Raw genomic sequence first — 57,671 nt, 5'->3', positions numbered from 1 at the left:
CTTCAGCTAAACCACCCATTAGTTTAAGTACAGTTCTTCATATACTAACTTGTGAATAAGAAATCGAGGTGTCCCTGCTGCCTTCGGTGTTCAATTCAAGCACCCTATAGTTTAAATGTGACTATTCACAAATATCCATGTTTATTCAAGCCCTATTTACTTATAACGATCGATAATTTATAGTTTGCATACTTGTTTAACTCTAATAAAAATTGATTTAACGCTTCATTACTTGGAAACCTGCACTCCAAAAGATAACAGCTATCTCCACTGATTTTATAATTATTGATGACATACCCCTCTTTTGTTTGGATAAATGAGAGATAAGGTTGATGATGTGTACCTTCTATATAGATATTGATAAAGGCATACGTAAAGCACCCTAATTTCGCTTGATTCACTTTAATGCTATAACCCTCAATAACCCCATTGTCCTCTAATTTCTCCACTCTAGCTGCGGCTGCCGGTCCTGTTAAGTGAACTCTCTCCCCTAATTCTTTCATCGTAATCCGGCTATTGCTACATAACTCCTCTATAATTCGCTTATCTGTTTGATCCATCTGAACGGCAACTCCTTTCAAAAATAAAGTCAAACGCCTAAAACACTTTAATTTATCTGTGTATTTGAACCCTGCTCATATTATACACTTAACACTGTTAGTGAACACATGAAAAGAAAGGGAGTTGTAAAAATGAAGATTACACAAATTCGAAATGCAACGATAGTTGTAGAATATTCAAATAAAAAGTTTTTAATTGATCCCATGTTAGCAGAGAAAGGTGCGTACCCGTCTTTCCCTGGTACGATTAGGCAAGATCAAAACAATCCTTCAGTGAGTTTACCAACCTCTGCTGACGATATTATTAGTGGAGTTGATGCAGTCATTGTGACTCATTTACATTTAGACCATTTTGACGAAGCAGCGCAAAGACTATTACCAAAAGATATTAAAATGTTCGTTCAAAATGAAGAAGATGCAAAGGAAGTCCAAAATACCGGGTTCCACAATGTAGAGGTATTAACAAAGGACACTGTCTTTGAAGGCATCCAATTAGTTAAAACAAGAGGCGAGCATGGAAGAGGAGAAGAACTATTAAAGAGTATGGGGGAAGTATGCGGCGTTGTCTTTAAACATCCAAGTGAAAAAACATTGTACGTAGCTGGTGATACAGTCTGGTATGAAGGTGTACAGGAAGAATTGGATACCCATAAACCAGATATTATTGTTGTCAATGGCGGAGATAATCAATTGATAGAATATGGTTCTCTCATTATGGGAAAAGAAGACATCTATGAAGTACACAAGGCGGCTCCTAATGCTAAGGTTATTTCTGTTCATATGGAAGCTGTTAACCATTGGACACTATCTAGAGAAGAATTAAAAAACTTTAGTAAAGAAAAAGGATTCTCAAGAAATATGTTAGTACCAGAAGATGGTGAATCCTACAAATTTTAATATGAACACCGACAAATAGTGTCACGTTCCTATTTAAAAATAAGAAATAAAAGAAGCTCATAATTATCGAAATTTAATTATGAGCTCCTTCTAATGACGATATGAAATGTTCCAAGGATGACATCCAAACATGAAAAGCTACAAGGATATTTCGTTAGGAGGTAAAGTTCATGACAATGTCAGCAAAAGATACAAATGCCTCAACACACCAGCCTATATGGTTGCAAGAATATATTGATTCACCAGAAAGACAAATACAGCTTTATAAAAAAACATTAAGAATTTTGATTCTTTCACAAATCTTTGGGGGAGCAGGACTTGGAGCCGGTATAACAGTAGGAGCGCTTCTTGCACAAGACATGCTAGGGACTGAAAATGCGGCAGGAATTCCAACTGCCCTATTTACTTTAGGTTCTGCGGGAGCTGCCCTGCTTATAGGCCGGTCTTCACAACGTTTTGGCCGCAGAGCAGGACTTGCAGGTGGTTTCCTTGCAGGTGGGTTAGGTGCCCTTGGTGTTATAATTGCAGCCTTAACCAGCAGTATCCCACTTTTATTTATTTCTCTTTTTATTTATGGAGCTGGTACAGCGTCTAATCTACAAGCGCGATATGCAGGGACAGACCTTGCAACAGATAAACAAAGGGCAACTGCTGCAAGCATGGCCATGGTTTCCACTACCTTGGGTGCCGTTGTTGGTCCTAACTTGGTCAATAGAATGGGGGATTTTGCTGATTCAATTGGTGTTCCAACCTTGGCTGGCCCCTTTATCTTGTCAGCAGCCGCTTTTATTATTGCCGGATTATTTATCTTAATTTTACTTCGTCCAGACCCTTTGGTTGTGTCCACAGCTATTGCGAATGCTAAGAAAAAAGGCGATAGCGTACAGACAGGGACAAATTTAAAGGCTACCATAAACAAAAAGGGTGTTGTTGTAGGGGCTTTAATTATGATTTTGACTCAATTTGTCATGGCAGCCATTATGACAATGACACCAATTCATATGGGACATCATGGTCATGGTTTGGGAGAAGTAGGATTAGTTATAGGTTTCCATATAGCAGCCATGTATCTTCCTTCACCATTGACAGGTATACTGGTAGATAAGCTTGGCCGTATTGCTATGGCTGTTGCTTCTGGTGCTACACTCCTAACCTCAGGATTGGTGGCAGCTTTTGCACCCGTAGGTTCAATGCCACTGCTTACCCTGGCGTTAGTACTGCTAGGTTTGGGCTGGAACTTTGGTTTAATAAGCGGGACTGCCCTCATTATAGATTCAACACACCCATCTGTACGTGCAAAAACACAAGGATCAGTCGATGTACTATTTGCACTGTCAGGAGCAGCTGGTGGTGGCGTATCAGGAATGGTAGTCGCTCATTCTAGTTTTGCAGCATTATCACTTTCTGGAGCCATTCTGTCACTAGTGCTTATTCCTGTAGTTGTTTGGTCTCGGAAAAATCCAAGCAAAGAGCTATGATAGAAAACTTATTTAGTGAAATAAAAATATTAACAAGGCAGCTTTCAGCAAGAAACTGAAAGCTGCCTTTATTCATATAGGAAGGTAACTTATAAAAAAACAATCTTCTAAAGAAGCCCAGGAGCTGTATAAGAAAATGAGGTTTTATGGAATCTCTAGTTGAACTTACCCGCCCCATTTGTTCCATAAGAAAAAGAGCTGCCACAGCAACCCTTTTATTAATGTAAAGCACCCGTTAGCCTAGGATATTAATATTTATTGCTTGTCATCAGGTTCTTCCGCATTACCCATTGTTTTTTGATTTTTACTAAAATGATTAGCTATATATAAAAGTAAACCAAAACTTCCGCCAACAAGTACCCCGAAACCTGAACCAACAGCTAACCATTCCAAGACATAAAAAACTATTACTCCGAGAAGAACATATGAAAAAACTGTATCAATCTTAAGCAAATCCCATCGTCTCCTTTACTGCAATATAAATTTTATTTCAAATCAGTTAGCTGCATAAGCATAGCTTAAGCATGAAGGAAAGCTCCTGTTAGAATAATTTCAAAAAGAATTCTACTGTATTAAATGACCTGAAAGTAATGTATCCAAGCAAAGATACTTGGAATGGAGAGAAAATAAATATTCATTAAACACCCTAAAATCATTACGTACTTTATGACTCTCTTCTTAATAAGAATTGACAAAAATAGCCCAATAAACGGTAATAGAATAACTGCTATTTGTATCATTATATTTTCAAAAGTGTGCATCCCCCAAGGACTAACATTCATCAGACCCTTACTATGGATGAACAAAAAAGTTCCTGATAAGATCCAAATTAAACTAGTAATAAATATATATGTTACATTTCGCATCTTTATCTCCCTTTAAATTCGAATACCATATCTTCTAGTAAGACTTTAACACACAATTACATTAATTTGGTTATTTTACCTGAATTAACCTAACCTCAGCTCCACAAAAAAAAAGGCCGCCGCAGCAACCTTCCTTTTTAAAACAATGTGATCACTTCATTTTTCCAATGCCATATTGACGGATTCGATGGCATGTATGACAGCAGTATCGAATAATGGCACTTTGGAATCCTCGGGTTTTACTAGTAATCCAATTTCCGTGCAGCCTAGTATTATTCCTTCCGCTCCATCATCAACTAACCCCTTGATGACCTTTTTGTAATAATCCCTTGATGATTGTTGAATTTCCCCTAAACATAATTCTTCATAAATCACTTTATTGATGACTTTTCTATCCTCTTCGCTTGGTATCAGGACCTTGATACCATTAGTCTCAATTCGTGTTTTATAAAAGTCTTGCTCCATCGTATATTTAGTGCCAAGTAAACCGACCGTACTGATTTTGGACTTTTGAATTTGTTTTGCCGTTGAATCAGCAATGTGCAAAATCGGTAAGCTGACTTTTTCTTCTATATATCCAATCACTTTATGCATCGTATTTGTACAAATTAGAATCATTTCGGCACCTGCCTTTTCCAAAGACAGAGCTGCATCGCCTAATAATTTGCCGGAGCTTTCCCAATCCCCTTCAGCTTGGCAGCGTTCGATTTCCTCAAAGTCCACGCTATATAAAATGCACTTGGCTGAATGCAATCCTCCTAATTTGGCTTTTACCTCTTCATTGATGATTCGATAATATTCCAACGATGACTCCCAGCTCATTCCGCCAATAAGGCCAATAGTTTTCATGAACATTCCCCTTTTCATTTGAAGATGGCTTACTTATCAGTCGAAAAACTCCATATGGGCTTTTTCTAGTTTGTAGTAATCTATTCTATTTTGTAAAGTCCCTGTATGAAACTCAAACTTATGACCATCTGGATCAGTGAAATAAATGGACTTCTTATCTTTTTCATCTCTTGGACGTCCTGACAGGATGTTTACATTCAATCCGATCAGTTTCTCGTACATGTTCATGAAGTCGGCTTCTTCTATGGAAAAGGCGATATGTGTGTATGATTGGCTTATTTCATTACGGGGAATATCTTTTTCTTCATTCAAGGCAATCCACATTCCATTCAAATCAAAATAGGCTGTGGTTCGGCCCTTAACTAATAATTTCGCATCAAAAACCTTTTGATAAAATTCTATGGAACTGTCTAAATCAGAAACTGAAAATAAAAAGTGATTCAACCCTTTTATAGACACATTACCACCTCATATTAAGATTTCCTTTTATTCACCATTAAACGCTTATAGAGAGGATACCCGAACATGTAATACCCGGAAAACGAGAGCAGGATTAAGGATAAACCCGTCATTGTTAGGATACTGTATCTATACCAATCACCAAAGAAGGTTCCATCATGCAAAGTAATCAGGAACGTCGAGTAATCTGGATTTGTGGATAACACTTTTCCCGTACTCACATCCATTTGAACACCTTGACCGTTATTAAAGCGAACCTGGTACACATTTGCACTTGGCCTATATTCGATTCTAAAAATATCTTCAACCGAATCCGCACCTGGTAGATCCTGAGACACGGCAATGGATACGACCTTCTCCATGGGTATCGCTTGATCTGGACTTGCCTCTTTCCCCGTCCTTAACTCATCAGCCACTCCGAGGGGTATCATATAAACAAGCACGAGGCCCGTTACTGCAATGAACATGAAAAAGATGGATAAAATCAATCCAGTCCATTTATGTACTTTTCGGCTTAATTGATACAACTTTACAGATTTCGACAATGCTCCATCACATCCCTTGACTATTTTTCAAAAAAATTTTTCTTCATGACCACCCTATCTTCGTTTACAACATAATCATTCTTCAGATAAAATGCTTCTGCAAGCCCGTCATTGGCCGTTAATAGATACAGACTTTTAATCTCTCTCTTCTGCAATTCAGCTTCTAAAGCTCGAAGCATTTTTGAGCCATGCCCTTTGCCTTGCATTTGATTATTCACACAAAGTTCTGCCAAATAATACGTTAAACCTTGATCAGACACTTTACTATTTCCAGCAATGAAACCAACTGGTTTATGATCAATATGAAATAAAAACCCAAGAAATTTAGGTGTATGCAATACGTCGGAAAGTCTCTCTTTAGCCGTTTCATAGGTCCATCTTTCATTCCATGGTTCACGATTAAAAACGTCCATGTAGAGTTCGATGCATAGCTCCAAATTCTCCGATGTCAGTGGTATCATTTCTGTCACATTCATGCTTCCTTTCTATTTTTCTTAAAATTATGTATATTAATCCAAATTATATCTTATCCTTGTTGAACTATCCTGTCCCTATAGGACCATAAAGAGCTGCCTAGGAAGAAGAAAATCACAAAAACCAGTCAATCATGAAGGGCATACAATGAGCAGATTAGATAATTATGAGGTTCTAAAGAGAAATATGCTATTCCAGGCAGCATTAGCAATGAATAAAACCCGCTTTAGCTTACAGTCCAGTCCTGCCTTAGTGGATTCTATAAAAAAAGGGCGACCGGATTTTTACTGGTCGACCTTAGTTCATTGATAACTGTTTCACGAATAAAACTCTATCTTGATTATGTCCGTCATAGTCAGAGTGGACTGAAACACCATCAATGAATGTATCTCCCTCTTCCATTTCAAATCCCATCTTGGTATGATAGGCGATTGAAGATTTGTTGTCCGGAGACGTTACACAACGGACAACATTGCGGCCATTTTGATAAACGACATGGAAAAATTGATTATATAACTGTCTGCCGATATCATTTTTTCTGTATTCAGGATGCACTCCGACAAAGTGAATATATGCCTCATCAGGCTGAGATTGAGATAGAATCCCTATTAGGAAACCGACTATGTTCCCTTCCTTTTCGGCTATGAAACTTGTATTTGTAAAATGATCAAAGAATAATTTCGGTAGCATATCAGACATTTGCCTTCCTCCCCACCATTCATTGATTAGCGGCGATATGGCATAGTAATCTGACCCTTTCACTGAACGAATTTCCATCCTTCTCCCCCTTTGATCATTAAGGCCTTTTTCACGAATTCATTCAATAATTAACATACCCCGTTAGTTCATTAACTTTTCATACGATAAAATTACAATTCCACATATTACTGAAACTTCGCCAATACCTTGATAGCCCTTAATCATATTATATTTTAATGATTTAAGAAACTTCTCTTAAATTACCTTTAAAAAATGTGCGTAACTTTTAATTTTATAGTAGATAAAGTATCATTGATTTTACAACCAAAGACTAAATATTCTTACATTTTACCTTATTCCCTGCAATCCTTAACAGGCATAGGCAATGAGAAATTCCCCATAAAAATAAATAGGAGTGACTAAAGTGAAAGCACAAATCATTCAATCTTTTGGCGATCCATCCGTATTTCAGCTTGAAGAGGTTTCAAAACCCGAATTAAAACCTGGACATGTCCTTATTCAAGTCAAGGCTTCAAGTGTAAATCCTATTGATACGAAAGTCCGTGCTGGTGCAGTTCCAGCCGTTGCCCCCAAGTTTCCAGCCGTTTTACATGGTGATGTCTCAGGTTTGGTATCTGCAGTGGGAGAAGGAGTGACTGAGTTTAAAGTTGGCGATGAAGTGTTTGGATGCGCAGGTGGTTTTAAAGGGACTGGCGGTGCACTTGCAGAGTTCATGCTTGCAGATGCTGATTTACTTGCTCACAAGCCGAAGAATTTGACGATGGAAGAAGCCGCTGCTTTACCACTGGTTGCCATTACCGCTTGGGAAGCATTATTCAATCGGGCACATCTAGTCCCTGGTCAAGATATACTGATCCATGCAGCAACCGGCGGCGTAGGCCACATTGCCATTCAGCTGGCCAAATGGAAAGGCGCGACAGTCTATACAACTGCCTCTTCGCAAGAGAAGCTGGAGATTGGCACGCGCCTTGGGGCAGATGTAACGATCAATTATCGAGAAGAGAGCGTTCATGACTATGTACAAAAATATACAGACGGAAAAGGATTTGACGTTGTGTTTGACACGGTAGGCGGAGAAAACCTTGATCGCTCTTTTGAGGCGGCTGCGGTACATGGAACGGTGGCAGCCATTGCAGCCCGTTCGACTCATGACCTCTCCCCAGTGCATTCGAAGGGACTTTCCCTCCATGTTACCTTTATGTTGTTGAAGATATTAAATAAGGACATGCATAAGCAATATGGAGAGATTTTGAAGAAGGTTGCCAAAGTGGTTGAGGAAGGTAAGTTGCGCCCGCTTGTGGATTCAAACATGTTTACGTTTGATGAAGTCTCAAAAGCCCATGAATACATGGAGTCAGGCAAGGCGATGGGAAAAATTGTTTTGAAAAATGATTGGTAATGAATAGGCACTTTAACAACTTTATGTTCATTTAAAATAGGCGGTACGGTGAAAATCTCTATAGATTCTCGCTGTACCGTCTTCTTTTATTTAATAGGAAAATACCGCCTCTGATGTTGGGTATTCTTATTTAATAGAATTGCAGAAAACGGTACTCTGCCGTGTGATATAAATACCAGGTGCAATTTGGTTTAAATGATTGTTAAAAGGGAGAAAGAGAAAAAAAGATGAGGTGGTAAAATGATTTATCTGGAAATAGCAACGAAGCTGGTGATTGGGCTGGCTGGACTCCTGGCAGTGACAAGACTTCTTGGAAAAAAAGAAATGTCTCAAGTGACCCCTTTTGATTTTATTTACGCTTTAGTATTAGGCGGCATTCTGGAAGAAGGCATTTATGATGAAAAAGTGTCGATCTGGCAGATTCTATTTGCCATTTGCCTTTGGGGGATTTCCGTTTATACCATTGAGATTTGCGCCCAAAAAAGTGATCGCATGAAAAAATTGTTCAAAGGACATCCTTCTTTGATTATTCGTAATGGTGAATTGGATATAAAACAAATGAAAAAAAATCACCTGGAAATTGAACAGGTCCGAACCATGCTGCGGAAACAGGGGGTGTTCACTCTCCGGGAAGTGCGAGATTTATATCTTGAGCCTGGCGGGGACATCAGTGTAAAGCTTCATTCTAAGGCAGGAAGCGTCACACCAGATATGCTTGACCTCAATCCTAGGGATGAAGCCCCTTCTATCTTAGTAATTGAAGAAGGCCAAATAAAAGAGGAAGAACTCCAATCCGTGAAAAAATCAAAAGAATGGCTTCTGGAAGGGCTTCAGAAGAGGAATTATAAAAAAATTGAGGATATCCTATATGGAGAATGGTCAGAAACGGATGGATTCTATATACAGCCGTATCCCCAAAAAAATTCTAATATACAACAAAAAACTTGAAGATACTTTATAGACGGTACAGTAAAAATCTCTAAGATTCCCGCTGTACCGTCTGTTTTTATTTTTAATTGCCTTAAAGCACCAATAGGCCATAGTAATCGGAATTGGCAACTTTAAGACAGATTGCCATAGTAGACTTCAACAGGAAAAGGGCTTTCTGTCAAAATTGCTATATGGATGTTTTCAAATCAAAACGAATCCCTTCACCCGTTTGGTGAATAAGTCGCCATCTAATAGTCCATCTTAACAAATGGAGTTACATGGAGGGAGGTTCTAGGCATGAGCCAAAAGCGTGATAAAGGCAATAGTCAGAAGGGAAAGGCTAAAAGTAATACAATAGACCCAGTGATTGCAGCAGAAGACTTGGAAAAAGCAATTTATCCAACTAATAAGCCCCCGCGTAATGCTAAATAAGTACAATCTCTTGACTTCTTTGCTTTTCCAAAAAAATCTTGCAGGTAAACGAAACTGAAGGGTCAAGCATTCCGCTAACATGAAGGATTACTTGGCTCTTCATCGAAATAATGGACTTTTCGAATTTCCAAAATACCAGTCGTCAGTATCATCCCATCCAACATATATATTTCTAATAGCCTGTTATTCGTTTCAATCACACCCCAAACTACATACATACTTTATCCATTCTTTATTAAACTAACCTGCCCCGATGCACAAGAAAAAAGCTGCCTTAAAGGCAGCTCTGATTTTTTTTAATGTATTAAGAATTCCAGCAAATCCTACTGGACACCATTACATAACCGACCGATATTCTCGACTTCAACAACGACTTCATCACCCGACTTGATCATGCAGCTGCCAGATGGTGAACCTGTGGCCAAAATATCACCGGGCTCCAGTGTCATTACCTGTGAAAGCCAGCTGATTAAAAATGGAATGCTCAGAGACATTTCATTGGTATTTCCGTCTTGGACGACGCGGCCGTTTAAAGTGGTCACAATCCTTAAGTTTGTAGGATCTACCCCGGTAACGATGCATGGTCCCAAAGGTCCGAATGTATCAAATCCTTTGCCCCGCGTAAATTGTGGATCTTTTTTTGTAAGATCTCTTGCTGTCACGTCATTAAATATCGTGCAGCCGAATACATAATCAAGCGCATCTTCTTCTTTAATGTTTTTTCCGCGCTTTCCAATGACAAGGGCCACTTCCCCTTCAAGTTCCACTTGATTGGATAGCTCGTTTGGAGGAAGGATAATATTCTCCTTGTCTGCAATAAGCGAAGATAATGGCTTTAAAAATAGGAATGGTTCAACAAGGTTTGCCTCTCCACCCGTTTCCTTCGCATGACCTGCATATGTCCAGCCGAAATTAACCACTTTCGAAGGTTTTACAGGTTCCAAGATTTTCACGTCACTATATTTCAGCTCGACCCCGTCATACTTTATTTCCTTGTTGACAAGTTCAGCAAAACTGCTAGACAGTTGTAATATCATGTCATCCTCAACAATACCGTAATGTATATTGCCCTGTTGATTCTGATAGCGAACTATTTTTTGTGTTTTTTGTAGCACATGCATTATGAATAAACTCCTTTGATGATTAAGATTACCACAGATCATATAAAATCCGGTTCTCCTATACTATAACATGCCTGTTCTTTTACGGGAAAAAAGAGCTCTCGTCGCGACTCCATCTTCTACTAAACCGACCTTTAGTTCAATAAGAAACTATGTATTTTATGGAACCTATCATTTTTTATAATTTTATCTGTGCATTGCCTTATAAAGGCTGCAATACATATTCCGATTGGCAGCCCCAGTAGTACATTCCCGATGAAATGTTTACCACCCAAACTTTTCTAAACAAACCCACTCTATTAAAGACTTCTTGCTTATTGATTATCTCAAAATATCAAAACTTTTGTACTGGTAATTCGTCCCTTTTCGGCCAGCCTGCCTTGTTAGTGCCATAAGAAAAAGTGCCAACTTCTCTTTAATAGAAATTCAGCACTTCGTTTCTTTGTAAACGTTATCGTGTCGCTTTAGGCGGTTGGCACACATCACATTTACGTTGGTTATTATTTTTAAATTTCTTAAATGTCTTTTCAAAGTTGCTTCCACATGTACATTTAAATAGTAACTTTTGAGAAAAACCGTGATATTCCGTCGTCAGCAACTTACTTTCCGAATTCTTCTCAACAAATTCTTTAATTTGACCAATCGTCCATTGTTTATTCATTCTCTTACACCTCCATATTTTATCGCTATGCGGAGGCTTTTCTAGGCATCCGTTCAAAAATAGTAATTTTCGTAAGTTATTCATTATAACATGAGCCGGCACTCAATCAAACAACTCGTTTGTTGCATAACCAAAAGGAGCTGCTGAACAGCTCCTGGAAATGCACCCGTTAGTTCAACAAAATCACTTAGCCTTATTATGCAATTGAAATGACTCTTCAGAACCAGCCCATTTTACATTTACTTTTATAACTTCGCCTTCACCTATTATTGCGCCATTTTCTGATCCACCTCTAATTGTAAATACTTTTTCACTAGGTGATTCTTTGTATGCCTCAGTTTTAGTTCCGCTTGAAGTGGTTGTTTCATAAGTATATTCCAGGTTTTTCATGGAAGATAACTCTTTCAAAGTCCCCTTATATTTTAATACAAGTTCATAGCTATCTTTGCTGGAATGAGTGGTTTGTTCGTTTTTCTCTCCCCATAATTCAGTTCCTTCATAAAAATATACAGCTTCCCAATGTTCGCTTTCTCCTGTAAATTGATAATTATGCTCAGTCATTTCCTCCGAATTAGTATCTTTTTTAGTGGTTTCCAAATTAGTGGTATCCGAATTAAAATCCTTGTTAGTGCTGTTAGAACCACAAGCTGTTAAAACCATCATTAAAAATAATACAGTAAAAATTTTCTTCAAATTAAATCCTCCTTAACGATAAAATTGAATTTATTTTCAATTTTACCATTTAAAGGTTTTTGTTTTGGTTTCGTTTGAAAATTTTTCATTCCACTAACCTCCCCCGTTAGTTTAAGTATATTCCTTCACAAACTTGCCTTTTGCTATTTCTTTTATTACAGGAATGCCCCTATAGCTAAACAAAAAAGAGCATTGATCCTTCTTGGATCAATGCCCCCGTTTGTTTAAGATAATTATTCACAATGGGCATATCCGGTTGATACCAGCTCAACCGACACCCAATTTCCCCATCCATTTAGTGTAAACATTCTTAATAGATACAGACAGATTCGCTGACAAAACATCAATGTGTCGGATGCACCGCTTCGCGGCTGACTACGACGCGGCGGATGAAGAACGCTACGACCATGCCAATCAGTGCTATGATCATCGTGAACAAGAACACGCTTTGTGATCCAGCCGTCATCGCGTTTGCAATTTCGGCCTGTTTGGCCGGAGCGGAGGAGCCGTGCAAGTATTTCTCCATACCACCCGTAAGGATACTGATTGCGACCGCTGTTCCAATTGCACCCACGACCTGCTGCAGTGTATTCATGACTGCCGTGCCGTGCGGGTATAACTCCGGCGGCAATTGATTTAGCCCATTCGTTTGAGCAGGCATCCATATCATGCCTACCCCAACCATGAGCCCGATATGCAAAGCCACGATAAAGGCCACTGAAGAAGCAGGAGATAGGGTAGTAAAGAACCATAACATGACTGCAACGATTACGAGTCCGGGAATAACGAGCCATTTCGGCCCATATTTATCGAACAAGCTCCCCATACGCGGGGAGAGGATACCGTTCAGCGCGCTGCCCGGCAAAAGCATGAGTCCAGTAGTGAACACCGACAGTCCTGTACCCGTCTGCAGAAACATCGGCAGGATAATCATGCTCGACATAATGATTAACATACACGACAGTACCAGAAGCAGCCCAACGACGTACATTGGGTATTTGAAAACGCTCAGATTCATCATTGGATCGCGCATAACGTTCTGCCGCAGTATGAACAGCACTAGCGCGATGAGCCCAACGACGATTGAAGTAACCACGACTGCACTGCTCCAGCCTTCAGATCCTTCGCCTGCCTTACTGAAGCCGAAGACAATTCCTCCAAAGCCGATCGTTGACAATGCGACAGACAGCAGATCTATCCGGGGCTTTGTGACATCGGTGACATTTTCCAAATACTTCAGCCCTATCAATAACCCAATAAGCAGGAACGGCAGCGAAATCCAGAAGATATAATGCCATGTTAAATACTCTATTAATAGACCGCCTATGGTCGGGCCAGTTGCTGGCGCAAACATGATAACAAGTCCAACGAAGCCCATCGCCGCCCCCCGCTTTTCCGGCGGGTATATGACAAGAATAGTATTGAACATGAGCGGCAGCAATAATCCCATGCCTGCCGCCTGTAAAACTCGAGCGAACATCAACATCTCAAAATTGAACGCGAGCGCCGCAATTAGTGTACCTAGAATTAAGCTTACGAGCGAACCTGTGAACAGCTGTCTCGTTGTAAACCTCTGCAGCAGCAGCCCGCTCATCGGCATTAAAATGCCAAGAGTCAGCAAGAAACCGGTTGTTAACCATTGTGCGGATGCGGCTGAAATTTGGAACACTTCCATTAAATTAGTCATTGCTATATTTAGAGCGGTCTCGCTAAACATGCCCACAAAACCGCAGATAAGCAGCGATACCAAGATGGCACGCGTATTGTATTGCTTCTTCATTTCTATGTCTCCTTGTAAATCAATTTAATTAATAACGGTTTATTTTTTAGCAAACCCTTGTTTGTTTAAATACTCAAGCATGAAGGGTAGTTTGCTTCTTTCAAGATGATCCTCAATATGATCTTTCCATCCCTTTACTTTCTTCACTGTGAAAGGCGCTTTAACAGGACGATTTTGGTAATATTCACGCATCTGTTGGTCATAAGTTGCTAATTTTCCTTCATCGAGTGGCTGGTACTGATTATCAAACATGATCATCGATTGAGGCAAGCGTGGTTTTAGTCCAGGTTTTTCTCCAGCAGGATGGCCTATGCATAGACCAACTAAAGGAACCACATACTTTGGTAAATTCAGTACCTCTGTTAATTCTGTAATATTAAGCCTTACTCCACCGATATATACACCACCTAGTCCCAATGATTCAGCTGCCGTTAAAGCATTTTGAGCCATTAGCCCAGCATCAAATGATCCAATTAAAAGGTATTCCATATAGTCAAGATCTACCTTAGGAGCAATCTGGTGGTTTCGGTTAAAATCAGCACAAAAAATCCAAAACTCAGCAGCTTCTCCAATATAAGGTTGATTGGCAGATAATTGTGTCACCTTTTTGCGAAGATCTGGATCAGTAATTCTAATGATAGAAACGACCTGTAAAAGGCTGAAGGACGAAGTTTGATTAGCTGCCTTAAATATTACATCCCGTTGTTCCTCTGTCAGTGGTTGATTGGTAAAAGAACGAATGGACGTATGATTATGAAGCAATTCAAGGGTATTATTCATTTGAATCCTCTCCTCTATTAATTATATTAATATTTCAGTCTTCCGTATTGATAAGGAACCCCCATATTCTCACGCAGTGTTTTTCCTTCATACTCATTGTGGAACAAACCGCGGTCCTGCAAAATTGGGACAACCAGGTCCACAAAATCAGCCACTCCATCATAGGCTATATCCGGAACAACCGAGAAACCGTCACATGCACCGGCCAAAAACCATTCTTCCAAGAAGTCAGCAACTTGTACGGGGGTGCCTGCCACTACTGGATGATAGTTAATGACCCCATGGGCAAGAACATCTCGAATGGATAGCCCTTGTTTCAGCTTCTTTAAAGCTATGTGGGATCGTGGATCCATAGGGTTGGCATATGCCTGTTTCAACATGTCAGCTGATAAAGGTTGATCAATATCTACCGAGTGCACCGATAGTGGTAAGCCAACCATGGAACCAAGGTATCTTACCCTGCCTGGAATCTCCTCAGGATTAAAACTCATAAGCTGTCTTCTTCGTTCCAAAGCTTCTTCTTCTGTTGAGGCTAGGGAAAACATAAAACCTGCATACATCTTAATGTCATCAGGATTTCTGCCAAAACGGGCAGCACTTTGTCGAACCGCTTGCCTATGTTCACGAGCAGATTCAATATCATAAGGATTTGCATAAACACCAGAAGCGTATCTCCCGGCCAATTCCAAACCTAATTCCCCTCCACCTGCCTGGAAAATAACTGGCTGACCTTGCTCAGAAGGAGGGATTGGCAAAGGACCACGAGACGCATAATACTGCCCTTGAAGATTTATAGGCTGAATTTTATCCATGTCGGCAAATTTTCCGCCTTCTACATCTAACGTCCAAGCGTCTTCTTCCCAACTTCCCCATAATGTTTGGACAATTTGAATGGATTCATGAGCCATTTCATAGCGTTCTTTGCGACTGGCAATCTGAGCACCAAAATTTGCTGCAGCTAATGGATCAGATGTAGTGACCGCATTCCACCCTACACGCCCACGACTTATAACATCCAGTGCTTTGAACTGACGTGCTATGTTATATGGATAATTGAATGTCGTTGAGAAGGTAGCAACAAGCCCAATATGTTTCGTTTCTCTGGCTACAGCCATTAGTGCTAACATAGGGTCCATAGGGAACATTGGAGTCTGGGGACCTAAGTCGTTGGATAATGCAGGAGTATCCGCAATGAAAATCATTTGAAATTTTCCTTTTTCAGCTAATTTAGCCCGCTCCACATAACTATCCATATTTGTGTAAGCTGCTGGGTCGGTGCCAGGCATTCTCCAAGCGCTGAATTCGGCTCCGTATCCCGAAACCATTTGTAGTGCTAGTTGCATCTCTTTTCTTTTCATATCTCTCTTCTCCTTAATTTTAAATAAGCTTCAAATAACCAAAAGAGCCTGAAGCATTTTAATTCCAACCATATTTCAGCACATCGGTGAAAAACAAAATGATACTTAGCTTACTAAATAATTTGCTGGTGATTTCCCATCAACGACAGTTTTTCTTTTGATTTCCTTACTAAATTGTCGAGCATGATACTCATATCCCCGGAATTGAGTATAAACTTTGTTAAATAGTAAATAAACGATATAGAAGTTTAATATTTAGGCTGCTAAATAATCATTTAGCCTACTAAACATTTACATAGAGAAAACTTAGAACAAGTTTCTCTCCATCCGCTTCATAAGTTCCCTTAAGATTAAGCGTTCTTCCGGTAAGATTGAATGGAGTAATTTTTCTTGCTGCTGTTTCCATTTGAAATCAACCGGTTTCTCTAATTCTTTGCCTTTGTCTGTTAGATAAATTCGCATAACTCTTGCATCTTGTTCATCACGTTTACGGTATATGAACCCATTTAGCTCCAGCGTTTTAACCATGTTTGTTACCGTAGGCGGTTCGCATTTTAAATGTTCACATAGTTGCATTTGTGTTATTCCATCACCTATCCACAACCGAGCGAGTAGTTTATCCTGGCCTACATGAAGATTAAGTTCTCTTAGACTTTCGCTATAATCTCGACGCATTTGGGATGAAACTTTATCTAACGACTCACGAATATCGCATCCAACCTTATCGTTCATAGGTATGCCTCCACTACTAACATGTATTTAGCGTGCTAACTATAACATGGTGAAAATTTAGTGTCAATTTATCTTAAGGGACCTCCTCACATTTTATCGGATTGAATTTATCTAGAACCGAGGGCAAAAGTATGGATTAACTCATAAGATGGAAGCCTGGATTCACATCAGCGTTTCATACTGAAATGTCAGATTCTGTTTATTACAACGTTTGCCTATCAACTTGTTGCATTGAGTAATTTTGTTACAGACAATAGCATAAAACCAATTCTCTTTTTTTAAAAGAGGGCAATAAAAATTGCCGTAGTACATTTTTTTGTACTTATAGCTTGGTTAGTGTAAAAAAGCTGCCACAATGACAGCTTAGGATTTTTACTTCTTCCTCCGTTACTTTAATACATTTCTTCACAAACTTTTACCGTAAAAAAAACTGCCGTTAGAACGATCTCTCCTCCCACAACTATTACTTATTCACCATTTAGTTATGGAATTTTGGGGTAAATGTTAAACGAATGTGAGCGCTTTGGTTAGTCTACCTTCTCCCCAAACTTCTTCCCGAACTCTTCCATCAAATCAATTATAGGAATGAATTCTTTCCCTTTTGAGGTTAATGAATAACCTACTCGAGGAGGAACCTCTGGATAAACTTTGCGATTTATTAAGCCATCTCTTTCCAGTTCTCGAAGTTGCTTTGTAAGAGAACCTTGTGACACTTATATCAATCTTCCCTTGATCATACTTGTGTTGAGATGGAAGCCTATTTTTAAAATCATCTTCTTTTAATGGTCTTATTACTAATCTTTTCGTTTTCCGTTTCTGAAATGCAGTCAAAATTGTTCAAATAAAACAACCTTTCTATTTAGGTCTTTTCTTAACTCTTAATATCTCTCCATTTCAAAGAAAATCCAATTATTAACTATTCGCCTTAACAGTAATAATCCCTTTTTGCTACGTATTCAATCTTCAACTAACCTGCCCCGATAGTTGCATAAGAAAAAGCTGCCTTAAAGACAGCTCTGATCTTCAGCTAACGCACCCGTTAGTTCATTAAGAATTGCTTCCGACACAATTAGTTAAAATAAACTTTTTACTAAACGAACTATCATTTTTGGAATAAGAGTTAAGAGGTTAAAAATAAATTCATATAAAAGATTGACTCACGAATTTCAATCATTAATCCCTTTGAAAAACCTTCTTTTTTGCCTTTCCTTTTTCATCTTTTTCATCCTCTTTATCTTTTATACATATGGTTGCTTCTATCTTGAAGAAATCCCATAGTTGCAACCAAAATCACTAGAAAGATACCTATACACGCAGTAACTATACCTTCTGTTTTGTCTTTTGCATAAAAACAAATATATGTATTAAAAGAGACAAAAATTAAAAAAATTAATAGCTTTGTAACTACGTGTAATTTTATTTATTGCTCTCACAGGAAATCACATTCCTTAATGGTGAATTACGATATCAAATTAAAATAATTTGAACCTTTAAGAAAATAATAACAATAAAGATTCATAAGTGTAAAATAATCCATTTCCTTATGGAACTAACCTGCCCCGATGGTTCAATAAGAAAAAGAGCTGCCAAAAAGCAACTCTAAAGATAAAACCTCTTTTTTGTAATTAACCAATCGTCTTCAGAACATTTTTAAATTGTACAATATTGTTCTGTTCGCCGTCGTTCATCTTATAAACGAAAACGGTATTAATGACATTATTAAAGCTTAATTTGTAAAAGTGAATGTTTGTATAGTTATATAAATCTATAAGCTTAGTATTCAATACTGCAATGGTATTACTGATTTGCAAAAAATCTTGGATACTGCTGATTGATTTTATTTCCTTTAATTTATATGGTATTTGATTATTCATAAGCCATTCGGTCACAGCTCTTGTATACATACAACCTTTACTCAATACGAGCAATGTAATAGGTGTTTTCCAATCAAAATTGATGATATGGTCCTTACTTGAAATGATCTCGAATGTTTCGGATGCAACGATGTCATAAGTTAAGTCGGGATATTTCTTAATAGGTTCACTAATGAGTGCACAATCCAATTCAGAATTGTGCACTTTTTGGTTTATGGCATTACTGGAATCTACGGAGAAATCCACATCCATTTGAATGTCGTTCTTCATATTCAAAGTATTCGCGATATGGGCACCATAGATTTTCAAGGTTGTATGTGATGTGCCAAAATCCACTTTAGAGTTAGTTTGAATGGCACCAATGTTTTGTAAAAATTCTTCGTACTCTTGTGAAATAAGTTGAAGATAGTTTTTATACTGTATTCCTACGCTAGTGATTTTCAATCCTTGGGGCGTGCGTTTAAAAACAAGTTTTCCAATTTCCGACTCTATTTTTTTCACTTTAGCCGTAAGGGCGGATTGAGTATAGTTCGTGATTTCTGCAGACTTACTTAAATTTTGACGGTTTAATATTTCAATTTTCAATGCTATTTCTTTGATGTTCATATAGTTGGCACACCCTATAAAAAAAATTTATGAACCCTATCATTTTCCTCCATTTTACGCTTCTGGGCATTCAGAGTAAACTCTAGTTAGTTAATAAGTAAGGGAGACTAAATAATGCTAGAAGCTAAAAATAAGAATTTATCCCACCGAATTATTATTGAACGGTACTTCAAGCATAGGGGGAGAATTTCTTAATGCATAAATATTATAAATGGTTAATCGTATTGGTGGCCACGTTATCCCAAACTGCAGCAACCTTTGTGACATATGGCATGGGACCCATCGCTGCATTTTATCAAATTGAATGGAATTTAACACCTCTTCAAACAGGCTTCATTGTTTCAGCGGTCAATATTGGTCCGATGTTTTCAATGCTGGCATTCGGTTACTTGATGGATAAAAAAGGGGAAAAACACATTATCGGGTGGGGGACCATTTTATTGGGCCTCTCAGCTTTAACGCTAGTTTTTGTTAATGATTATATTGTATTGCTGCTTTTATTATTGTTGGTCGGTATCTGGTACGGAAGTGCTCAAACCGGTGGAAGCACGGCCATCGTAAAATGGTTTCCAAACGAACATAGAGGTCTGGCTCTAGGGATAAGACAGACGGGAATACCGCTTGGAGGATCTCTAGCCTCTGTAGTTTTATCCTATACATATTATCATTTCAATTTGTCATCAGTACATATAGTACAAGGGATCGTAGCAATAATGGGAGGGCTGCTCTTCCTAATATTATATAACGAACCAGAAAGAACGGGTAAAACGGGATCAACCTCGGTCGGGTTCAAGGAGAAAATGAGTGTCATCAAGAATAATAAAGAGTTATATCCGATGTATATAGTGGGTGTTGTGATGATGTCATTACAGATGATTATCATTGGGCATTTTATGAGTTATTTGCATAACGAAGGGGGCTATGCATTAACAGAGGCAGGAAAATATTTAAGCGTCGTTTTAATAGGTGGTATGGTTGGACGGGTAGTCATCGCATGGGCGAGTGATCAATTCTTTGAAGGTAAAAGGGAAAGATTATTGCTTATTGTTATGGCTGTTACCGTAATTCTTACAGTGATGCTGCCACTCATCCTGACTGTTGAAATGGAAATCTTGATGCTATTATTTTGTTTTCTTTTGGGTTTTGTAGCCATTGGTTGGTATTCCATTTTTATTGCTTGTATCACAGAGCAATCGGATTCACGTTTTATAGGTTTAACGGTGAGTTCAGCATTGACATTAAATCAATTATTCATTGTCATAGCACCCTCTTTATTCGGTTTAGTCGTTAATCTATTGAACAGTTATCAACATGCCCTATATTTGGCAGGAATATCTGTAGCTTTGGGAGCGATTAATTTATACAGAGTAAAAATAAAAAAAAGAATGGATCATGGGATCACCACAAAGTTTGATCAAATTAATACAAACAACCTTGATAAATGAATAAATAAAAAGGGCATGTCTTGAAAAAAGATTAATCAAAACATGCCCTTATACTATTTAATTGGATTATTGTTTTATAAAAGAGATTGATCACTTTTGTGTTCCTTAATCAACTAACGCACCCGTTAGTTTATTAAGCAACACTTCGAAAATACCGGATTATCGTAGCATACTCTCCATTTTGTCCTTCACTAGCACCCATTCTTGGTCGATTATACTGTAAAAAACAGAGTCTCTTAGATAACCGTCAGGCATAACCACATGATTCCGAAGCACGCCTTCTTTTACAGCACCCAGCCGTTCCATTGCCTGCTGAGACCGCACATTTCGACTATCTGTTTTCAATTGGACACGAATAGTACATAGTGTCTCAAAGCAGTGTTTCAAAAGAAGATACTTACATTCCGTATTTATTCTAGTTCGCCAAACAGTTGGAGACAGCCATGTCCAACCAATTTCCAAGTTACGGTTTGGTATGGATATATTAAGAAAACGAGTGCTTCCCACAATTTTCCCTGAATCCTTATCGAAGATAACAAAAGGAAATTCGCTTCCTTGCTCTCTCGCTAGAAGTGCTCCATTCACAAGGTACTTCATATCTTCAATCGATTGAACCTTCATTGGCATGTATGCCCATATATCTGGATTGTTTCCCGCATCAAATAATTCCTGTACGTGATATTCCTCCATAGGTTGTATCTTTACTCTATCTCCTATTAATACTACTGGTGTTATCTCCATAATTCTTCTCTCCTTTTCTTCTTTTGTAGAACTATATAAACGAACTGTCCTGTATTCAAGTGCCAGTTGTTTATTTTTTATAAGGATCAGATAAGAGATAGAGGTTAAGCAACTCTTCTTCCACTAATGTACGAAGACACAAAGATAAGTATTTGGGGACATGAATTTGAGTACATAGAGTTATTAATCCACTCAAAACCGCACCAATTCAATCACTAAACTGTTTTGAGATACAAAATCGAGTACATTATAAACAATACAGTCATAAAAATTTATCTGTAAACACAAAGGGGAAGGCAATATCTATACCCTCCCCTTTTTCGAACAACATATATTTTTAATCTTCTTGATTATTTTTGTGATCAATCAACTAAAGCACCAGTTAATTTAAGTACATTCCTTCACATTCTAATATTCCGGCTTTTTTTATAAACAATAAAAGCCTTGGAAAATACCCAAGGACTTTTGTGTTTTATTTGTTAAAAATTTCCCTTTACTCAGAAACTTTTATTACAATTTTACCAAATGCCCCTTTATACAGGTGTTTATACGCATCAAGGGCTTCATCAAATGAGTACACCGTATCAATGACAGGTCTAATATCAAGCTCATCAAAAGCTCTAATCATATCCTCAAAAGCTCTACGATGTCCTACGTTAATCCCCTGGATATGAGCTTGTTTTACTAATAATGAGAATACATTCACTTCTGCCATCATACTTTCCAAGAAACCAATAATATAAATATGACCTTGAAGAGCAAGAGCTTCAATTGAACGGTTAATACTTTGACCACCAACTACTTCTAGAATATGGTTTACACCTTTACCTTCAGTAATTTTTAATACTTCTTTTTCCCAATCTGGAGACTCTGCATAGTTTATAACCTCTTTTGCACCCAGTGCTTTTACTCTTTCTAATTTTTCGTTGCTGCTGCTTGTTGCAATAACTTTTGCTCCTAGTGCTGAAGCAATTTGAACAGCGTATACTGAAACTCCTCCAGTTCCTTGTACAAGCACCGTATCTCCTGCTTTTATTTTTCCATATTCAACCAACGAAAACCAAACAGTAAATGCAGCGATAGGAAGTGTTGAAGCTTCCTCATCAGTCAAGGTAGCTGGTGTCATTACAGTTGCGTCCTCATTAAGCAGCATGTATTCTGCTAACCCGCCATTTTTTGGCCCTCCTAAAGCATGAGCACCATCATCTTTATTTGGAGTTCCATCCTTCCATTTAGTAAACATATGAGAAGTTACACGGTCGCCTTTTTTAAACTTTGTTACCTCTGAACCTACTTTTACTACTTCCCCAGATGCATCCGATACAGGTACGAATGGTTGTGTCATTAGATGCGGCAAATAAACCCCATCAACAATTGCTTTATCACGAAAGTTAAGTGAAACAGCCTTTACACGAACAAGAAGTTGTTTCGGTCCAGGTTCTGGTGTAGGTAAATCCACCAATTTTAAATTTTCTAATCCAACGCCTTGTCTTTGCCATGCTTTCATGAGCTCAAATCCTCTCTTCACATATAATTTTATTTGTTAACAAGGAAATTATCCTAATTCACACCTTTCAAATGCACATATTAAGAATTGTCGATATGTTTTGATAAAAAATATATAAACATATTAAGAATTGTCGATATATTAGATGGTAAAAACAACTAAATTCTTATCGAATTTAGTTGTTCTTACAGGTATGTTTGAATGTATAAACCAAGATTTTTTATGGCTTCCTCATCCCTTTTATAGTAAGTCCATTTACCAATTCTTGTTGCCTTTATTAAACCAGCTCTTTGTAACGTTGATAGGTATTGGGAAGCAGTAGATTGTGTCATGTTTAACTTTTCTGTTATTTGACTAACACACACACCAACTTCTATCAAATCAATTCCATCTTGTGGTCCAAAATGAGCAGTAGGGTCTTTAAGCCATTCTAAAATCTGTAATCGAGCCTCATTTGAAAGTGATTTAAAGATATTTACCTTGTCCATACACACATTATAAATCGATAAAGTTCGATTTGTCAATTCAATTGAATTTTATAACTAAAAGCTTTTTTGTAAACTTATTTCTTCTTCAACTAACCTGCCCCTTTAGTTCATTAAGAAAAGGAGCTGCTAATCAGCTCCTTGCATTGCAATAATAACCATTACTGTACTTTCATTATAATTTACGGTTTCATTATTTCCCTAACTTTCTCAGGTATCATAACAACCTCCGTATTTAGGTCAACAGGTCTAAAACTTGAGTCTATACATTCCTCCCAATATTCTAAATGCTTTTTATCAATCCAATGTTTTGATTCTTCTACATTTTGACCACCTTCTCCTTGTACTGAGTACCAATATAAATACTCATTCCCATCAAGTTTCTCTCTAAATATGGTTTCAACATACATCCTTTCACCTTCTAAAGTAATAAGTACATCCTTCATATTGTCGTTTAAAAATTTCAACCATTCATCTACTATTTCTGATTTACCTTCATTTACTCTAAACCTTGTTAATTCTACATTCATAATATTCCACCTTAATTTTTAATCCAGTATTCTTTGCAATCCTTAATTCTTCTTCAATTAAACAGCCACTCTAGTTACATAAGAAAAAGTGTCTTAAAGATAGCTCCGATCTTCAAAGACAGCTCTGATCTTCAGTTAACGCAACCGTTAGGTCAATAACAAAGCTTACCACTATGGTTGATGAGGTGTATTTTTATTTTTGCCTACTTGCTAAATTCAGCAAGTAAAATATTTTTAAAAGGATTAGGACTGTTATCCCTACCCAAACTGTTCAAACTGACCACCAACGTATGCTTGCCTCCAAGTGTACCTCCAGCAATAGTAGAAAACCCTAGAATGCCACCTGTGTGTCCCCATATCGAGACACCGTTTGGAAGCTTAGTTTCAAATATTCCAAGGCCATATCCATCAATTCCTGCTCTTCCTGTAGGAACTGTAGTAAGCATTTGTTTTAGTTGCTGTTCCTTCAGTAATTTGCCACCAAGCAAGGAAGAGAAGAATTTATTTAAGTCGTCAGCAGTAGAAATCATATCTCCAGCCGAGCTACCTGCACTTGGGTTATAATAGGTAACGTCTTTTATCTCACTTGCTTCGTCTGGTTGGGAATATCCCCGAGCGTGCTTGGTGCCTGGAATAACGCTTGAATTTCCAGGCAGGAATGTCTCCGACAATTCAAGCGGTTCAATAATCCGATTTTCAATCTCTTCCGCGTAGCTGTTTCCGGTTACTTTTTCAATAAGAATACCCAGTAATACGTATCCTGTGTTTGAATAGGACCAGCCCTTTCCTGGGTCAAAGTCTGGGGGCAGTGAAATCCCCATCTTCACTAGTTCTTCAGCCGTATACGATTTTTTTGTATCCATAAAATCAGCGTCTTTTGACCTTGAGTATTCAGCGATACCACTTGTATGGTTCAATATCTGCCGGATGGTAATCTGTTTATCATTATATCCGTTTCCTTGAATGACACCAGGCAACCATTTTTCGATGGAGTCGTCTAGACTCAAGCGGTTCTCTCCAGCTAATTGAAGTACAACCGTTGCGGTGAACGTCTTCGTCACGCTGCCAATGCGAAAACGAAAATCTGTTTTCATTGGTTTCTTGGTGCTCAGATTCGCTACCCCAGCGGCATGACCCCACGTTTTTCCATCCTCGGAAGTTTTAGCAAGTATCCCTGGGAATCCAAGTTGCAATGTATCCCGCATTGCTTGCTTGACGGAATTATGACCTCGTTGAGTGCTTGTTTGTAACGGACTAGATACATTTTGAGTAGGCTCTACTTTTGCAATTGAGGGTGGTGATGTGTATAGCAGGGAACTTCCCGTTATTAATAGGGCCAGACTTGCAAACGTAATTTGACTACGTATTTTCATAAGGCATTCCTCTCTTTCTATTAATATTGTATGGGTGTTTGCTTGTTGATCCATATTAATCACACAGCTATACTTTGCATAAACTGTCTATCCTCGTCTTGATACTCATCATTCTCATATTGGTTTTCAATGTGCTTTTTTATAAGGAATTGTTCCATTTCTTTTACATATGATTAAAGTTATAACTAATTTTACCATAAAATCCAATAAATAGATTTAAATATCATTTTTCTATTCTCATGGTTCAGTATTTATTGCATAGTTCGAATACAATATGCTTGATGAACTATCCTGCCCCGATAGTTTATTAAGAACAAAATAAAAAGGACCCTTGGTCCCTTAAAAATACTTTCTATACAAGTCTCTCCGCATTGCACCACTTGGATATGCATAAATTTTTGTGGTTTCCTTTCATGACCCATTAAAATTTTGATTCACTTCTATAGGCGCTCCATTATTCAATAAATTTGTGGCATAACTATGTCTAAGCTGGTGGGGATGAATGCTCTTTTTAATGTCCGTTCTCTTTGCTACCAGTTTTATAATGGTCCACGCTTGAGAAATACTCATTCGATGGGGTGACACGATACATCAGTTTAGAACACACCTGTTCCTCTCAATCTATACCGTATTAATAGTCAGTAGAGTCAAAAGAATAACTATTATACTAGAGTTTTCATTAAACAGTAACACCTGTTAGTTAAAGAAGAAAAAGCTGTCTTAAGACAGCTCCGATCTTCAGCTAACGCACCCGTTAGTTCAACAACGTATGATATTTATGATGTCAATTTCAAACCCACTACTGCTACTAAAATTGCCCCTATAAATAAAATTCGTTTCCAATCTTTTGATTCTCCATAAAACAACATTCCAATAATTACTCCTCCCACAGTTCCAATCCCTGTCCATACCGCATAGGAGATTCCCATAGGGAGAGTTTTCATAGCTAAACTTAGAAAACCAAAACTAATTATAAATCCCATAAATAATACTATATACGACTGTAAGTTTTTATCTTTAACAACTTTATTCATACCCGTAACCCCAACCACTTCAAAAGCTCCAGCCAAGACAAGATATAACCAAGCCATTTATACTGCACCTTCTTTCTTGCTTGATTCAGTTGTGACAAGTTTTAATCCTACTACACCAGACAGAAGGAGGAGAATAAACAATATTTTTGTCCAACTGAAAGGTTCTCCAAAAACCACCATTTCCACCAAGACTGTTCCCGCAGTTCCTATTCCTGTAAAGACAGCATAGACAGTAGCAACGGGTAGTTTTTTTGTAGCTTTCATCAAAACAACAAAGGATATATAGATAAGAAAAAATGTGCCCGCCCAAGAAATCAAATTATTTGAATACTTCAATCCCATTGCCCACAATATCTCAATAATACCGGCATAAATAACATTAGCCCAATTTCGATTCATAAAATTCCCTCCAAGATCACTAATCATTAGAAAGTCCACGCAAATGCAAATACCAAGCAATAATACCGGCAATAATAATATATGCCCACTTTCGATTCATTAAATTCCCTCCAATCCCATTTCCTAAAATCGCTCTGACGTCATTTCACCAAGCTAACGAACGTTCGTAAGGTAAATTTAACATTAACTTTTTCTCTAGTCAATTTTATTTTTCTTAATAAATTCAACAATTGTTATGCAACTAACCTGCCCCGTTAGTGCCCTAAGAAACAAACCGCTGATACAATACACATGGGTTTGTTTTTTTAGCTTCTTCCTGAAATTACAATATTGTTAACTAGTTTTGTATGGAGTATTCAATAAAATATTAATAAGGTAAGAATTCATTTATGGATTTATGTGGTAAAATACAACAAATAAAGAAAGGGTATTGTGCATTTTCATTTGTTGAAATTGGACATCCCTTATAAAAAGGAGAAAATTAGATGTCTAAAAAAATATTAATTACTTTTTTATTAATGTTATTGATACTATCAGCTTGTGGCTCCAAAACACAAAATTCTACTACTGAGAGTGTTAATTCACAAGCTGAAACAGTTAAGAACGACGATAAAATATTTTTGAGCAAACATATTGATGATACAGGTGTTAAGGCGGCAATTAAACTAGGACATGGCCAAGTTCTTGATCAAACATTTTATGATAAAAAACATGACATAACAGTGCATTTTAACAGGGTGTTGACGGATGAAAAGGAAACAAAACTGTTACTGACCTATCAAAGTGAAAAAACAAATTTAAAAAAACATTATATCGACCTTTTTGAGGGTGTAAGTTCAATCTACTTGATTGTTGGAGATGAACGAAAGAAGTTAGACAATGTGGGATGGGGAAGTAATTATTACGATAGTAAAGAAAACAAGATGGCTGAAGCCTTATCCTTTGAATCAATCAAAAAATATGATGGCCAAGACATTCGTTTAGAAATCGAAAATTTGACAATTTGGAATGACAGTGGGAGGGACAGTGTACAAACGACATGGCCACTCGATTTTAAACTCGATCAATCTGCTGTCTCAAAAAGAGAAGCCGTAGAAATAAATAAAGAATTCACGTTTGAAAACGAAACATACAAGATTAAGCAGATAGAGTTTTCAGCATTTGAAACAAGAGTAGTTGTTACTGGATCTGACACAAAACTCCTAAAAGATGAAAGTGGAATGCAATACAGAGTAATGAGCAAATTAGAAGATAAATTTCTTAATGCAAGGAAAGTTGATAAAGAATACGGTTATATCGTTGATGATAAAAAATCTGGTGTATTCTTGAAATCTGCTGGTGAAAAAGTTGATCCAGTTTTTAGTAAGGGTGAAGTAGAGGGCGCAGAGGACGAATATATTTTGATTTTTGCTCCGGTTAAGGATCGCAAAGATAGTATTCTTGAAGTTGGTGATGATATTAAAATACCATTAACTAAATAGGCACCGAGAAAGGGTCTTCGATTTGAAGATCCTTTTTTTCAATGCTTATGTTAACCATTCTCTTACATGTAAGATTACTGTATTACTCCAATTTGTACAGTTAGTAGACGCTTAAAATCACCCTTTAAATAATTTTAAAGTTTAAAAAACACGATTAGCTATTTGCTAGTCATCTCTTTCACTTTAGCGTAAATAGTGGAACGTGGAACGCCAGTCATTTTAGCTATATCATTAAGAAAAAGCTGCCTTAATAACAGCTCCGATCTTCAGCTAACGCACCCGTTAGTTCATTAAGAAACCCTGTATTGAAACAAAGAAAAGAAAGAATGAGACAACAACGCACCCCAAAAATCCTCCTTTTCTATCTTTTTGAAGTTCGACTAATCCTGTTACCAACATAAGTGCCCCCACGATCAACATTAAATACAGCATTACAAAGGTTTCAGTTATTAGCTGATAGGCTGATAAAGCAAGAACAATTATTGCTAAGATAATTCTAACTATTTTCAAGAATATATTTCCCCCTAAAAATCAAGTTCGATACAAATTTTTGTTTAATCATACCATTTAACACCTTTTCATTTGTGTGGAAAATGGAAATTCCTTCGTCAACTAACCTGCCCCGTTAGTGCCATAAGAAAAAGGCTGCCTTGAGACAGCTTCGATCTTAGCTAACGCACGTTGAATGGCTATTCAAGTAATAACTCGGACTTAAATACGATTACAGCATTTCCCGCAATCCTTACTTCCTCTGGTTCCTGATTACAAATTTTCACTTGGACATCAATGATACCCGACCGTTTTATAGCTTCGCCCTGCACTGCTTTAAAACTGAATAAAGAATTATCATGTTTGACAAGTCCATGGTGTATTAAGTATGCGCCTAAAGGACCGTTCGCATTACCCGTAACAGGGTCTTCGTTAATACCAATTGCAGGAGCAAACATTCTTCCATGAATTAAAATTTCCGAGTCGGGAGCATTCATCGTAAAAACATAGAAACCATTGCAATTAATTAATCCACTGACTTTTGTAAGTAGATCCATATTAGGGTTTAATTTGTGAAGAAGTTCCGAACTCCTTATTCCAATCATCACCTTGGAATGCCCGGTAGAAACGATTTGTACTGGACAATCTTCTAATAAATCTTTTTCACTAATATTGAGAGCCGTTAATATGTTTTCCAAAGCTACACCATCAATCACCGTTTCAAAACTAATACTCCCCTGCGTCATTATAATTTTGTAATCATTATCTTCATTAATCACATCGACTGGTAAAATGCCGGCACCGGTTTTATGATAAACTTTAACTGTATTTAAACTATTTTCAACTGCACGAGCATAGTGGGCCGCAATCGTCGCATGTCCACAAATGGGAACCTCATGTGTAGGCGTAAAAAAACGAATATGTACATCAGATTCACTATTGGCTGATTTAAAGATAAATGCCGTTTCCGAATTGTTTAGCTCTCTTGCTATCCTCTGCATCTCACCCGAAGATAAACCATCTGCATTTGTAATTACACCAGCAGGATTACCCGATAATTTTTCTTTCGTAAATGAATCAATTTGATATAATCGGTACTTTCTTGGCATGTCATTTCTCACCCTTTAATATAGTGAATTTCCGGTCCTTTATACTTTCTATAATTCTTATTATATTAAATTACCCCATTAGCTCCACAAGAAAAAGAGTGATTGTCACAGCTCTTTAAAGAACTAACGCACCCGTTAGTTTAAGTGTACTTATTCACAAACTTAGTTGGCTTTGCATAAATAAACCGATTCGTTCATTACAGGAATGCTGCCCCTTTAGTTGAAGAAGAAAAAAGGATTGCCGAGCAATCCATTCTAGCGAAAAGTTCCAATTAGCAGCTAAGTCAACTTCTTATGCATTCGCCTTCCAACTGTTTTGCAGTTTCCTTATATAAATAATTTGACCGATATGATATGCATTATGGGTAGTTGCATTTCCAAGAATTTGCCACCACTTAACTTTTTCAGGAAAACCTATAACATCACTTTCTATTTTTTCATTAGTTAATAACCCTTCCCACTTTAAAAGGACTTCTAATAAGATTTTTTTCAAATCGTTAAAGCACATATATTCAGGACTTAAAAAGCTCCGATTATTATCTCCGATAGAAGATACAGCGTCTACGTTGGATTTTTCGTACCTGGTTTGCCAAGTTTGATTCCAATAAATCAGATGTTGTACAATTTCAGCTATACTGTTACTATCTTTGCTTGGCTTCCATAAAGCCTGTTCTTCCGTCAAATTTTCAACTGATTCTGAAAATGGTTTGTACCAACTAGGGTCATTAGCATTCGCTAAGAACTGGTCAGAAATAATATCTTTTACGTTGGTCATTCTATTCACTCCTCAATTCTAATTAGAATATGGATCCCTAAATTAAGTACAACAGCCATCCCCCCCTGATGTTAAAATGATTTTCCTACTCATTTAGTTTCGAGATAACCACCACAAAAACCTTTTACTTGTTCAACTACCCTGCCCCGTTCATTCTATAATAAAGCTAGTTTCGACCTTATTGAAAAGGAAAAAGGCAACCTCCTCGGTAGCTATCGCTCTTCCATTATTTTTAAATGCTTTTAAACTCTTTTATAATTAGACTTTAAATATCGGATAACATCATCTTCTCCGTTCTTTTTTAGCATGGATATTGTTCTATTAGGGTCTTTGAAATAGCTAGTTATATATATACATATTCCTAATTTTAGAGAAATTTCTTTATACAATTCTGCGTGTTCTGTTTCTTCTATGGTTGTATGAAATAAATTCATGATTTCGGTGAAATATTGTATAAATTCATTTACTGTTGCAATCAGATGACCGAAAAGTTCATCAGTTATGACGCGGTTGAACATGCCGCCGACACAAACTCCCCAAAATGATTTGTGATTGGAGTGAACAACTGATGATAATTTACTGTAAATACGTTCCGCAGCTTCTTCATTTTCTAATATTTTTCGTCTTTGCTTAGGTCTAATGTTCTTTGGGTTTTCTATATCCATCCATTCCCGAGCATGATTAGGTTTTTGGATGAAATACTTTAATAGCCATGAATTTTCAAGTGATTGTCTATACATAATCAAACATTCATCTTCTAACCCCATTTTTAAAAGGTGATATGCGGATGCTATATGATTGATTAGCCTTCCAGTTATCAGGAATCTAGCTTGATAAAATGCTACATCCTCATTATCGAATCTTCCGATATTATTTAATTCATTCAAGAAGCTCAAGCTATCCCAAAAAGCTTCGTCTCTATCATCTAAGTGTTCCAAAAAGGCTTGTTCCTTTTTACTGTGTTATCAAGAGATGTCTTCGCAGATACGATTTACGCTCCATTTCTACTCTTTTTTGATAAATAGCATACTCCCTTACTTTTTGTAAAATGTGCATTCTTGAAAAATCCACATATCCCCTAATAGCTTGTCCTATACAAGATAATTTTACAGACATATCTTGTTAAAGAGGACAAGGGGGAGTAGTATGGGCAATTATTTTTTAACCACTATTGTTCATACTTTTCCTAATTTTTTAATTTAAAAAGGTTAGAACCTACAAGAGTTGAACCTGGCTTTTCCAGTCCTACACAATTTTTAAAGGAGGGATAGATATGGGCAATGGTGGCAATGGTGAAAATGGTGTAAACATTGGTTTGATCCTTGTGCTTTTCATCCTACTAGTGATTATCTTAGTAGGATTTTAATTAATAAGTAAACGAAGGGCAAAAAGCTGACTCTTTTTGGGAGTCAACTTTTTGCCCTTTTACATTGCTATTCTTTATTTTCAATCTTGCCTTCACTTTCTCCTACAACTTTATAAAGGCTACGTACAACCGGTAAGATTTCTAATACTTTATCAATATCCAAATTATTAAGGAAGCTTAAAGAATTAGGTTGTGGAACTTGAGACATCGAATACATAGCAGGTCCCGTTTCTGTACCTTTAAAACAGCTACGTACAACCGGTAAGATTTCTAATACTTTATCAATATCCAAATTATTAAGGAAGCTTAAAGGATTAGGTTGTGGAACTTGAGACATCGAATACATAGCAGGTCCCGTTTCTGTACCTTTCAAAAAGCTAAGTGCAACCGGTAAGATTTTATCCAAATTTTCTGTACCTTTAAAAAAGCTACGTACAACCGGTAAGATTTCTAATAATTTATCAATATCCAAATTATTAAGGAAGCTTAAAGAATTAGGTTGTGGAACTTGAGACATCGGATACATAGCAGGTTCCGTTTCTGTATCTTTAAAAAGGCTACGTACAATCGGTAAGAGGGTTAACATTGTGTCAGCATCAAGATTAGCAAGTATGTTTGAAGAATTTGTAGTAGGTACATTTTGTTGCATCGAAGAAATTGCAGTCCCCATTTTTTCCAGATTACTATTTAATAGCGTTATTTCATTTAAGACTTTATTCAGCGTTTCTGTTGTCTCTCTCTGTAGTTCCAACATTTGAGTTTGTACTTCTTTTTTATCTCCCAAAACTTCTATCCCCTTTTGTTTTGTTTTCGTTTCTTTACTTCCTTTTTCTTTGTCCATTAATGTTCGTTCTCCCGTCTTTTTCAAAATTTGATACAAAAAAGTAAATACAGGTTGTCCGCAATATATTATGTTTAACAACCGTATGAAGTATAGACGAAGGTGTAATAACGTCTCAAAAAAAGACACTAGCACTAGCTGTGTCTTTTTTTCCTTATTTTTTACTTAATCTGCTTCGTTACTTCAAAGCCGTCTGGTTCGGCAGCTTGACCTTCAATTCAAGCCTGCCCTGATAGTTAATTAAAAGTATTTGTTTGGTGCTTTTTACTTGAATCCGAATGTATGATTTGAATAAGAATCATACGTTCAAAAGGCCGCCATTTGGCGGCCTTCTTATGGCGCTAACGCACCCGTTAGTTCTTTAAGATTTATTGTAGTGTTGAAATAAATAGTGCAGTAAGGATTAATGCCAAAAGAGAAAAAGATTAATTTTCCTTATCCTTTTCAAGTAAATTAATAATTCTATCAAGCTTTTGTTCGATATTTTCTGACTTGCTTGGTTGTTTAGTAACGAGAGAACGAACAAGAAAAAACACACCAGAAAATATTCCAAATATAAAAATAAGGAAAACTAGTTGAAATAACACATCACCAATATTCATATTAATTCCTACCTTTACAAGTACTGGTGTTAGTGTACCATATTTTTACTGCATAGTTCTTTAACACTTCGCTAAATGAACTAACCTGCCCCGATAGTTGCATAAGAAAAAGCTGCCTTATAGACAGCTCCGATCTTCAGCTAACGCATCTGTTTGTTCAACAAGAAAATCAAATCACAAAAATCGATAGTAACTATCTAATAATTCTTCGCTTCCCTTTCTGCTTCTTTCTCATCCATTTCCTTATCTTCTAGCCATTGTTGATAATGGATTATCTCATGAGCCATGCTGCTTAAAATTGCCCATAAAGCATCATTTTTTCCTCTTTCTGAAACTAATTCTTCATAATCACCTGTTGCAATTCTTATGTATGGTTCAATATTTTTATCATAAGGTGCAAAGAAAGTAGCACTTTCCAGTTCTCTTTTATCTCTCGTTTTAAGTTGATAATCCGTTTTTAGATATGCAACAACTCTTATAAGAAATTCCATATATGTACGCAACCAAACCGTAAAGCTTAAGCACGTCCATCTTACTGATGGATTTACATCCTTTTCACATTTGACTCTTAACCCTGAGCGAAGATATTGCAAATCATTTGTTTTCATAATCGCTTCTGAAAACCTTCCTTGCGACCCGGTGACTTCAATGTTTTCCTCTGCTCTCCCTTCTAGATCCACAGATGGTATTAATTTCAATTAATCATTGCCTTAATTTATTTTGAAATCTATGTATATAACTCTTAATAATATCAAAACCTATGACCAGCAACACATTATATTCATAGGAGCTGACAACATGGCTAGAAATAACAACAGTAATCAATTAGTAGTTAATGGTGCAGAGCAAGCTCTAGAACAAATGAAATACGAAATCGCTAGTGAATTCGGTGTTACACTTGGCGCTGATACAACATCTCGTGCAAACGGATCTGTTGGTGGAGAAATTACAAAACGTTTAGTGCAAATGGCTGAACAACAATTAGGCGGAAGAACTCGTTAATCGAAATCATATGTATTGTTAGGGATAGTGATTGGACTATCCCTATTTATAATTCTCCAAGTAAGTCCATTTATAAAATTATTAATGTCTATGTGTAGTTTTTAAATCAAGATTGACCAAAATCCCCTCTTGAAACCACATATTAGTGTAAAAACAAGAATGCATTTTGTGAAAAAAATTGAAGAAATGGATTCTTTTCTTGTGATTCAGATACAATTATTTTTAGTATTCCTTAATGAACTACCAAAGTTCTCACGATAATCACCCATTCACATTTGTGTCGATGACTATATTATCATGAGTAGCCGTGGTCATACCCCTTATTCAATATGTTTTAGAAAGTCTTCAATCGTTTGTAACAACTTTTCAGGGTACTCCCCATTGATAGCATGAGAGGCGTCTTCAAATAACACCATATTACTGTATGGATTTCTTAAATTTTCTAAACCGATTTGAAACGACTTTTCGGAATGATGCATAGTCGATTGACCAGCCAAAATTCCGAGCACTGGCATCTTAAGTTTCTTCAAATGTTCAGTTTTAACCTTTTCTGGCATTGGCAATTTACTTTTGAATGTTCGCATTCCTGTTTCAATCAATTTGGCAGCCGGCTCACTTTCATCAATTTTAGCACCACCAGAGATATAACTAAGCATTCTTTCCCTTATTGATTTTGGCACTGCTGGTACGGAAGCTGGAATCGAAACTAGAATCATTTTTAGTGGAATAGGACCAAAAACATAAACTGGTTCTACTAATATGAGTGTTTGAATTTTTTCTGGGTGCTTAATTGCTAAATTTGCCGCACTCCATCCACCAAATGACAATCCTAATAAGTTGATTTCCTCTTCTGGCAATTGTTCTAGCACTTGTTTTAACCAAATAGCTTGATCCATATTAGTTTTGATACGTTTTGTTTGTATACTTAACCCTGGCTCACCTATCAAATCAATTGTGTAAACCGGACGGTGTTTTAAGAAGTCATTGAGATTTGCTTCCCACATTGGTGTAGCAGACCCCTTTCCAGGAAGTAACAATAACGGTGTTTTGTCTGGTGTTTCCTCTTCTTGAAATTTGTATAGCTTCACTTTACCAAAATCGGTATTGAGCATTTTTGACTCAACAGGTTGTGGTAAATAGCTCATTGCCTCATGATAAGAATTTATGTATTCTTGCTTACCTTCATTTGTAACGAAACCACTCATTGAACCATCATCTTTGAAAAGACCTGATTATGTACAATAGTATGAATATAGCCAAAGAAACAATAACTAAAATGATCCACCTTTTTCGTAAACATACAAACCTCCTTCTATTCTTACTTTAGACTATGACGTAACGTTATAAAAAATGCTTAAATTGAAGTAATAAACGATATAACCACAGTACCTATTTCTAGAAAATGTGTGAATATCAGATAACAACCTTCTTTTGATAAATTGAACGTTATTCAATCCTGCCCCGTTAGTGCCATAAGAAAAAGAGCTGCCAAAGCAACTCTCTTATCGATGTAAAGCAACTGTTAGTGGGCCAAGGAAGGATTAAGTGTATAGTTCTTTTTTTAAAGCCTTAATTCCATCAATTACAATTTTTACATTTTCATCATTATTCAATTTGTTTCTTGCATGGAGCAAAACTGGTCTAACGGATTCCACAGAACGTCCAAAATCGTACATCCATTCATATCGAGGAACCATCCAAGTATGAAAATGGTGGGTAGTATCTTCATTATAAAAGTAATAAACATGTTCTATCCCTAATACTTCCCTTTGAGCTTTTCTAATCTTAGATAATAAGTTTATGTAATCAACCTTTTCTAAGTCATTTAACTCGTCAAAGCACTTAATATGGCGCTTAGATGCTAAAATTACTAAACCTTTAATGGGATATGCAACGTCTTGGTGAGCATGAAAATATTCAGTTTCGACTATTACACCACCATCCGGTTCTATTTTCCCACTTGTTAAAGCACAACTTAAACATTCGACTTCAACTGTTTTTCCATTAGACAAAGTAACTTCCCTCATAATTCCCTCCAAAAACAAAATATTATCTCTCTTAAAAAGATAAAAATAAACAAACCCTTGTTGAGCTATCCTGCCCCGGTTAGTTCATTAAAGGTAGTTTTTCACTTGAATATGAAAGTATGATAATACTAAGAATCGTATTTCAAAAGGCCGCCAATTGGCGGCCTTTTAGAATTCAAACTAACTCTAAGATTTCTTTGAAGTTATTCACTACAAAATCTGCTTGTTTTAATTCATCTTCTTGGGCAAAGTCAAAGTTCACACCAACTGCAATAAGTTCATTATCCTTAGCAGCAGATATATCTGAAGACCGGTCTCCGACAACGTAACCTTTTCCAATTTGATTTTTATTTTTCACCATTTGCACTAAATCTGATTTATTCCCAGATCTAATAAGTTGGATACTATATGTATCTTGAATAAACCTATCCAAATTATAAGTTTCTACAATTGCTTGTAAATATTCTATCTGTCCATTGCTGGCAATAAATAAGGGATACTTTTTACTTAACTCATTTAATGTGCTCTCCACACCAGCATATAATGCACCTTTTTGTGCTTGGATTAGTTCTATAAGCTTTTTATGAAAAATCTCATTGCTCTTTACTCGTATTTCTAGTGAGTGGTTTGGGCAAAGTGTTTCCCATACAACCGGTAGTGGTACACCCATAATTCCCCTATATTGTTCAATCGGTGTTTTTTTATCCCATAAATTTTCTTTTCGTAGTACTTCAAATGTTGCTTCTAGGGCAGGTTCTAAAATTAAATTCGTTTGAAATAAGGTTCCATCCATATCAAAAATGATTGCTTTACTCATTGAAAATTCCCCCTCTCATTATCTCTCATTAAAACATTTTTAAAAATGCTTCCTTAACGACAGTTCTGATCTTCAGCTAACGTCACCTGTTATTTCATTAAAGCTAGTTTTTATTTGTGGTTTTTCAATATTTGAACCTCTTTTTCCAGTTTATCGACCTTTTGTTGAAGTTCTTTCTTAGGTTCTAAAATTCTTCGACCTAATATAACGAGGAATCCAGTAATAGCAATAACTCCCCCAGCAGAAGCTATAATCAAAATCAAGGCAATGTCAAACATAAAACAACTCCTATTTTATTTTCTATACTGCAGGTAAACACTTAATCACTATAATCAGGTTAATTTTACCATTAAAAACCCATTCGTTCTTAAACTATCGTGCCCCGTTAGTGCCATAAGAAAAAAGGCTGCCGCAGCAACCCTTGTAATTGAAATAAAGCACCCGTTATGAATTCACTAATCTTCCCTTTTCAATATGAACGTATCCAGCTAAGGCGAAAGGCAGGCAGATGCCGACTCCAACTAGTGAGACCATTACGAAGATCTGCTCATATACCCAAACGTTAGCAGCACCTGCCTTCTGATCGCGTATCATAGCAGCAGGACCAAGCACAGGTGCCAGCAACAGCATGGGATAAGTAAACCAGCTCCCAATTAAACTCTCATGTTTATTTCTATTTGTTCATTAAGAAAAGCGATTCTTATTAAAGAATCGCTCCCGTCGCGGAAAATATGTAACTTCCTTTTATATCTTAATCCAAAGATAGTAACTGGAAAATCATTGGTTTAAATCCATATATTATTTTCAGCAGTTAGTTTAAAATTAGTTTCACCAGTGTTGATTACACCTTTAGGCTCTACCAGCATTATATGGCATTCCTTTTCTGCATAAGGCTTATGCTCCACACCTTTTGGTATCACATACATTTCTCCTTTGGAAAGTTTAACCTCTCCATCGCGGAATGCGATGGACATCTCGCCGTCTATCACGATGAATGCCTCATCGGTGTCTTTATGATCGTGCCATACAAAATCCCCCAGAATCTTAACTAATTTAAACTGATAGTCATTTATTTCACCAATGACTTTAGGCGACCAGTGTTCACTGAATTTGGACAGTTTCTCGCTAAGATTAATAGCATTATAATTGATATAAATCCCCCCAGAACTATTCTTACCTTTATTTTACAACTCCCATAGATTAATTACTATTTTGATTAAGACCTCAAAAGTTTCTGCTGATTTTCCACAAAATGGTCCAATTGTTGAACAAAGACCAAACAACACTCTTGAATCAACCTGCCCCGTTAGTGCCATAAGAAAAGAGCTGCCTTAAAGACAGCTCCGATCTTCAGCTAACGCACCTGTTAGCCATCCGTTTAGACAAGGAATCGCATCAAAATCCATTCAATATCATTTTTTGATACATACATTAATAATTATTGGAGAAAATATCCTATAAATAAATATAGGAGCTTAACTTTAATGAAGTTCATCAAACATTTATTAAAATATAACAAGGTAAATAATGACTATCTTCCTTCAAAGCAAATACCTCAACCCTCTAAAGAAGTTTTCTCTAAAGTTAATGAAAATATCTCCACAATAAAACAAATCTTTTCTAACACAGAAGATTTAGTTGTAAAGGAATTCAAAACGGAAACAGTACGAGGTGCACTTATCTATCTCGAAACTATGGTAGATAAGGAAAAAATACAAAGAGACGCTTTGAAACCTTGTTTACTATCGAATTCAGAAACAATTCAAAATATGCTTAATACTAATTTTCAGGCTTCAACAGTTTTCAATCAGGTCGAGGATGCACTTTTAAAAGGCTCTTGTGTTTTGAGTTTAGATGGTTATGAAAAGCTTTTTATGGTTGATGTCTCTATGTCTAAGGACCGTACTGTTACAGAACCAGAAAACGAAAAGATTGTTCAGGGTTCTCATGATGGATTTATTGAAAACCTTTTGACGAACCTTCATTTACTTAGAAAAACAATGAAAAGTCCTAATCTGCGCATGAAATATTTCCGAGTTGGAATACAAGTTAAATCAAAAATAGCACTTGTGTATTTAAATAATCTTGCAAATGAAGAAGTAATCTATGAATTTGAACGCAGATTAAATTCCATTTCGATGGATAACGTTTTAAATATTGGATTCTTGGAGGAATTAATAGAAGATTCTACAATATCACCTTTTCCTCAATTATTAAATACAGAAAGAGTAGATCGTGTAATTGGACATTTAAATGAAGGCAGAGTTGCTGTCTTCATGGATGGAAACCCAACTGCTTTACTTTTGCCGGTTACATTTTTTGCTTTTTATCAATCACCTGACGATTATAATTCTCGATGGATGATTGGTACGTTTATCCGTTCAATTCGACATGCAAGTTTTTTGATCTCGATTCTATTGCCAGCTTTTTATATTGCTGTTATTGCATTTCACTTTGAAGTGCTGCCTGACGAACTTGTAAACCCTGTCGGAAGTTCAATTAATAAGATTCCTTTTCCTCCATTAATCGAAGCATTACTTATGGAATTAACCATTGAGTTGATTCGCGAAGCTGGAATACGTCTTCCCTCAAGAATTGGCCAAACAATTGGGATAGTTGGAGGCCTTGTTATTGGGGACGCCATCGTTCAAGCAGGGCTTATCTCGACTACAATGATTGTCGTTGTTGCCTTAACTGCTATTTCTTCTTTTTGTGTTCCATCACACGGAATGAGCGACGCTGTTCGATTGTTACGTTTTCCGTTTATGTTTCTGGCTGCCTCGTTTGGATTCGTTGGAATAGTCTTTGGTTTTATTGTGCTTTTAGCTCATTTATGCAAGTTAGAGTCATTTGGCACACCCTACTTTGCTCCACTTGCTCCACTTAGAATACAAGACATCAAGGATACTTTTTTGCGTCTTCCAATTTGGAAATTGAATACACGACCTTTAGATTCACATCCTAAACACATTAAACAACAAAAACTTTCAAGGGGATGGAAATCCAATGATAACAAAAGAAAGTAGTATTTCAAAAACACAGCTTTTTTTTATGATCATTCAATCTCAAATCGGAGTTGGAATTTTATCATTACCTCATGATGTCTCGTTAATTTCTAAGAATGATGGGTGGATATCTACTTTAATTGCAGGCCTAATCGTACAAACCATTATTTTGGTCTTATGGGGGCTTTGCAGAAGATTTCCATCTTTAACAATTTATGAAATCATCCCTCATGTACTAGGGAAAAGGCTAGGAAAGGCCATCAATTTATGTTACATCCTGTACTTTGTTGTTACAGGCAGTTTAGTTTTATCCCGTTTTAGTCAAATCATCGATATATGGATTTTACAAAGGACGCCAAACTGGATATTAATTTTATTAATGTTAGGGGTTTGCGTATATCTTGTAAAAGATAATTTACGAAGCATGGCTCGTTTTTATGTACTCGTTACTCCCATGTTAATTATTCTATTTGGTCTAATAACATATTCGCTAAAAGATGCTAATTTTCTATATCTATTGCCAATTGGTCAATCCGGCATATCAAATATGATAAAGGGTTCTAAAGAAGCAACATTTTCGATGTTAGGGTTTGAGTTTATGCTTTTTCTCTACCCTTTTGTAAAAGCATCTAATACCCGTAAACTAATTGCGATTTCATCTGCCCATCTTTTCGTAACTCTATTTTATACATATCTGGTGTTTGCTAGTCTGGTCTTTTTCGAAACTAGGGAAGATCTATATCTTACTCCACAGCCTTTATTGTATATGATCAAAGCCTATTCCTTTCAAATCATCGAACGAATCGATTTATTTTTCTTATCTATCTGGATCATATCTGTTGCTACATCTATTGCTACCTGGCTTTTTCTTTCTTCACAGGGCCTTAAATACCTTTTTGAACGTGCCAATCATGCTGCATTCCTTCCATACACTGCCGGGATTATTTTTATTATTGCTCTTCTTCCCGACCATGAAACTGACCTTGAAAAATTTAATAAGCTTATGGAACCTGCACATTTTAGCTTTATTGTGGTCATACCATTATGTTTATTTTTGCTTTCATTTTTCCTTCCTAATAAAAAACATGGAGATTATAATGTATGAAAATCAAAAGGTTATTTATGATTAGTATATGTTTATTGTTAATAACAGGATGCTGGGATCAAAATTTAATGAAAGATGCCACTTTAATACAAACTATAACTTTTGATCAGACTGATGAAGGGGAATTTTCATTAGGATTTGCAATACCAAATATATATAGAAACCCAACGGATTCAGGACAAGAAACTGAAGCTATTAATAGTGAAAATTTATCTACAGTGGCAAATACTCCAAGAGAAGGACGCATGAAATTAAATACAGAGATACCCGGTAATTTAGATTCTTCGAAAAATAAACTTGTATTATTCGGTGAACAATTTGCAAAAGGTGACATTTATCCTTCTTTAGATGTAATTTGGCGCGATCCCCGAAGTTCCTTAAGTGCTAAATTAGCAGTTGTAAAAGGAAAAGCATTTGATACACTCAGTATTCAACCTAGAGTAGAATCAAACATTAGTCAAAACATCTTATATCTAATCCGAAGTACCGAAACAAATACAATCATTCCTGAAGAAAGCATCCAGACTGTGGCTTCAGAGTTACTTGATCCAGGTGAAGATATTGTCCTTCCCTTATTAAAGATGGGTCGTAATGGTACTACTATAGATGTGGCAGGTGTAGCATTATTTGATGAAAGGAAATTATCAGGAACTCTATCCCAAGAAGAATCCACTCTTTTTCTTTTACTAAATAATAAGAAAAGTAAATATGCGCGTTTCACAAAATATGTAAATGGAAATAAAGAATTAAACATGAATAATTTTATTTCTCTGAATGTCGATCATATTAAACGGAAGTTAAATGTTTCTGTGAATGACAGAGGAGAAGTTTTTGTAAATTTAAACTTACATTTAAAAGTAATAGTAGAAGAATATCCTATAGGGAATGTACCTAATAAAGTTGATCAACTAAACAATAAATTATCAAATACCTTTACTAATAATGCTGAAGAAGTAATTAAAAAACTACAAGAAGCCAACTGTGATGCATTTGGTATTGGAAGAAGACTGATCGCTTTTCATCATGATACCTGGAAAGAACAAGATAAGACAAACTATTTTAAAGATGTTAAGTTCAAATCAAAGGTAGATGTGGAGATTATCCAACATGGTATTGTTAAATAAATCAACAATAAAGAAAGAATAATTAACTGCATATAACTAATTAAGTCGTGATATAGGTTTGGAGTCAAGGAGTAAAAGGAACCTTTTTATGTAGGATTTTATACATCGCTGGTAAATCAACGTTTTCGGCTACTTTAGAACAATGTTAGCTACATAAAAAAGTGAAGTAATATCCAACCTCTTACTCCATTAAATGGCCCGAATGTTGAACCAGGCTAATGTCGATTGTTCAACTAAACTGCCCCCGTTATTGCCTTAAGAAAAAGAGTTGCAGCAGCAACCTACCTTATTTGCACCTAGGTAAAGATTGATATACTTAATGATGAATGACTCCTGCCAATGTCATAGATGGGACTTACTTCCACTTTTCGCCTATCCATAAAAATTTTTACAAAAAAAAACTTCCATACACAGTATGAAGTCTTTTTGGAAGGCTCTTTTCGTAAAGATTGATGTTTTTAAAACGAAACAATTTAAGGTTGATTGGAGCGGAAGTGCGAGACTCCTGCGGGAGCAGCGGGACAGGTGAGACCCCACAGGCGTTTACGCCGAGGAGGCTCACCCTCCCGCCCCGCGGAAAGCGAGCATCTGGAGGGGAAATCAACCACACCTCACTACCTGGTAAATAGCAACAAACTATGTAAAAACAGCCTTTTGGAAAGAGAAGAGTATTACGGTTTTAAAACGACTTTTATACATTCATCCTCACGATTATTAAAAATTCTATAACCATGACTTGCTTCTTCAAGGGACATTTTGTGTGTGATAATATCTCTTGGGTCAAATTCGTTATCTGTTATTTTTTTAAACAATTCTGGCATAAAATGAATGACTGGAGCCTGTCCCATTCTAAGATTAATATTTCTGACCCAAAATGCACCTAATGGAAATAGATTATAGTTACCTCCGTAAACTCCAGTCATTTGCACTGTCCCATACTTTCGGACAGCTTTAGTAGAAATTTGAATAGGTCCAAGGGTTCCGCCCTGCAGTTTGAATTTTTGTTCCAGAAACTCTAGGGGTGATTTCTTTCCATCCATACCAACACAATCGATGACGACATCTGCCCCACCATGTGTGATCTCTTTTAAATGTTCCCCCATATCAGGGTATTTTGTGAACTCAAATACCTCAACATTGTTCATCTTTTTCGCATGATTGATTCGGTAATCCAAGTAATCAACTGCTATTACCCGCTTTGCACCTTCCATCCAGGCAAATTTTTGTACCATCAACCCAACAGGTCCGCATCCAAGAACAATAACTGTATCGCCTGATTTTACACCTGCATTTTTCACACTCCAATAAGCTGTTGGCAGAACATCCGATAAAAAGAGCAGAGACTCATCCTCCAATTCGCATGACTCGGGGATAACGAAGGGAGTGAAGTTTCCAAAAGGGACTTTTAAATATTCAGCCTGACCACCTGGATGGTTACCGAACTTCTCAGTATAACCAAAGTATCCGCCAGAATCATAATGAGGGTTTGAGTTATCGCATTGGCTTTCCATTTCATGTTGGCAATAAAAGCAATGTCCGCATGAAACATTAAAGGGAACGACAACACGGTCTCCCTTTTTTACTTTTGTCACTTCAGGTCCAACTTCTTCTACAATACCCATTGGTTCGTGGCCAATAATATATCCTGGGGGTAATGGCATGTTACCTTGATATAAATGTAAATCAGATCCACAAATAGCAGTAGAAGTAATCTTAACTATAATATCGTCTTTTTTTTCTAATTTTGCATCCTCTACTTGGTTAACCTGTACATGATTTGGTCCTTGATAAGTTACAGCCTTCATAAATGCAGGGCCCTCCTAAATTCTAATACTGTTAACACTCTTAACTATGGTCAACAAATAAAGCCAATAATATACTTATTCACTCTTAGCGTAATTGTTTTATGTAAGTTAAAGGAGCCGAACCGTTTTGACTACGAAGTAATGGTGCTAGCTTTCGAATTAGTTATTGTAAGTGTATATAGCGTGAATTGATTCGGGGAAATAATTTGCTAGTAACAGACCATTCCATAACCCTTACTGAACTAAACTGACCTGCCCCCATAGTTCAACAAGAGAAATGAACAAGAAAAAGAACCCCTTTGCAATAAAGAAGTCCTTATTTATTCATTCAATTTCAGTTGCAAATTGAAACAATTCCGGGTGATCTGCCAAGTCTTGCATCGCTTTTTCTCTTTGTTTTTTGGCTGTTTCAATGTCATCTTCATCTTTTTGAGGGTGGCTTTTTTATCCAGTAATCAAAATAATATATCCAGATAGGGAGTTTGGCATCAATTCGTTTTTTACCATTTATGCATGATTTTATAAGCCCAACACAACCATTAATTACCCTTAATTTATTTGATTTGCTCCGCCAACTCTAAAATAATTCCCTCTGGTCCACGACAGTAGCATAACTTATAACTATCTTCATATTGTTGTATCTCACTAAAGATTTCCGTACCTTTCTTTTTCAATTTGGCAACAAGAGCTTCAATATCTTCAACAGCAAATGCAATATGCCGGATACCCAGGGTATTTGCAAAAGGTTGCTGACTATCCTTTTCATCTGACGGCGTATAAAATTTAATTAGCTCTATCCATGCCTGACCGTCTGGCTTCCCCAATCCGACACATGCTACTTTAACGTCATTAAGCCCACTCATCCGATCCATCAAATCTCCTTCCATTTCCCATTCCCCTTGCACTTCAAGTCCAAAATCGAGAAAAAACTCTTTAGCAGCAGAGAGATCATTTACGATTACACCTACATGATCTATTCTGTGGATCTTCATATTTCATACCTCCTTTATTCCTGTTATTTTGCAATATCCCTGTATTCTTACCTTCTAATTCTCGAAAAACAGAAAATATCCTTCTTGTTGAAGAAAGGCAAAGAGCACTCTTCAATATCCTGCCCCGTTAGTGCCATAAGAAAAAGAGCTTCTGATCAGCTCCTGATTACTTTTAGTTAAATTTTTATCGTAAAAGAAAAAGCTGCGTTAGAACGTTTTCCTTCCCGCAACTTTTACTTTATCTACCATTTAGTTTTTGAATTCTGGGATAAACGATGGATGTGTTAGCTTTGGTTAGTCTACCTGCTCCCCAAACTTCTTCCCGAATTCTTCCATTAAATCAATAATAGGAATGAGTTCTTCCCCTTTTGAGGATAATGAATACTCAACACGAGGAGGAACCTCTGGATAAATTTTGCGATTAATTAAACCAGCTGTTTCTAGTTCTCGAAGTTGCTTTGTAAGGGAACCTTGTGAAATATCCCCTAAAAAAGCTTTGATTTCACTATAACGGCGCTCTTTGGACTTTATAAACCAAAGAATGAGATATTTCCAACGTCCAGATAGTATGTTTTGGGTATAGGCAATGCCATATACTTCTCTCTGTTCCTTTATACACTTTTTGTCAAATCCATCCTTACATATCCTAGACACCCATTCACCTGCTTTCTACTGTTAGGTACAAAAAAATGTACTATGGCAATTTTTATTGCCTTCTTCATAAAAATGAGAATTGGTTATATTCTAGTATATGTAATATAAACACTCAATATTTTTAATATCTAATGAGATATGTTTACGGATTGATAAAGTGGTGATATTGATTCAGATAAAAATATCATTGTTAACTTTAAGCGGAACAACTCTTTGATATACAAATTCTTTAGGAGGAGAAATGATGAAATTTGGAATTATAGGTGCTGGAACAATCGGGTCGATCATTTCAAAAAAATTAGTTAAGAATGGACATGATGTAAAAGTTGCAGATGCACGAGGAATTGAACATTTAGAAGGAAAAGAGCTTGCTGGAACACCTGTCCTTATAGAAGATGTAATGACCAATATTGAAGTTCTTATAATATCTCTCCCTTTAACAGCACTGCCAAGCATTCGGAACATTATCGAGCAAGTTGGGGAGGAAGTAATCGTCGTAGATACTTCAAATTATTACCCTAGCAGAGACCAAAAAATTGCAGAAATTGAGAACGGGATGGTTGAAAGTGATTGGGTTTCCAATCAATTAGGTAAACCTATCATCAAAGCTTTCAACAACTTGTTAGCCCATACTTTAGAAAATGAGGGAACCCCCGAAGGTACTAGTGGACGCATTGCCATGGCGATTGCTGGTAATGACGTATCACAAAAACAAATAATCATGGACGTAGTAAACCAGCTAGGCTTCGACACAGTGGATAGTGGTTCTTTAAGTGATTCGTGGAGACAACAGCCGGGAACTCCTGCATACTGCACAGAACTAACAAAAGAAGAACTAACAAAAGCATTGGAAAAAGCAAATAAAGAAAAAGCCCCATTCCTGCGGGATAAGGTTATAGAGAAGTTATCAGCTTCTAACTTCACCTCCCTCGCAAATAAAGATATCGTGAATATGAACAGAGAAATATATAATTCATAAAACAAAAAGGTGCACTCAGTTTAAAGTGTACCTTTTTGTTTATTGCCACCAAACAATCCACAAAAGCCCTTCAGTCCGATCTCGATTTTTTTCATGATAAAAAGCTACCCATTAAAAGTGGATAGCTAGTATTACATGTTATTTGAAAACAATTTGCAGTTTTCCAGATACTCTTCCAGAAGAGTATCCATCTTTAACATCTACATAAAATTTGCCAATTCTCATATCTGTGAATAAGGTCTTTCCACCAGCTAAGCTATGATAGCCTGTACACTTTCCAGTACTGGCATTGCAGAGACGGGACCATATGTTACTATAGTTAGTCAACAACTTACTTCCAGAAGAAGTCTTTAAATAGATTGGGGAAACCAGTTCTACCTGTAAGTCACTACCTCTGTTAGGATTTCCAATTTCACCATCCCATTTTCCATCTTCTGTTTGAAAAGAATACTGAGGAACACTTGCTTGTGCAGAAGAATTACCTAATACCATTCCACCTACCAGAACTAACACAAATATACTTAAGATTGAAAATAAGTTTTTTATGTTATTTCCTCCTCCCATTTTATCCCTTTTATAATATCAGAATAAACTGATTATTAAAATGATTAAAAATGACTATACCTTCTTAGCTTCAACATCTTTTGGTTGCTTCATCTTCATCGTTTTACAGTTCCAGTCACTACGTTTTGAACGATCCTGCATTTATTTTCTTTTGGAGCGCATGCCCTTAAGTTTTGTAATGTCATCTTGCTTAAGCAAATGGTTATACATTTCACTGTTAACATCATATATCGCAATTTTCCCTTGATTATTATAATGAATTCCCCAACCATAATTTTTCACTAAAGGAGAAGCCCTGAAACAAGCCTTGGATTTTGAAAAGAACTGTTCTCGAAGTTCAGCTGCATTTTCCGCTTCCATTTGATTTTTGATTAAATATGTTTTGAATTGGACGTCTTCTTGTGTAAATTTATAGGGGTTATTGTTAATTAAATCATGCTCGATATAAGCAATGGTGGGTTTTTCGTTTTTGATGACAGGGACCTTTGCTGAAGAAACCTTTGAATCCTCTGAAATGGTAATAAGTGTGTTTTTATAACTCATATAACAACCTCCTTAGTCTACATACCATATCATACCATCATTTCCCTCCGCCATCCTGCCCCTTTAGCTCTATAAAAAAGCGTCGCTTCGCTATGTCTTCATAGCAATACAGATGATGAAAGGCTTTCGTTCATTAAAGGGAGTTGAAGAAGGGCAATCATTATAGGAATTAATCCACTAAAAAAGGCTACTTAACGTAACCTTTTTTGTACAATCATATTCTATTTATCTTTGACTTTAAGGGCCTTAATTACTTCTTCTGTTGCCTCAGCAATAAGCTCATCGTTATAATCAGCCTCTTTTTCATCACGACTTGAAAGTACAGCAAGAACAATAGGATCTCCTTTTGATGGCCAAATGATCGCAATGTCATTTCGCGTACCATATGATCCCGCTCCAGTCTTATCAGCCACTACCCAACCTTTCGGCACTCCAGCACGAATTAACGCATCTCCAGTAGTATTTCTCTTCATCCAATCTATTAAAAGTTCACGTTTCTCAGTTGGAAGTGCATCTCCCAATGTAAAAGCCTGAAGACTAGTAGCAAGTGCTATTGGTGTACTCGTATCATGCGTTTCACCAGGATTAACTACATTTAAATCTGGCTCAATTCGCTCGGGATTGGTAACATTATCTCCAATTCCCTCCAGTACTTTTTTAAATCCAGCCGGTCCCCCCAGTTGTTCAAGGATAAGGTTTCCAGCAGTATTGTCACTGTATCGAAGCGAAGCATCAGCAAGCTCCTTAAGAGTCATCCCCGTATCAACATGCTTTTCGGTAATCGGATTATAATTAACAAGATCCTCACTGGTATAGGTAATTCTTTGATTAAGGTCTTCTATTGATTTCTGGTGTAAAAGTGCCCCTACAGCCAGTGCCTTATGAGTAGATGTAAATGCAAATCGTTCGTTCTCATGAAATTCCACGGTTTCTTTCGTTCCTGTATCAATGGCATAGACTCCAAGCTTTGCATCATATTCCTTCTCAAGTTGTTCAAATTTCTTGATTGTGGCTTCTTTTGCCGTATTATTTTCCGATGTTTGGTTAGTTCCCCCGGTTTGTTCTGTTTCCGACTGTTGTACAACCTGTTTTTCCTCATCTGAGCAGCCTGTAACCATAAGCACCAAGCCTATTGGTGCCAGTATTTGATAAAACCATCTTTTGTTCATCATGTAAACCTCCTAATTATTTGATTAGACTCTTATGTACGAATTGAAAAAACAACCTCATGCAAGGAGCTTTAACAGATTACGTTTGTAGTCTGATTACATCTGTAGTATAGTATTACATATGTAATCAAAGAAAGTCAATTCTTTATTTTTTTACCATCAAGCCACTATAAGTTTGCTATATACCTGTTTTTTAAATTTAAAAGTCAAGAGAGGTGGTATTGAAGGACATGTTTTTAACCTACTTTACAATAGGTCTATTGGTGTCTTCATTTTCCGTTACTGTTATCCTCCTTATACGAAAGTGGTTTGGAAGACAATTAACAGCAAAATGGCACTATCATTTGTGGATGTTTCTTTTTATGGCTTTAGCACTTCCTTTCATACCAACTGATTTATATAATTTTAGTTCTCTCTTTAGCAGCGGGGACATAAATCAAATTAATGCACCCAGCTCTAATATGAAAAAAACCGGGACTGATATGATGCAGGGCCTACACCTCCTACAAGACTTTTCTGTATCGGTCAATCGGCCGGACCTGTCCTTACTTAATAGGGGAGTGATGGGTTTATGGTTGTCAGGGATGCTTTTATTTACCTTTACTATGGTTCGTGGATGGCTCACTATCAGAAGGATTAAGAATTATTCTTCTCCGTTTTCCAATCAAGAAGTCCTCGTGCTTTTCGAAGAATGCAAGAAAAGACTGCAGATAAGAAAACCAATAGAGATTGTTATTTCGAATAGAGTCCAATCTCCAATGATATTCGGGCTTTTTCAAACATATATCGTCTTACCTTCTCAGCATGAAAACTGGCTTAGCTTGAAAAATTACGAGTATATCTTTCTTCATGAACTGAATCACTATAAAAACAAGGATTTGCTGACAAATTACGTGATATTGTTCTATCAAATCATTTATTGGTTTAATCCCCTTGTTTGGCTTGCTTTTAGAGAAATGAGATTGGATCGGGAAATCGCATGTGATACATCTGTTTTACAGTTACTGGATGATCATTCCATTAGTGAATATGGAAATACTATCATTAATTTTTTGGATCTTTCAAAACGGTCAAGTAATCTGCAGTTGGTGACACAATTAAACGGTTCGAAGCTTCAAATCAAAAAACGAATTGAACAAATTTCCGCCTATAAGCATTCCGCAAAAAAATCATTTAGAAAAAGCGTCTTCATTTATGTGTTGGCCAGTATCATTTTGACAATCCAATTACCTTTCGTTTCCGCATTTGCGACGGAAAACGACCGATACTATTTTAAAAATGACGGAGTGGTTTATGAGGATTTACAGCAATTCTTTAAAGGGTATGATGGAAGCTTTGTTTTATATGATCATAACGCACAGCAATATCGCATTTATAATGAAGAAAAAAGCACTTTGCGGATATCACCTGATTCCACATACAAAATCTATAGTGCCTTATTTGCTCTAGAATCAAATGTGATATCACCCGAAGAATCCAAACTTTCATGGGATGGGACGGAGCAACCCTATGAAGCTTGGAATATGGATCAGGATGTTTCATCTGCTTTACAAAAATCTGTAAACTGGTATTTCCAAGAATTAGATCGTCGAACAGGATTTGAAACAATTCAATCCAATCTACAAGAGATAAACTATGGGAATTCCGATGTATCTGGGGAATTTAGTGAATTCTGGAACGAATCCTCATTAAAAATTTCTCCTGTCGAACAAGTCCAACTGCTGCAAGCCTTTTATAACAATCAATTTGAATATAAGGAAAGGCATATCCAAGCCGTGAAGGACGCACTGCTCTTAGAAAAGAATGAAGAAGCTCGCCTATCAGGAAAAACAGGCACAGGAGCAGTGAATGGAAAAAACATCAATGGTTGGTTTATCGGGTATGTAGAGACGAAGAACAACACTTATTTCTTTGCTACCAATATACAAAATGAAGATGATTCATCCGGAAGCAAAGCGGGAGAAATCACTTTATCAATTTTAAAAGATTTAGGAATCTATAATGAAAATGAAGGGGAGAAATATGGAGAAAAACATTCCTAGTATATCAGAATCAGAATGGGAAATCATGAACGTACTTTGGGATAAAGCCCCTCAAACAGCGAATGACATCATACTTTCCTTACAGGAAAGTACCGATTGGAAACCGAAAACCATACGGACCCTTCTCGATCGATTGGTTCAAAAAGATGTAGTAGGTGTCAATAAAGATCAAAGAGTTTACACCTTTTACCCGCTTTATTCACAGGAAGAGTGCCAGCGTGCCGAGACCGAATCATTTATCAAACGTATCTATGGAGGGGCCATGAAATCCATGCTTGTCCAATTCATTCACGAAGATACCCTATCTGATGATGATATCAATGAACTGCGCACTATTTTAAATAAAAAACCTAAAAAGTAATCCTATTAAAAAGGTCGATATGGAAATTAAACATCTATAAGAATAAAGAAAGCCTACAATCCTTGTTATGTAAGGAAGGGGGCTTTCTTTTATTTCAGTTATTTTGACTTTTCTCTATTTTTCAAATGGAACTCGGGGATCTTCGTCTTTATATCGAGAATAGGTCGTGCCTGCACCATTTCACTTAAAATAACCTGTTCACTTTCGGACGGTTCATACGCTTGTTCCAAAATAAACCATTTGCCAAATAAAAACAAATTAAACCCTATACTGATTATCAATATTGTTATTAAAATCTTATTCTTCATATATCCATCCCTGTACCTTTATCTATCTCGATAGTTCCCGCCTCCTGTAATTCATTTAAACGACTTAAACTCTCTTCTTTATTAAAAGAACTATGCCAACGATAATCATATTGATCCAATATACGGTAATGGTTACTAATCAAGTTTTGTTGCAAACGAAAATCCTCTCTATACTCGATTTCTTTCCACCATATCTTACCACCCATTGTTTTTTCTTTAGGCGTACCACCATTTTTGCTAGCGATTAACTGAACAAAATCTACTGGATCGTCACCTATTGATGATATCAACAATTCGCTATGATTAAACAAAGCACAAAATGCAACAACGGTGGTCCAATTGGCTTCTGTTCTTCTTTTTTCAATTTGAACTAGTGTTTTTTTTGAAATCCCTAGAATTTCAGACATCTTATCTTGAGAAAAACCTTGTTCTGTTCGGACAAGTTTCATTTTTTCTGATATTAAATTGATGAACTCTTCTTTTTCCATATATACTAAATACTCCTTTTTAGTGTAATTTTACACTAAAAGTATTATTTTTCAATAAAAAAATACCCTTTTTGATTAAAAGGCAACTTTAAAACACAAATAAAAAAGCAAGAAATAACCTTGCTCTAAATAAGTTGAAATGGAAATGTTTCTTAATTAAGACTTGTTGAACTAAACTGCACCTATAGTTCCATAAGAAAAAGCTGCCTTAAAGACAGCTCCGATCTTCAGCTAACGCACCCGTTACTTGAATTAGAAATTTAATTAGCTTTTCTTGGTCCTCTTTAAAAATAAATAACCTAAAACACCTAAAATTAATGCTATACCTCCGTAAACAATAACTTGAAATATAATATCCCCTATAAACATAACCTGTTCCTCCTGTTTCTAAAAACATTTTCCTAAATCTGTATACGAAATTTTCCCTAAAAAGGTTTCATCTGATAGTTTGATTCTAAAAGTCTTAAACTAAACTGCCCCTTTAGTTGCATAAGAAATTGAGCTGCCCTTAATTAAGGCAGCTCCGAACTTCAGCTAACGCACTTGTTTGTTCAATAAATTTTATAATTGAGTTCCTTTATCGTTATTAAACACTCTTTGAATTCCCAGAGTTTAAATTTTGTACTATTTCAATCTGAAATTTATCGGCTATTTTAAACGTAAATTTATAAATGAAGTATCCAAGAATAACACCTAATACATTACAAATTACGTCATCAATATCAACTGTTCTTCCCCTACCACCTGCTATTAGTTCAATAAATTGTATAGATTCTATACTAATTGATATAACAAATCCTAATAGTACAATATTTTTAAAATCCTTAAATTTATTCCATATTATCGGTGATAATACACCCAAAGGCATCAATAATAATATATTCCCACCCACATTTCTAATAATTAGTCTAATCATAAACACGGTATCACCATCATATGCAATACCTATTTGTTTAATACCGTTTATAATTCCAACAAATGGAGTGAGATTTAAGCCAAACTTAATATTTTGCATATTAAAATCAATCCATAAAGCTAATGGAAACAGTGTAACGGAAACAACCATAAGTATGTATAAAACAAAAAGAAAATTAATAACTTCCCTTAACCAATATACTTGTTTTTGTTTTTTAAATTTAAACCCTATTAAAATACCTCTACCAGCCAAATAACATATAACTCCAATTCCAATAAGCAAACTACCATTAATTAAATACACTCCATTAACCCCTCCTTTCAGCTCAAACAAACCTTATTTTACCATATAATATTACCTTGGTTAGAATTTAATTCTGCTCGTTCATTATCACCAATAAAACCAAGATATTATTGCGTTTCTTTATGAACATCCTGCCCCGTTAGTTCCATAAGAAAAAGGCTGCCTCAGCAACCCCTGTTATTGAGCTAAAGCACCCGTTAGTTTAAGTACATTCCTTCACAATCTTTGTAAATTGAAGAAAATATCACTCCATTTAAATTAACCTTTTATTATCTAACAATTCCTCCTCATCACATTTTATATTGATGAATTTAATTAAAGACGCAGTTACTACTTACCTTTTCGGTAAATGAATACTGTTTTGACTTTTCCGTATAGATTCGGTATTGAATGTTGTCTAATGATTCCGTCTTGTATATGCTTTGTAATCACATGAGCATCAGTTCCTCTTCGAATACCTCTAAAAATCGCGAAACACCAAGACCTCCTATCGCAATTTTTTCACAATCCGAAACAATACGATGAAGCCTAAATCTTATATATATCCTCTTCGTTTGGCAGAGAAGAAATCGCTCCTACCTTCGTACATACGACGGCACCTACTTTATTTGCAAAAAGAATGATTTCTTTAAGTTTACTAAAATCATTAAGAATTGTGTCATAGGACTCAAGATTTGCAAATTGAAATAAAGCAGCACCGACAAATGCATCACCAGCACCAGTTGAGTCAATTGAATTTACTTCGACGCTGTTTATTACACTCATTCCACTTCCATTAGAAAGAAGAGTGCCTTCCCATCCAAGGGTAACAGCCACTATTTTTGCCCCTAAATGATGGAGCATTGCTATTCCATCATATTTATCCATTTTTCCCGTGATTAGTTCAAGCTCTACTTCGCTTACTTTTACAAAGTCAGCCATTGATATACCCTTTCTGGCTAAACTAATAAATTCAGCCACTCTATTTTCCCATAAATCATGCCGGAAGTTAGGGTCAAACGATAGAAAGATCCCCCTATTTTGTGCAAATTCCATTGCCTTTAAATAAGTTGTTTTAAAAGGGTCTTCCAGAAATGCAGTTGCAGATCCAAAGTGAATGATCTTTGCACCACTTAATCTATCTAGGTATAAGTTATCCTCTGTTAAATTTCGATCCGCTCCTCTATTGAATACAAAATCCCTTTCACCATTTGCTTGTAAAGAAACAAATGCTAAAGTAGTTGGTGCCAAATCATCAGTAACAATCATCGATGTATCAACCCCCACCTCTTTTATCGTTTCTATTAAAAATAATCCAAATGGGTCATTTCCTACTTTTCCAATAAGACTCGCTTCCCCACCCAGCTTTGAAATAGCAGCTGCGACATTCGCTGGTGCACCCCCTGCTTTCTTTAGAAAATGATTACCTTCCATTAAATTAACATCAATATCTGTACAATAAAAATCGATCAAAAGCTCCCCAACGCATATGACTGCGCGGTTTGTTTTATTCATTTACATTACATCTCCATTCTTGTGATTTAGGTAAAATGAAAGGCTATCGATCATTTTCGACAGCCTTCATAAACTCTTACTATCAACCCATCTTTAATAGGATTGAAATGTAGTCTTTATCTTTTCCATATACTCTTTAAAGGGTATATTTTCAAAGACTTTAATGTAACTTCTCCACCCTTGCTATAAATTTGTAATCCTTTACTTGATGGATCCGGGAAAATTTGATCAGAAATAACCGTTTCACCTTTGTTTCCAAACACTTCTACAGCAGATCGGTCAATGAAAATATGCATTTTCACAGTCCCATTTAATGCATGTAACGGTCCGTCATGCTTACCGACCACATTGTTCCCATAATCAAAGCTTCCTGAATTTGAACGGTCCACGAATAACTGTTTGGTGGCAACATCATAGCCAATAGTCGTATATTCAGTTGCTCCTTTACGAACTTGAAAGCCGAATTCAGTTGCTTTTATATCATCTACATCAAACTCAGCTATCATTTCAAATGTATCTTCTGATAGTTTGGATAGGAGATTACTTTCACCAGATATGACTTTATTTTCATATGAAATTTCTTCACTCTTATCTCGAATGGTTTCTAAAGAAACTGGTGTTTGTTTTAAACGTAAACCTTCTTCTGTCTGAGTTAGCTCCATCTTTCTTGGCAATGTCGTTGAACTTCTCCAAGTAGAAGTTGGTGTATGATTTGCATATTGCCAATTACTCATCCAGCCAATCCAATATTTTTCGCCATTCTTCCCTTCAATTCCGCTCCAATCAACTGCGGCATAATAATCTGCCCCGTAGTCAGTCCATAACACTTGATTGGAAGGGTTTTCATTTTTAAACGTTTTCCCGTCAAAGGTACCTACAAAATATTGCATACCTGACCCGCCTGCAGGAGCTCCATCATTAATGCTTACCTGTAGTACCCATTTTGTTTTTGAAGGGTCACCATCAATTGGTAATTCGATGAGAGTAGGACATTCCCAAATCCCTCCGTTACTGCCATGAGTAGAAGGTATCCACTCTCCAGAAACAGCAGACCAGTCTGTAAGGATGCCGCTTTCTTTCGAATCGCCTTTCTCAGGCTCTTTGGCAACTTGGTCTACTTCATTTGGCATGGCCCCTTCATTATAAACATTAACATCATCCATGTTTATATGACCCCAACCACCTGCAGCTTGGTCTACAGCTTTAATATATAACACTTCTCCAATGTATTTAGAAGCATCCCAGACGTATTTTTGATATTTTTCTTCTTTAAATTTGGTATTGGCTTGTCGAATTAATTCTTGATCATCAGAGGCTCTCACTAACGAAACATAGCGGGTGTTGATATCATTACCACCGCCCAACAGAAAGTTGATTTCTCCGGAGCCACCTAGTTTAAAATATGAGGAGTGCAGTTCACCTGTTGCGTCATCTCCCTTTTGTAGATCAGTAAACCCCCATAAGTGGTAGTTTCCTTGGTGGCCGAAATCCCCTCCCCAGTATGATGGTACATTTGTCACATGATCTTTTGTGAAAGCATTACCTTCGATTGTACTCCACCCAGTTAGATCACCTGTTTCAAAATCATGATTAATAATTTCCTTCTCATCTGTCATGATGTTCTTACCAACTTGAACATCTTGGAATAACGTGGATGAATTCCAAACATTTAAGCCAAAATGCCCTGATGAAAAAGTTGAATCATTTACATCATGAATGAGATTTCCATCTAAAGAAATTTTAATATTTTTTCCATGGGTGCTTGCTTTTAAATGGTACCTTTTATCTGTATCTAGATTTATTGTTTTTTCAGCTAGAATGGATATGTCTCCATTTTCGATTTTCATGATTTTTATTGTATCGTTTAAAGCATCGATATTCGCCATATAACCGTTTGTTGCATGAGGATCTGCACGAAAAACGAGCGAGCCAGCTCCATTGCCGCCTTTTTCCCCAGATATCTCAATGTTTGCTTCATAAAAAAAGTTATCCCCTGTTTGACCACTCATTACAAAAGCATCCTCCGTAGAGGTTCCACTTTTTCCATCCATCGTGTTCTCCCAGCTTCCGTTTACATCTGTCCATTTTGATAAATTGGTTTCAAAGTTAGATGTATTCTTGAACTCCACATTTCGAAAGGCAGCCGTTGAATTCCACGCTGACAATCCATAGTATCCATAATCGAATTCTATATCTGTTTTTTTTATAACCGATTGGTCGTTTACAGAGACTTGAATTTGATCCCCATCTGTTTCCACCTTCACATGGTAGGTAGTTGAGGTTTTGAGGGTAAAAGGTTTTCTCGCAATTTCCTCGTTTGTTCCATCTATATTCTTACTTAATGTTATGACATCGTTTTTGGCATCTAAGCTCGCAACATAGCCGTTCTTTGCACTCCTGTCTGACCGAAAAACTAAACCGCCTGCCCCTTCTCTCCCATTCTTCTCATTAAGCGTAATATTTCCCTCATAGCTAAATGATTCACCTGTCTGGGATGACATGGTATAAGAAGTTCTGTCTAAGCTATTTGCTTGTATTCCACCATCTTCACCGAATTCACTTGCATACTCCCACTCTTTTAA

Annotated in this window: 62 protein-coding genes and 3 pseudogenes (1 of these 65 running past the window's edge); 15 read left to right on the top strand and 50 right to left on the bottom strand. The window is 36.6% G+C overall.

What is annotated here, in order from left to right; genetic code table 11:
- Window positions 1-152: 152 nt before the first annotated feature.
- Window positions 153-560, bottom strand: a complete 408-nt coding sequence (locus tag A6755_RS05825; protein ID WP_034304420.1) for an Lrp/AsnC family transcriptional regulator — start codon at window positions 558-560, stop codon at window positions 153-155.
- A 132-nt stretch (window positions 561-692) separates the two neighbouring features.
- On the opposite strand from A6755_RS05825, the gene A6755_RS05820 reads away from it, so the two are divergent.
- Window positions 693-1,457 carry an MBL fold metallo-hydrolase gene (locus A6755_RS05820; protein ID WP_063590053.1) on the top strand — a complete coding sequence of 255 codons (765 nt, stop codon included), beginning with the start codon at window positions 693-695 and terminating at the stop codon, window positions 1,455-1,457.
- 170 nt (window positions 1,458-1,627) lie between these two features.
- Window positions 1,628-2,935 carry an MFS transporter gene (locus A6755_RS05815; protein ID WP_063590052.1) on the top strand — a complete coding sequence of 436 codons (1,308 nt, stop codon included), beginning with the start codon at window positions 1,628-1,630 and terminating at the stop codon, window positions 2,933-2,935.
- A 255-nt stretch (window positions 2,936-3,190) separates the two neighbouring features.
- On the opposite strand, the gene A6755_RS05810 is transcribed toward A6755_RS05815, so the two are convergent.
- From A6755_RS05810 to A6755_RS05780, 6 genes are all read right to left on the bottom strand, one after another.
- Window positions 3,191-3,388 (bottom strand): hypothetical protein, encoded by a 198-nt coding sequence (locus A6755_RS05810; protein WP_063590051.1) that lies wholly within the window; start codon window positions 3,386-3,388, stop codon window positions 3,191-3,193.
- 569 nt (window positions 3,389-3,957) lie between these two features.
- Entirely contained in the window at window positions 3,958-4,650 is a 693-nt protein-coding gene (locus A6755_RS05800) for an aspartate/glutamate racemase family protein (RefSeq protein ID WP_063590049.1), read from the bottom strand.
- Window positions 4,651-4,686: 36 nt separating this feature from the next.
- Window positions 4,687-5,109, bottom strand: coding sequence for a FosM family fosfomycin resistance protein (gene fosM / locus A6755_RS05795; protein WP_063590048.1), 423 nt, complete (start codon window positions 5,107-5,109; stop codon window positions 4,687-4,689).
- 14 nt (window positions 5,110-5,123) lie between these two features.
- Complete coding sequence (locus tag A6755_RS05790; RefSeq protein WP_063590047.1) at window positions 5,124-5,654, bottom strand: PepSY-associated TM helix domain-containing protein; 531 nt, start codon at window positions 5,652-5,654, stop codon at window positions 5,124-5,126.
- 20 nt (window positions 5,655-5,674) lie between these two features.
- On the bottom strand, window positions 5,675-6,115 hold the full coding sequence (locus tag A6755_RS05785; protein ID WP_244889728.1) for a GNAT family N-acetyltransferase: 441 nt from the start codon (window positions 6,113-6,115) through the stop codon (window positions 5,675-5,677).
- 310 nt (window positions 6,116-6,425) lie between these two features.
- A complete protein-coding gene (locus A6755_RS05780) occupies window positions 6,426-6,905 on the bottom strand; it encodes a GNAT family N-acetyltransferase (RefSeq protein WP_063590045.1) in 480 nt (159 codons plus the stop codon).
- Window positions 6,906-7,251: 346 nt separating this feature from the next.
- Between A6755_RS05780 and A6755_RS05775 the strand changes: the two genes are divergently transcribed.
- From A6755_RS05775 to A6755_RS27885, 3 genes are all read left to right on the top strand, one after another.
- On the top strand, window positions 7,252-8,247 hold the full coding sequence (locus A6755_RS05775) for a zinc-dependent alcohol dehydrogenase family protein (RefSeq protein ID WP_063590044.1): 996 nt from the start codon (window positions 7,252-7,254) through the stop codon (window positions 8,245-8,247).
- A gap of 240 nt (window positions 8,248-8,487) precedes the next feature.
- A complete protein-coding gene (locus A6755_RS05770) occupies window positions 8,488-9,195 on the top strand; it encodes a DUF421 domain-containing protein (protein ID WP_063590043.1) in 708 nt (235 codons plus the stop codon).
- Between the two features lie 279 nt (window positions 9,196-9,474).
- Window positions 9,475-9,609 (top strand): hypothetical protein, encoded by a 135-nt coding sequence (locus tag A6755_RS27885; RefSeq protein WP_283249168.1) that lies wholly within the window; start codon window positions 9,475-9,477, stop codon window positions 9,607-9,609.
- A gap of 74 nt (window positions 9,610-9,683) precedes the next feature.
- Here A6755_RS27885 and A6755_RS26925 read toward each other — a convergent pair whose 3' ends face one another.
- The 10 genes and pseudogenes from A6755_RS26925 to A6755_RS05725 all read right to left on the bottom strand — a co-directional run bounded on the left by A6755_RS26925 (window position 9,684) and on the right by A6755_RS05725 (window position 19,214).
- Window positions 9,684-9,827, bottom strand: coding sequence for a hypothetical protein (locus A6755_RS26925; RefSeq protein WP_174878698.1), 144 nt, complete (start codon window positions 9,825-9,827; stop codon window positions 9,684-9,686).
- Window positions 9,828-9,932: 105 nt separating this feature from the next.
- A complete protein-coding gene (locus A6755_RS05765) occupies window positions 9,933-10,730 on the bottom strand; it encodes a fumarylacetoacetate hydrolase family protein (RefSeq protein ID WP_034304454.1) in 798 nt (265 codons plus the stop codon).
- A 451-nt stretch (window positions 10,731-11,181) separates the two neighbouring features.
- Window positions 11,182-11,391, bottom strand: a complete 210-nt coding sequence (locus tag A6755_RS05760) for a hypothetical protein (RefSeq protein ID WP_034304456.1) — start codon at window positions 11,389-11,391, stop codon at window positions 11,182-11,184.
- 183 nt (window positions 11,392-11,574) lie between these two features.
- Window positions 11,575-12,084: a putative periplasmic lipoprotein gene (locus A6755_RS05755; RefSeq protein ID WP_084737469.1), complete on the bottom strand. Its 510-nt coding sequence runs from the start codon at window positions 12,082-12,084 to the stop codon at window positions 11,575-11,577.
- Between the two features lie 343 nt (window positions 12,085-12,427).
- Window positions 12,428-13,888, bottom strand: coding sequence for a DHA2 family efflux MFS transporter permease subunit (locus A6755_RS05750; RefSeq protein WP_376708065.1), 1,461 nt, complete (start codon window positions 13,886-13,888; stop codon window positions 12,428-12,430).
- Window positions 13,889-13,903: 15 nt separating this feature from the next.
- The gene (gene nfsA, locus A6755_RS05745) at window positions 13,904-14,644 is read right to left on the bottom strand and encodes an oxygen-insensitive NADPH nitroreductase (RefSeq protein ID WP_063590041.1); all 741 of its coding nucleotides are present in this window, start codon (window positions 14,642-14,644) and stop codon (window positions 13,904-13,906) included.
- A 26-nt stretch (window positions 14,645-14,670) separates the two neighbouring features.
- Entirely contained in the window at window positions 14,671-16,002 is a 1,332-nt protein-coding gene (locus A6755_RS05740; protein ID WP_134402090.1) for an NtaA/DmoA family FMN-dependent monooxygenase, read from the bottom strand.
- A 306-nt stretch (window positions 16,003-16,308) separates the two neighbouring features.
- Window positions 16,309-16,734 (bottom strand): MarR family winged helix-turn-helix transcriptional regulator, encoded by a 426-nt coding sequence (locus tag A6755_RS05735; protein WP_034304466.1) that lies wholly within the window; start codon window positions 16,732-16,734, stop codon window positions 16,309-16,311.
- 527 nt (window positions 16,735-17,261) lie between these two features.
- Window positions 17,262-17,447: pseudogene (locus tag A6755_RS05730) on the bottom strand (winged helix-turn-helix transcriptional regulator); the annotation flags it as partial.
- A 912-nt stretch (window positions 17,448-18,359) separates the two neighbouring features.
- Entirely contained in the window at window positions 18,360-19,214 is an 855-nt protein-coding gene (locus A6755_RS05725) for a LysR family transcriptional regulator (RefSeq protein WP_063590039.1), read from the bottom strand.
- Between the two features lie 194 nt (window positions 19,215-19,408).
- Here A6755_RS05725 and A6755_RS05720 point away from each other — a divergent pair, with 194 nt between their 5' ends.
- Window positions 19,409-20,659: an MFS transporter gene (locus tag A6755_RS05720; RefSeq protein WP_063590038.1), complete on the top strand. Its 1,251-nt coding sequence runs from the start codon at window positions 19,409-19,411 to the stop codon at window positions 20,657-20,659.
- 159 nt (window positions 20,660-20,818) lie between these two features.
- Here the strand turns inward: A6755_RS05720 and A6755_RS05715 are convergent, their stop codons facing one another.
- The 8 genes and pseudogenes from A6755_RS05715 to A6755_RS05685 all read right to left on the bottom strand — a co-directional run bounded on the left by A6755_RS05715 (window position 20,819) and on the right by A6755_RS05685 (window position 26,728).
- Window positions 20,819-21,400 carry a GNAT family N-acetyltransferase gene (locus A6755_RS05715; RefSeq protein ID WP_063590037.1) on the bottom strand — a complete coding sequence of 194 codons (582 nt, stop codon included), beginning with the start codon at window positions 21,398-21,400 and terminating at the stop codon, window positions 20,819-20,821.
- A 493-nt stretch (window positions 21,401-21,893) separates the two neighbouring features.
- Window positions 21,894-22,907 carry a zinc-dependent alcohol dehydrogenase family protein gene (locus A6755_RS05710; protein WP_063590036.1) on the bottom strand — a complete coding sequence of 338 codons (1,014 nt, stop codon included), beginning with the start codon at window positions 22,905-22,907 and terminating at the stop codon, window positions 21,894-21,896.
- Between the two features lie 185 nt (window positions 22,908-23,092).
- Window positions 23,093-23,395, bottom strand: coding sequence for an ArsR/SmtB family transcription factor (locus A6755_RS05705; RefSeq protein WP_063590035.1), 303 nt, complete (start codon window positions 23,393-23,395; stop codon window positions 23,093-23,095).
- Between the two features lie 179 nt (window positions 23,396-23,574).
- Entirely contained in the window at window positions 23,575-23,922 is a 348-nt protein-coding gene (locus A6755_RS05700) for a DUF6176 family protein (protein WP_034304489.1), read from the bottom strand.
- 203 nt (window positions 23,923-24,125) lie between these two features.
- The gene (locus A6755_RS05695; RefSeq protein WP_063590034.1) at window positions 24,126-25,295 is read right to left on the bottom strand and encodes a serine hydrolase domain-containing protein; all 1,170 of its coding nucleotides are present in this window, start codon (window positions 25,293-25,295) and stop codon (window positions 24,126-24,128) included.
- A gap of 339 nt (window positions 25,296-25,634) precedes the next feature.
- A pseudogene (locus A6755_RS25875) lies at window positions 25,635-25,868 on the bottom strand (tyrosine-type recombinase/integrase); the annotation flags it as partial.
- A 203-nt stretch (window positions 25,869-26,071) separates the two neighbouring features.
- Window positions 26,072-26,386 carry a DMT family transporter gene (locus tag A6755_RS05690; RefSeq protein ID WP_063590033.1) on the bottom strand — a complete coding sequence of 105 codons (315 nt, stop codon included), beginning with the start codon at window positions 26,384-26,386 and terminating at the stop codon, window positions 26,072-26,074.
- On the bottom strand, window positions 26,387-26,728 hold the full coding sequence (locus tag A6755_RS05685; protein ID WP_063590032.1) for a DMT family transporter: 342 nt from the start codon (window positions 26,726-26,728) through the stop codon (window positions 26,387-26,389).
- A gap of 485 nt (window positions 26,729-27,213) precedes the next feature.
- On the opposite strand from A6755_RS05685, the gene A6755_RS05680 reads away from it, so the two are divergent.
- On the top strand, window positions 27,214-28,209 hold the full coding sequence (locus tag A6755_RS05680) for a hypothetical protein (protein WP_063590031.1): 996 nt from the start codon (window positions 27,214-27,216) through the stop codon (window positions 28,207-28,209).
- A gap of 282 nt (window positions 28,210-28,491) precedes the next feature.
- Here A6755_RS05680 and A6755_RS05675 read toward each other — a convergent pair whose 3' ends face one another.
- From A6755_RS05675 to A6755_RS05660, 4 genes are all read right to left on the bottom strand, one after another.
- Window positions 28,492-28,719: a DUF3953 domain-containing protein gene (locus A6755_RS05675; protein ID WP_063590030.1), complete on the bottom strand. Its 228-nt coding sequence runs from the start codon at window positions 28,717-28,719 to the stop codon at window positions 28,492-28,494.
- Window positions 28,720-28,898: 179 nt separating this feature from the next.
- Window positions 28,899-29,807: a PhzF family isomerase gene (locus A6755_RS05670; protein WP_034304505.1), complete on the bottom strand. Its 909-nt coding sequence runs from the start codon at window positions 29,805-29,807 to the stop codon at window positions 28,899-28,901.
- Between the two features lie 292 nt (window positions 29,808-30,099).
- Window positions 30,100-30,582 carry a DinB family protein gene (locus tag A6755_RS05665; RefSeq protein WP_034304508.1) on the bottom strand — a complete coding sequence of 161 codons (483 nt, stop codon included), beginning with the start codon at window positions 30,580-30,582 and terminating at the stop codon, window positions 30,100-30,102.
- A 242-nt stretch (window positions 30,583-30,824) separates the two neighbouring features.
- Window positions 30,825-31,520: a hypothetical protein gene (locus A6755_RS05660; protein WP_063590029.1), complete on the bottom strand. Its 696-nt coding sequence runs from the start codon at window positions 31,518-31,520 to the stop codon at window positions 30,825-30,827.
- Between the two features lie 335 nt (window positions 31,521-31,855).
- Between A6755_RS05660 and A6755_RS28220 the strand changes: the two genes are divergently transcribed.
- Window positions 31,856-31,948 (top strand): YjcZ family sporulation protein, encoded by a 93-nt coding sequence (locus A6755_RS28220; protein WP_377307426.1) that lies wholly within the window; start codon window positions 31,856-31,858, stop codon window positions 31,946-31,948.
- Between the two features lie 67 nt (window positions 31,949-32,015).
- Here the strand turns inward: A6755_RS28220 and A6755_RS05655 are convergent, their stop codons facing one another.
- From A6755_RS05655 to A6755_RS05650, 3 genes are all read right to left on the bottom strand, one after another.
- A complete protein-coding gene (locus A6755_RS05655; RefSeq protein ID WP_063590028.1) occupies window positions 32,016-32,789 on the bottom strand; it encodes a hypothetical protein in 774 nt (257 codons plus the stop codon).
- Between the two features lie 425 nt (window positions 32,790-33,214).
- Window positions 33,215-33,391 (bottom strand): DUF4083 family protein, encoded by a 177-nt coding sequence (locus A6755_RS25870; RefSeq protein WP_082201085.1) that lies wholly within the window; start codon window positions 33,389-33,391, stop codon window positions 33,215-33,217.
- Between the two features lie 197 nt (window positions 33,392-33,588).
- Window positions 33,589-34,089: a hypothetical protein gene (locus A6755_RS05650; RefSeq protein WP_084737467.1), complete on the bottom strand. Its 501-nt coding sequence runs from the start codon at window positions 34,087-34,089 to the stop codon at window positions 33,589-33,591.
- 100 nt (window positions 34,090-34,189) lie between these two features.
- On the opposite strand from A6755_RS05650, the gene A6755_RS05645 reads away from it, so the two are divergent.
- Window positions 34,190-34,393, top strand: a complete 204-nt coding sequence (locus A6755_RS05645; protein ID WP_034304517.1) for an alpha/beta-type small acid-soluble spore protein — start codon at window positions 34,190-34,192, stop codon at window positions 34,391-34,393.
- 320 nt (window positions 34,394-34,713) lie between these two features.
- On the opposite strand, the gene A6755_RS05640 is transcribed toward A6755_RS05645, so the two are convergent.
- The 6 genes from A6755_RS05640 to A6755_RS05620 all read right to left on the bottom strand — a co-directional run bounded on the left by A6755_RS05640 (window position 34,714) and on the right by A6755_RS05620 (window position 38,388).
- The gene (locus A6755_RS05640; protein ID WP_063590027.1) at window positions 34,714-35,598 is read right to left on the bottom strand and encodes an alpha/beta fold hydrolase; all 885 of its coding nucleotides are present in this window, start codon (window positions 35,596-35,598) and stop codon (window positions 34,714-34,716) included.
- Between the two features lie 336 nt (window positions 35,599-35,934).
- The gene (locus A6755_RS05635; protein WP_063590026.1) at window positions 35,935-36,420 is read right to left on the bottom strand and encodes an HIT family protein; all 486 of its coding nucleotides are present in this window, start codon (window positions 36,418-36,420) and stop codon (window positions 35,935-35,937) included.
- A gap of 175 nt (window positions 36,421-36,595) precedes the next feature.
- Complete coding sequence (locus tag A6755_RS05630) at window positions 36,596-37,237, bottom strand: HAD hydrolase-like protein (RefSeq protein ID WP_063590025.1); 642 nt, start codon at window positions 37,235-37,237, stop codon at window positions 36,596-36,598.
- Between the two features lie 110 nt (window positions 37,238-37,347).
- Window positions 37,348-37,515, bottom strand: a complete 168-nt coding sequence (locus A6755_RS26920) for a hypothetical protein (RefSeq protein ID WP_174878697.1) — start codon at window positions 37,513-37,515, stop codon at window positions 37,348-37,350.
- 166 nt (window positions 37,516-37,681) lie between these two features.
- The gene (locus tag A6755_RS26915; RefSeq protein ID WP_063590024.1) at window positions 37,682-37,867 is read right to left on the bottom strand and encodes a hypothetical protein; all 186 of its coding nucleotides are present in this window, start codon (window positions 37,865-37,867) and stop codon (window positions 37,682-37,684) included.
- A gap of 155 nt (window positions 37,868-38,022) precedes the next feature.
- Window positions 38,023-38,388: a cupin domain-containing protein gene (locus A6755_RS05620; protein WP_063590023.1), complete on the bottom strand. Its 366-nt coding sequence runs from the start codon at window positions 38,386-38,388 to the stop codon at window positions 38,023-38,025.
- A 333-nt stretch (window positions 38,389-38,721) separates the two neighbouring features.
- On the opposite strand from A6755_RS05620, the gene A6755_RS05615 reads away from it, so the two are divergent.
- From A6755_RS05615 to A6755_RS05605, 3 genes are read left to right on the top strand one after another with little or no spacing between them, the layout of a single operon-like run.
- Window positions 38,722-40,263: a spore germination protein gene (locus A6755_RS05615; RefSeq protein ID WP_063590022.1), complete on the top strand. Its 1,542-nt coding sequence runs from the start codon at window positions 38,722-38,724 to the stop codon at window positions 40,261-40,263.
- A complete protein-coding gene (locus tag A6755_RS05610; RefSeq protein ID WP_063590021.1) occupies window positions 40,244-41,347 on the top strand; it encodes a GerAB/ArcD/ProY family transporter in 1,104 nt (367 codons plus the stop codon). Before A6755_RS05615 ends, A6755_RS05610 begins: the two co-directional genes overlap by 20 nt.
- The gene (locus A6755_RS05605; protein ID WP_063590020.1) at window positions 41,344-42,471 is read left to right on the top strand and encodes a Ger(x)C family spore germination protein; all 1,128 of its coding nucleotides are present in this window, start codon (window positions 41,344-41,346) and stop codon (window positions 42,469-42,471) included. Before A6755_RS05610 ends, A6755_RS05605 begins: the two co-directional genes overlap by 4 nt.
- A gap of 671 nt (window positions 42,472-43,142) precedes the next feature.
- Here A6755_RS05605 and A6755_RS05600 read toward each other — a convergent pair.
- From A6755_RS05600 to A6755_RS05590, 3 genes are all read right to left on the bottom strand, one after another.
- The gene (locus A6755_RS05600; RefSeq protein ID WP_063590019.1) at window positions 43,143-44,276 is read right to left on the bottom strand and encodes a zinc-dependent alcohol dehydrogenase; all 1,134 of its coding nucleotides are present in this window, start codon (window positions 44,274-44,276) and stop codon (window positions 43,143-43,145) included.
- A 554-nt stretch (window positions 44,277-44,830) separates the two neighbouring features.
- The gene (locus A6755_RS05595) at window positions 44,831-45,268 is read right to left on the bottom strand and encodes a VOC family protein (protein WP_063590018.1); all 438 of its coding nucleotides are present in this window, start codon (window positions 45,266-45,268) and stop codon (window positions 44,831-44,833) included.
- Window positions 45,269-45,562: 294 nt separating this feature from the next.
- On the bottom strand, window positions 45,563-45,922 hold the full coding sequence (locus tag A6755_RS05590) for a winged helix-turn-helix transcriptional regulator (protein WP_034304541.1): 360 nt from the start codon (window positions 45,920-45,922) through the stop codon (window positions 45,563-45,565).
- 244 nt (window positions 45,923-46,166) lie between these two features.
- Here A6755_RS05590 and A6755_RS05585 point away from each other — a divergent pair, with 244 nt between their 5' ends.
- A complete protein-coding gene (locus A6755_RS05585; protein WP_063590017.1) occupies window positions 46,167-46,901 on the top strand; it encodes an NADPH-dependent F420 reductase in 735 nt (244 codons plus the stop codon).
- Between the two features lie 138 nt (window positions 46,902-47,039).
- On the opposite strand, the gene A6755_RS05580 is transcribed toward A6755_RS05585, so the two are convergent.
- From A6755_RS05580 to bla, 3 genes are all read right to left on the bottom strand, one after another.
- On the bottom strand, window positions 47,040-47,465 hold the full coding sequence (locus tag A6755_RS05580) for a hypothetical protein (protein WP_034304545.1): 426 nt from the start codon (window positions 47,463-47,465) through the stop codon (window positions 47,040-47,042).
- A gap of 141 nt (window positions 47,466-47,606) precedes the next feature.
- Complete coding sequence (locus tag A6755_RS05575) at window positions 47,607-48,008, bottom strand: DUF6157 family protein (RefSeq protein ID WP_063590016.1); 402 nt, start codon at window positions 48,006-48,008, stop codon at window positions 47,607-47,609.
- A 221-nt stretch (window positions 48,009-48,229) separates the two neighbouring features.
- Entirely contained in the window at window positions 48,230-49,177 is a 948-nt protein-coding gene (gene bla / locus A6755_RS05570) for a class A beta-lactamase (RefSeq protein ID WP_174878696.1), read from the bottom strand.
- 230 nt (window positions 49,178-49,407) lie between these two features.
- Here bla and A6755_RS05565 point away from each other — a divergent pair, with 230 nt between their 5' ends.
- Window positions 49,408-51,219: a BlaR1 family beta-lactam sensor/signal transducer gene (locus A6755_RS05565; RefSeq protein WP_063590014.1), complete on the top strand. Its 1,812-nt coding sequence runs from the start codon at window positions 49,408-49,410 to the stop codon at window positions 51,217-51,219.
- Entirely contained in the window at window positions 51,200-51,580 is a 381-nt protein-coding gene (blaI, locus tag A6755_RS05560; protein WP_063590013.1) for a penicillinase repressor BlaI, read from the top strand. The genes A6755_RS05565 and blaI overlap by 20 nt, the downstream gene beginning before the upstream one ends.
- Window positions 51,581-51,678: 98 nt before the next feature.
- Here blaI and A6755_RS05555 read toward each other — a convergent pair whose 3' ends face one another.
- From A6755_RS05555 to A6755_RS28210, 6 genes and pseudogenes are all read right to left on the bottom strand, one after another.
- Entirely contained in the window at window positions 51,679-51,888 is a 210-nt protein-coding gene (locus A6755_RS05555; RefSeq protein ID WP_063590012.1) for a hypothetical protein, read from the bottom strand.
- A complete protein-coding gene (locus tag A6755_RS05550) occupies window positions 51,885-52,376 on the bottom strand; it encodes a helix-turn-helix domain-containing protein (protein WP_063590011.1) in 492 nt (163 codons plus the stop codon). The genes A6755_RS05555 and A6755_RS05550 overlap by 4 nt, the downstream gene beginning before the upstream one ends.
- A 586-nt stretch (window positions 52,377-52,962) precedes the next feature.
- Complete coding sequence (locus A6755_RS05545) at window positions 52,963-53,595, bottom strand: VanZ family protein (RefSeq protein WP_063590010.1); 633 nt, start codon at window positions 53,593-53,595, stop codon at window positions 52,963-52,965.
- 528 nt (window positions 53,596-54,123) lie between these two features.
- Entirely contained in the window at window positions 54,124-55,089 is a 966-nt protein-coding gene (locus tag A6755_RS05540; RefSeq protein ID WP_063590009.1) for a carbohydrate kinase family protein, read from the bottom strand.
- A 116-nt stretch (window positions 55,090-55,205) separates the two neighbouring features.
- On the bottom strand, window positions 55,206-56,219 hold the full coding sequence (locus A6755_RS28215) for a glycoside hydrolase family 32 protein (protein WP_431188844.1): 1,014 nt from the start codon (window positions 56,217-56,219) through the stop codon (window positions 55,206-55,208).
- A gap of 1,407 nt (window positions 56,220-57,626) precedes the next feature.
- Window positions 57,627-57,671 (bottom strand): annotated as a pseudogene (locus A6755_RS28210) (glycoside hydrolase family 32 protein); its annotated part runs 564 nt beyond the window's last position; the annotation flags it as partial.

Source organism: Peribacillus frigoritolerans, from assembly GCF_001636405.1.
GTDB lineage: Bacteria > Bacillota > Bacilli > Bacillales > DSM-1321 > Peribacillus > Peribacillus frigoritolerans.
This window is presented reverse-complemented; position numbering and strand designations above follow the sequence as displayed.

Excerpts from the sequence above, each read along its gene's own strand:
- A6755_RS05785 (WP_244889728.1), bottom strand. The coding sequence starts at position 6,115 with ATGATACCACTGACATCGGAGAATTTGGAGCTATGCATCGAACTCTAC.
- blaI (WP_063590013.1), top strand. The coding sequence starts at position 51,200 with ATGGAGAAAAACATTCCTAGTATATCAGAATCAGAATGGGAAATCATG.
- A6755_RS05585 (WP_063590017.1), top strand. The coding sequence starts at position 46,167 with ATGAAATTTGGAATTATAGGTGCTGGAACAATCGGGTCGATCATTTCA.
- A6755_RS05695 (WP_063590034.1), bottom strand. The coding sequence starts at position 25,295 with ATGAAAATACGTAGTCAAATTACGTTTGCAAGTCTGGCCCTATTAATA.
- A6755_RS05735 (WP_034304466.1), bottom strand. The coding sequence starts at position 16,734 with ATGAACGATAAGGTTGGATGCGATATTCGTGAGTCGTTAGATAAAGTT.
- A6755_RS05575 (WP_063590016.1), bottom strand. The coding sequence starts at position 48,008 with ATGAGTTATAAAAACACACTTATTACCATTTCAGAGGATTCAAAGGTT.
- A6755_RS05645 (WP_034304517.1), top strand. The coding sequence starts at position 34,190 with ATGGCTAGAAATAACAACAGTAATCAATTAGTAGTTAATGGTGCAGAG.
- A6755_RS05635 (WP_063590026.1), bottom strand. The coding sequence starts at position 36,420 with ATGAGGGAAGTTACTTTGTCTAATGGAAAAACAGTTGAAGTCGAATGT.
- A6755_RS05780 (WP_063590045.1), bottom strand. The coding sequence starts at position 6,905 with ATGGAAATTCGTTCAGTGAAAGGGTCAGATTACTATGCCATATCGCCG.
- A6755_RS05725 (WP_063590039.1), bottom strand. The coding sequence starts at position 19,214 with ATGAACATCAAAGAAATAGCATTGAAAATTGAAATATTAAACCGTCAA.
- A6755_RS05685 (WP_063590032.1), bottom strand. The coding sequence starts at position 26,728 with ATGAATCGAAATTGGGCTAATGTTATTTATGCCGGTATTATTGAGATA.
- A6755_RS26920 (WP_174878697.1), bottom strand. The coding sequence starts at position 37,515 with ATGTTTGACATTGCCTTGATTTTGATTATAGCTTCTGCTGGGGGAGTT.
- A6755_RS05815 (WP_063590052.1), top strand. The coding sequence starts at position 1,628 with ATGACAATGTCAGCAAAAGATACAAATGCCTCAACACACCAGCCTATA.
- A6755_RS05595 (WP_063590018.1), bottom strand. The coding sequence starts at position 45,268 with ATGAAGATCCACAGAATAGATCATGTAGGTGTAATCGTAAATGATCTC.
- A6755_RS05615 (WP_063590022.1), top strand. The coding sequence starts at position 38,722 with ATGAAGTTCATCAAACATTTATTAAAATATAACAAGGTAAATAATGAC.
- A6755_RS05820 (WP_063590053.1), top strand. The coding sequence starts at position 693 with ATGAAGATTACACAAATTCGAAATGCAACGATAGTTGTAGAATATTCA.
- nfsA (WP_063590041.1), bottom strand. The coding sequence starts at position 14,644 with ATGAATAATACCCTTGAATTGCTTCATAATCATACGTCCATTCGTTCT.
- A6755_RS05680 (WP_063590031.1), top strand. The coding sequence starts at position 27,214 with ATGTCTAAAAAAATATTAATTACTTTTTTATTAATGTTATTGATACTA.
- A6755_RS05580 (WP_034304545.1), bottom strand. The coding sequence starts at position 47,465 with ATGGGAGGAGGAAATAACATAAAAAACTTATTTTCAATCTTAAGTATA.
- A6755_RS05710 (WP_063590036.1), bottom strand. The coding sequence starts at position 22,907 with ATGAAAGCATGGCAAAGACAAGGCGTTGGATTAGAAAATTTAAAATTG.
- A6755_RS05670 (WP_034304505.1), bottom strand. The coding sequence starts at position 29,807 with ATGCCAAGAAAGTACCGATTATATCAAATTGATTCATTTACGAAAGAA.
- A6755_RS05715 (WP_063590037.1), bottom strand. The coding sequence starts at position 21,400 with ATGGAGATAACACCAGTAGTATTAATAGGAGATAGAGTAAAGATACAA.
- A6755_RS05760 (WP_034304456.1), bottom strand. The coding sequence starts at position 11,391 with ATGAATAAACAATGGACGATTGGTCAAATTAAAGAATTTGTTGAGAAG.
- A6755_RS05640 (WP_063590027.1), bottom strand. The coding sequence starts at position 35,598 with ATGAGTGGTTTCGTTACAAATGAAGGTAAGCAAGAATACATAAATTCT.
- A6755_RS05555 (WP_063590012.1), bottom strand. The coding sequence starts at position 51,888 with ATGAAGAATAAGATTTTAATAACAATATTGATAATCAGTATAGGGTTT.
- A6755_RS05565 (WP_063590014.1), top strand. The coding sequence starts at position 49,408 with ATGTTTTTAACCTACTTTACAATAGGTCTATTGGTGTCTTCATTTTCC.
- A6755_RS05605 (WP_063590020.1), top strand. The coding sequence starts at position 41,344 with ATGAAAATCAAAAGGTTATTTATGATTAGTATATGTTTATTGTTAATA.
- A6755_RS05630 (WP_063590025.1), bottom strand. The coding sequence starts at position 37,237 with ATGAGTAAAGCAATCATTTTTGATATGGATGGAACCTTATTTCAAACG.
- A6755_RS05720 (WP_063590038.1), top strand. The coding sequence starts at position 19,409 with ATGCATAAATATTATAAATGGTTAATCGTATTGGTGGCCACGTTATCC.
- A6755_RS05765 (WP_034304454.1), bottom strand. The coding sequence starts at position 10,730 with ATGCATGTGCTACAAAAAACACAAAAAATAGTTCGCTATCAGAATCAA.
- A6755_RS05690 (WP_063590033.1), bottom strand. The coding sequence starts at position 26,386 with ATGGCTTGGTTATATCTTGTCTTGGCTGGAGCTTTTGAAGTGGTTGGG.
- A6755_RS05600 (WP_063590019.1), bottom strand. The coding sequence starts at position 44,276 with ATGAAGGCTGTAACTTATCAAGGACCAAATCATGTACAGGTTAACCAA.
- A6755_RS28220 (WP_377307426.1), top strand. The coding sequence starts at position 31,856 with ATGGGCAATGGTGGCAATGGTGAAAATGGTGTAAACATTGGTTTGATC.
- A6755_RS05610 (WP_063590021.1), top strand. The coding sequence starts at position 40,244 with ATGATAACAAAAGAAAGTAGTATTTCAAAAACACAGCTTTTTTTTATG.
- A6755_RS05740 (WP_134402090.1), bottom strand. The coding sequence starts at position 16,002 with ATGAAAAGAAAAGAGATGCAACTAGCACTACAAATGGTTTCGGGATAC.
- A6755_RS05825 (WP_034304420.1), bottom strand. The coding sequence starts at position 560 with ATGGATCAAACAGATAAGCGAATTATAGAGGAGTTATGTAGCAATAGC.
- bla (WP_174878696.1), bottom strand. The coding sequence starts at position 49,177 with ATGAACAAAAGATGGTTTTATCAAATACTGGCACCAATAGGCTTGGTG.
- A6755_RS27885 (WP_283249168.1), top strand. The coding sequence starts at position 9,475 with ATGAGCCAAAAGCGTGATAAAGGCAATAGTCAGAAGGGAAAGGCTAAA.
- A6755_RS05550 (WP_063590011.1), bottom strand. The coding sequence starts at position 52,376 with ATGGAAAAAGAAGAGTTCATCAATTTAATATCAGAAAAAATGAAACTT.
- A6755_RS05540 (WP_063590009.1), bottom strand. The coding sequence starts at position 55,089 with ATGAATAAAACAAACCGCGCAGTCATATGCGTTGGGGAGCTTTTGATC.
- A6755_RS05655 (WP_063590028.1), bottom strand. The coding sequence starts at position 32,789 with ATGGACAAAGAAAAAGGAAGTAAAGAAACGAAAACAAAACAAAAGGGG.
- A6755_RS28215 (WP_431188844.1), bottom strand. The coding sequence starts at position 56,219 with ATGCCAAATGAAGTAGACCAAGTTGCCAAAGAGCCTGAGAAAGGCGAT.
- A6755_RS05770 (WP_063590043.1), top strand. The coding sequence starts at position 8,488 with ATGATTTATCTGGAAATAGCAACGAAGCTGGTGATTGGGCTGGCTGGA.
- A6755_RS05800 (WP_063590049.1), bottom strand. The coding sequence starts at position 4,650 with ATGAAAACTATTGGCCTTATTGGCGGAATGAGCTGGGAGTCATCGTTG.
- A6755_RS26915 (WP_063590024.1), bottom strand. The coding sequence starts at position 37,867 with ATGCTGTTGCTGGCACCTGTGCTTGGTCCTGCTGCTATGATACGCGAT.
- A6755_RS26925 (WP_174878698.1), bottom strand. The coding sequence starts at position 9,827 with ATGTATGTAGTTTGGGGTGTGATTGAAACGAATAACAGGCTATTAGAA.
- A6755_RS05700 (WP_034304489.1), bottom strand. The coding sequence starts at position 23,922 with ATGAATGTAGAATTAACAAGGTTTAGAGTAAATGAAGGTAAATCAGAA.
- A6755_RS05705 (WP_063590035.1), bottom strand. The coding sequence starts at position 23,395 with ATGGACAAGGTAAATATCTTTAAATCACTTTCAAATGAGGCTCGATTA.
- A6755_RS25870 (WP_082201085.1), bottom strand. The coding sequence starts at position 33,391 with ATGAATATTGGTGATGTGTTATTTCAACTAGTTTTCCTTATTTTTATA.
- A6755_RS05665 (WP_034304508.1), bottom strand. The coding sequence starts at position 30,582 with ATGACCAACGTAAAAGATATTATTTCTGACCAGTTCTTAGCGAATGCT.